This is a genomic window from Kaistella jeonii, assembly GCF_000812865.1.
Lineage (GTDB): Bacteria > Bacteroidota > Bacteroidia > Flavobacteriales > Weeksellaceae > Kaistella > Kaistella jeonii.
The window spans coordinates 1-57,671 of sequence record NZ_JSYL01000011.1 but is presented as its reverse complement, the minus strand read 5'-3'; the positions used below and the strand labels follow the sequence as shown (position 1 = coordinate 57,671).

Sequence of the window (57,671 nt, the reverse complement as noted above, 5' to 3'; positions counted from 1 at the left end):
TTGAAATCGGAAAGGTTGTTTTCGCTAAAATTACAGTTTTGGAAAGTGCAGTTTTCGTATTCGCCTTTCTCTAAAGGGTTTTTAGTGAAATCTATTTTGTGGAAGGTTTGATCTTGCATAAATTTTTCTGTTTATTTAGGATCCAATAATTACGGTAGGACAACCGAGAATAATTTTTGCGCCATATCCTGCAGAATCACCAACATGCAAAGCTGGTTTTCCACCGATTAGAACAGTGCTGCTTCCGAGAGGAAATGGAGTTGATAAATGTGGTGGAGATTCTGGTGGTGGACAAATATGCATGTCTCCTAAATTCGCAGCGGGCATTCCCCCAATGAGTACGGTAGGACAACACGGTCCTACAATTACTCCACCGTGATCGGTCGGATCATTTAATCTTGCAGCATTTGGCATTTTTTTATTTTTTAGTTAATTGTTCTTGATTTTAGAAGTTCTTACAAACCAAATTTTTTGAATTTTATCTTTTTCAGTCTTCCCTTTGAGGTTTTCAATGACAATAAGCGAATCACTTGTCAGTTTATCGATTCTGTATCCTTCATCAGAAGTTGTATTGATGAAATTTCCATCTCTTTTATACTCAAAAGAAGTGTTGCTTTGGCATAAGCAGGATCAGTTCGGATATTGATTTTCACTTTTACTTTGGTCCAGTCGCCGATTAAAGACTGATTGACTTGAGCTTGCGTTTTAACAAAGAATACTAAAAAGATAAAGATATATTTGAACATAAATTGAGTTCTAATTTTTGAGGTTTTATAGATTTACAAAGTGAAATTTCTTTTAAAATGTTACGGTGTGATTTTTTGTAAATGTAAAAAAAATAGAATAGAATTATTTTCTAAAAAGTTTTAAAACGGTTGTATTAATCTAAAATTTAATCCTGTAAAAATTTCCTAATTAAATTCTGAGATCAAACGATTCACAAAAACTGTGGTTATCTTTGCAAAAACAATTTACAATGTCCAGACTGATCTCCGATTTAGGAATTATAAAAAAACTTCAAAATGCTTTAACCGATTTAGAAATTTCGGTGGCGACAGATATTCAGGAACAAGTTATTCCTTTAATTCTTGATGAAAAGGAAGATTTGGTCGCACTTGCCAAAACAGGAACGGGTAAAACCGCCGCTTTCGGATTGCCTCTTTTGCAATTGGTTGATGTTGAAAATACAAATATTCAGACTATAATTTTATCGCCAACACGGGAATTGTGCCAACAGATTTATAATAATCTGAATGAACTCGCGAAATATATTCCAGAAATTTCAATCGTTTTGCTTTCGGGTGGAGCGTCAGTAAAATCGCAAGTTGAAGAATTAAAATCTCCGACGCATATTGTTGTAGCAACTCCGGGTCGGTTTTTAGATTTATTAGAGAAAGGTGCTTTGGATATTAAATCTCTGAAACATTTAGTTTTAGACGAAGCCGATGAAATGTTTCAGGCTTTAAAAGAAGATCTGATGCCGATTTTAAAATCATTGCCGAAAGATCGCCGTACTTATTTATTCAGTGCGACAATGCCGGGAGAACTGAAAGACATCGTTCATAATTACATGTCGAAAAATGCCATTTTCATCAATTCAGATATGGCAACAATTGGACATGAAGGCATCGATCATCAATATATTGTAGTTGATCCGATCGAGAAATTAGATGTGCTTTTGCATTTTTTGAATTCTCAGGAAGGTGGAAGAGGAATTATCTTCTGTAAAACCAAAGCTGCCGTCAATAAACTGGCAAAAAATCTCGCAATTCGTAAAATTTCTTCAGGCGCATTGCACGGAAGTTTAACGCAGGGAATTCGTGATCGAATTATGGAACAGTTCCGTGAAGGATATATCGATATTTTGGTGGCCACAGATTTGGTAGCGCGAGGAATTGATGTAAAAGAACTGGCGTATGTTGTGAACTATCATTTGCCCGACACGCACGAAGCGTACGTTCATCGTAGTGGAAGAACGGGTAGAGCAGGAGCGAAAGGACTTTCGATGACGATCATTCAGGAAGATGAAGTGAAAGAAATTCCGGCTTTTGAAAAAGAACTCGGCATTCATTTTAAACCGATCAAAAAAGCGAATGCTGAAGCGATCGAATGGAACAACACTTTGGTTTGGGCGAAAAAAGTTTTCAAAACAAAACCCAATCGTGAAATCCCTGAGGAAGTAAAACAGCAAGTAAAAACCATTTTTCATCATTTGACGAAAGAAGAATTGGTTGATAAAGTGTTGTCAAATTATTTAGCGGAGAACAATAAATAACTTTTTAGTTTCCTAAATATTAATGAAGCGGTCTGGATTTGAATTCAAATGTTCAAATTTTGACCGCTTTATTTTCATAGTTTCTTTTAACTAAATTTCATTTTTTATAGTTAGTTGCGGTTATTGTCCGAATGGTTTCTGGTTGCTACAAGTGATGTTATCTCCAGGCGAAACTTTAAAATAATCGCAAAAATATTGATAATACTCGTATCTGTAAGTTGTTTTTTGAAGATTGTTTCCATTTCCACATTCTACACCGCCATTGATCACATTTACCGTTGCGCCAAAACCTGGTAAACGTCCATTTTGAAGATCTTTTTCGTTAGGAATCCATTTGCCATTCATGATATCATGACAAGATGGTTTCGGGAATTGAGGCGTCATCCAAAACCAGATTGCTGAGGCAAATGAAAGAACAGGATCTTGCGACAACAATTCAGGATGTTGTAATAATTTATCTTTTGAGCCAAACCACGCCTCGCTGAATTGTCCATAATTGTAGTTCCAGCTTAATTGTTTTGGACCACGACCAAAGTATTTTTCACCCGCTACAGGAGGATAATTGACCTTCGAGAAATCAGCGTAATCATTGGGAATACCTTCTTGTTTTTCTTCCAGAAAACAGAGACCCCATTTAAAATATCCTCCCGGTGCTTCCGCCCAACCGCCGCTTGTTTCCTGCGCAATATTCGCCAGAAATGCGGCGAGTTCCCGCTTTTGCGTTTCTGCATCACCTGTCAGAAAATTCGGATAAATGCGTGCAGCGGCAACAAATGATTTAAAGGAATAGAAATCAGGTGAATTTTTTTGTGGATTTTTGGTGTTAATTCCGTAACGGTTTGGAAAAAGCTCATTCCACTTTTTTTCGTTTAAATAAAGCGTTAAAGCAGTTTCGCCAGTTTTGTTTTGTACTGATTTCAAAGGTTCGTGAAGCGGTATCGGTGTTTTAGTGGAACAGTTTATTGAGAGGAAAAATAGTGATATGATGAAGAGGTATTTCATGTGAGGAGAATTGTAGTCGCTTCGATTAGAACGGTTAATTTAATCATAGAATATATTACCGGGTGTGTTTTTTATATTTGATATAAGCATCATCTTCACCAATTATATCAACAAGGTTTGCATAATTAAATTTCCCAAGATGAAAATAATTTATTAAAAAATGTTTATCGTTAAATATTTGATTCTTTGTAATCTGTTCGAAGTTGATGGTTATATTTTGATTATTATTTAAAAGTAATTTTAAATGGTTGTCAGTCCCGTTGGATCGATAAGAATCGCCTAAATTGCCCTCAAAGCTGGAAATTCCCCAAGAACCTTTAAAATCATTTGCGTCAATTCCAATATGTGTTACTTCGTTAAGTGAATATATTTTATTCCGAATTACTATTTCTTCATTCTTAAATTCAAGTACTCCGTTAAATTTCCCTTGTAAATATTGCACTTTATTAACTTTAATAATGGAAAAAGCTAAAGCTACAATCATGCAGGCTAAAACTCCGAGAAATATGATAGCATCAAACGCATTGAAATCTTGATCATAATTTTTTGTGAAGTTCATCCGTAGAAAAATTATGATCATTAGAGATATCCAAATGATAAAAATTATTTTTCTTGGCGTAAAATAAAACTTCTTTTCCTTGGATAAAATTCTATATGTCAATTTGCAGTCTTTGGTTTAAAATAGCAGACAACTTTTTTGAGTTTCTGCTCATGGTTGAATATTTCTGTTGGAGGTGGACTTTTTTTAACAAGTCTATGTAAATATAACAAATTGATCAGGTAGAGAAAATCTTTATGATAGAAACATTTGACCCGTTGATAGAAATGTCTTGTTATCTGATGCTCTTTTACGTTATTGCTTTCCGTGAGTTTAAAATTTGAACTTTAAATTGATCTGTTAATATTAAATTCATTTCCTCATATTCAAAAAATTTCATTGGAACAATTTGTAGAAAGTCAATTGGAAACCAATTTTCGACAAATTTTAATGTTGCTTTTCGCGCCAAATTTTCATCGTTTGCCAAACAATATAATCTTGCAATATCAAAGTGAATATTTTCACTTTTTATTTCTTCACAATATTTTTCATAATATTCAAAAACTAATTTTGAATTGCAGTCAGTAATCATAAAATTAAGTAAATACTCGATTTTTTCAATATTTTTATTATTTAAATCTTTTCTGTGTTTTTGTTGAATTAATTCTATTTCAGAAATTTTTTTGCCTTCGGTAATTAACGATAATTTTTCAGGATATAATTTAAGATTTTTTTCGCCATTTAATTTTAAAATGTGCTGTTCAACTAAATATCTATATTGATTTATTTGATGTGCCGGAAGGGTTTCCATTTCTTTAGTTTCCAAAAAAAAGTTGTAAAATTTTTCCGCTCTTTCAATTTGATTTATTTTTATTGCAGTATTTGTATAAGCAAAAAAATGTTCTGTTAATATATTACCTGGATACCATTGTTCATTAAATAAAAGAGAGTTTTCGTCATTAAGCATTGCTTGTTCGTAATTACTTTCAAAATAATTCATTTGTGCAAAAACAATATTTTTTTGAGGTTCAAAATCCTTGTAGTTTTTAAGATTTTCATTTCCTAATTCAATATTTCCATCTCTTATTTCTTGGAAAATAGTCTTTAATTTTTTTGGAATTTTTACAACGTCCATTTTTTGGCGATATGTTTATTAGAGTGGCAGATATTTTTTTTATATGTATTATCATGTTACGCAAACACGCCAAAATTTGGTTGTATTTGAATGAGACTTTATTGCTAAGCTAAAATAGTAAAAATTCAATGCCAATTATCAAATGTTTTTTTTATTTCTAACGTATTTCTGTTGCGCTTTCGAAAGATAAAATCCCCTTCATTTTAGCCCCGATTGCAGTGGAAATCCTTTTTTGTCCCGGCTTCAGACGAGATGAAAAAGATTGAAACGTAAAGCGGGTGCGAAATTTTGGAGAAAATGGAATCTTTGTGCTCCTAAAAAGTAAAAAATAAATTATTGATTTTCAGATCTATAATCGATACAAACGACTACAAACGATAATAAACACTTCTTTACCGACTAAATTTTGGTAACCGATGAACCTTTGCAACAGAGATTCGAGGAAAATCAGTGAGACTCGTTTCTAATGTTTAATTATAAAATTTAAAGCCATGTCACTAAGAAACAAAGTTACCCTAATCGGTAGAACAGGAAAAGACGTAGAAATCGTGAAATTCGAAAACGGAAAATTAGCTAAAGTAAGTTTGGCGACAACCGATCATTACACCAATGCTTTGGGAGAAAAAGTAGAGGAAACCCAATGGCACAATCTGGTTGTTAACGGAAAGTTGGCCGACATTATGGAAAAATATGTTGAAAAAGGCAAAGAGATCGCCGTAGAAGGAAAAGTAGTGTATAAAAATTATGAAGATAAGGAAGGAATCAAAAGATTTACAACCGAAATCCGTGTCGAGGAACTTGTTCTTTTGAGTGGAAAATAGTTATGGTTGGAGAAGATAAGCCGGATTTTAGCCTATTGAATTCGGCTTGCTTCTCTTTTTTTTTAAACAAATAATTATAAAAACACAAAGCCATGAAAACTAAAATTTTTAAAATACGCCTTTCCGAAGAGTTTATTTATTCTGATCAAAAAACACTCGATCGCTTTCTTCAGGAAAATAACATCTTAAAATACGAAACTGCTTTTGTGAAAGATGATGAAAATTACTGGTCGGTTATTCTGTATTATGAAGAATTAAAAGTGCAGTTCAATGAACCCAAATCTGAAAAGTACAGTGCAGAACAGGAGCAGCTGAATATTGATGAAATAAAAATCCTCGATTCCCTAAAACTCTGGCGCAGTGAAAAAGCGAAGGAGAAAAGCCTGCCGGTTTATTTGATCGCAACCAACAAAGAATTGCTTTCCATCGCGAAATACAAACCTATTAAAAAAGAAGAACTTCTTGATATCAAAGGTTTTGGAAAATACAAGATCGAAAATTATGGAGAAGAAATCATTGAGATTTTAGAAACGGTCTAAAAACACAAATTCTATATATTTTCAGAAAGACCGGAGAAATTTCTTCGGTCTTTTTCATTTAAAAATTTAATGAGGTCGAAAACTTTTTTTTTGTTTTTTAACTAACTAAGTTTTTTTAAATTTATAGAATGGAAATTACAATAAGAAAAATTCAAAAATCAGATAATCAATTATTAGCTACAATCATTCGCAGTTGTTTTCATGATTTTAATGTTGCTACGGAAGGAACAGTTTATGTTGATCCAACGACAGATGATTTATATGAACTGTTTCAAAAGGAAAATTCAACACTCTTTGTAGCAGAATCAGATGGCGAATTATGTGGTTGCTGCGGAATTTTCCCCACCGAAGGTTTACCGGAAAATTGTGCAGAACTGGTTAAGTTTTATATCGGTAAAGATTTTCGGGGAAAAGGTTTGGGCAAAATGCTCATGGAAGAAAGTATTGAGTTTGCGAAAAAGTCCGGATATCAATCAATTTACATAGAAAGTTTACCCAAATTTTCGACCGCAGTTTCCATTTACGAAAAGCAAGGTTTTACTTATCTTGAAAAACCCTTGGGAAATTCCGGACATTCGGGTTGCAACCTTTGGATGATCAAACATCTTTAGAAATTTTGATTAATATTTTTCTATTTTACTTTGTAAATAGGAACAATCGAAATAGTTTTAGATTCTAAAAAAATACCCATAATTAAAATAAAATTTTAATGACTAATTATGAAAGACCTGAAAGAAAACATTAAATCTGCCTTGTTTGGCGTTGCAATTGGAGATGCACTTGGCGTACCGGTTGAATTTAAAAGTAGAGAAATAATCAGCGAAAATCCTGTGAAGGATATGATCGGATTTGGCACTTATAATTTACCGCCGGGAACTTTTTCCGATGACAGTTCTCTTACTTTTTGTCTTGCTGAAGCGTTAACGCAAGAATTCGATTTAAAAGTAATTGGTGAAAATTTTGTAAAATGGGTTCATGAAAATTACTGGACAGCACGAGGACATGTTTTTGATATTGGGATCGCAACAAGAGAAGCAATTAACCGCCTTGCAAAAGGCGAAAGACCGGATTTAGCGGGAGGATTCGAAGTTTCTTCAAATGGTAATGGTTCGTTGATGAGAATTTTGCCCCTGCTTTTTTACATTATTGACAAACCCGTTGATGAGCGCTATCAAATTACAAAACAAGTTTCTTCAATCACACACGGACATATTCGTTCGGTCATTGCGTGTTTTTATTATCTGGAATTTGCAAGACAACTTATTTCCGGGGTCGATAAATTCGAGATTTATAAAAATTTACAAACAGAAATCCCGGAGTTTTTAAAATCTATTTCTATCAATCAAAGGGAAATTTCTTTTTTTAACCGACTTTTAACAGCCGATATTTTTGATTTATCGGAAGAAAATATTTTGAGCAGCGGATATGTAATTCACACCCTCGAAGCCAGTATTTGGTGTTTATTGACAACCGACAATTACAAAGACGCAACTTTGAAAGCCGTCAATTTAGGCGAAGATACCGATACAACTGCAGCGGTCACCGGTGGACTTGCAGGATTACTTTATGGCTTTGATAATATTCCCAAAAATTGGATCAATCAAATAGCAAGAAAAGAAGATATCGAAAATTTAGCTGAAAGATTATCAGAGAAAATGAAAATTATTGAATAATCGCTTTTAAAAATTAACACTAAAAATGAGTTCTGAAAACAAATTTTTTCCAAATTTAAAAATGTAATTACTAAAAAAGCTCCGTTTAAATACCTGAAAAAATCCTTTTCAATTCCGTATTTTTGCAGTCGAACGCGAAGTAATTGCATTGATAATTACTCATTGCCAATTACTCATCACTCATAATCAATCATTCATTACTCATCACTATGAAGCCCAGTTTAGCAAAAGGAACAAGAGATTTTTCTGCCGAAGAAGTTTACAGAAGAAAATTCATCACCAATATTTTACAGACTAATTTTGAACTTTTTGGTTTTCAGCCTTTAGAAACACCAAGTTTTGAAAACCTTTCTACTTTAACCGGAAAATACGGTGAAGAAGGAGATCGCCTGATTTTTAAGATTTTGAATTCCGGAGATTACGCTTCGAAAACAAAAGATGAAGATTGGTCGACTAAAAATTCGCAAAAACTGATTTCTCAAATCTCAGAAAAAGCATTGCGTTACGATCTCACCGTTCCGTTCGCAAGATACGTTGCCATGAATCACGGACAAATGACTTTTCCTTTTAAACGCTATCAGATTCAACCGGTTTGGCGCGCTGATCGACCACAGAAAGGTCGTTTCCGTGAATTTTATCAGTGTGATGCAGATGTTGTCGGAAGTAAAAGTTTATGGCAGGAAGTAGAGTTGGTTCAATTATATTTAAAGTCTTTTTCAGAATTAAAAATTCCGGTAACTATCCATTTAAACAATCGAAAAATCCTTTCGGGTTTAGCGGAATTGGCGGGGATTTCTGACCAGTTGATCGATTTTACAGTCGCACTTGACAAACTCCACAAGGTTGGAAAAGAAGGTGTTGTTAAAGAATTATTAGCAAAAAATATCGCGCAGGAATCGATAGAAAAATTAGATTTTCTATTCTCTCAAAGCAATAATGCTCTTGAAAACGTTTTGCAATTAAAAGAAAAATTCCAAAGCAACGAAATCGGAACAAGCGGAGTTGAAGAATTGGAATTTGTTTTGAAAACCTGTCTGGAATTAGGTGTTTCTGAAGAAAGTTTAAAATTTGATATCACTTTAGCGAGAGGACTCGATTATTACACGGGTGCAATTTTCGAAGTCAAAGCCAATAATGTTGCGATGGGTTCCATCGGCGGCGGCGGTCGTTATGATAATCTAACGGAAGTTTTCGGCGTGAAAAATATTCCCGGAATTGGAATTTCTTTTGGTCTCGACCGAATTTATTTGGTGATGGAAGAACTGCAATTATTTCCACAAGATTCCGTTAAAACCGTGAGTTATCTATTTGCCAATTACGGAGAAAAAGAATCTTTCGCCGCAATGAAAGTCATTGCGCAACTACGTGCCAAAGGTATTTCTGCAGAACTCTATCCGGAAGATGCGAAACTGAAAAAGCAATTTACGTACGCCGAAAAGAAAGGAATTCCAAATCTCGTTTTTTACGGTGAGCAGGAAATTTCTGAAGGAAAAATTACGGTTAAGAATTTGAAAACGGGTGAACAAATCACTCAAGGGACAGAAGAATTTCTTGCTTAAAACAATTAACCGTGTCAAGGTTTTAAACATTGACAAGGTTTGAACAATTAATAACTCAAAAAAATGTGGTGGATCTACGCTTTACTTTCTGCTTTATTTGCAGCAGCAACCGCAATATTCGCTAAGATCGGAGTTGAAAACGTCAACTCAAATTTAGCAACCGCCATTCGAACGGTTGTCGTTTTGGTCATGATATGGCTCATCGTTTTCTTTCGTCAGGAATACAAAGGAATTGGCGAACTGTCCCAGAAAAACTGGATCTTCCTCGGAATTTCAGGTTTAGCAACAGGCTTCTCCTGGATTTTTTATTTTAAAGCTTTGCAAATGGGTGAAGTTTCCAAAGTCGCCGGAATCGATAAACTTAGTTTAGCTTTAACCATTATTTTTGCAGTGCTATTTTTAGGGGAAACATTAACCTGGAAAACCGCAGTTGGCGGAAGTTTAATTATCGCCGGAACGTTATTTCTGATCTGGAAATAATGGAAAACTATCTCGACATCAACCGGAAATTATGGAATGCAAAAGTCGATTCGCATTTAAAATCAGATTTCTATTTTGTTGATGAATTTGTAAACGGACGAACTTCTTTAAATTCAATAGAACTTGAACTTTTAGGAGATATCAAAAACAAAGAAATTCTCCATTTACAATGTCATTTTGGTCAGGATTCTATTTCCCTTTCCCGAATGGGTGCTAAAGTTACCGGCGTCGATTTATCCGACAAAGCCATCGAAGCCGCAAAAGATTTAGCTCAAAAATGTGGAACAGATACCCAGTTCATCATTTCAGATGTTTATGAATTACCCAATATTTTAGATCAAAAATTCGATGTCGTTTACACGACTTACGGAACAATTGGTTGGCTTCCAGATTTAGAAAAGTGGGCAAAAGTTGTGTCTAATTTTTTAGAACCCGGCGGAAAATTAATCTTCGTAGAATTTCATCCCATCGTTTGGATGTTCGATAATGACTTCACTTTCGTGAAATACAGTTACTTTAATGAAGGCGTAATTGTCGAAACCAACGAAGGAACTTACGCAGACCGAACTGCAGATCTGGCAGATCAAGAAGTCAACTGGAACCATCCGACCTCCGAAGTTTTGACCAGTTTACTCAATAAAAACCTGCAACTGCAATCTTTTCAGGAATACAACTGGTCGCCGTATCCTTGCTTCCAACATATTGAAGAAACCGAAAAAGGCAAATTTCAAATCTCAAAATTTGGAGATAAAATACCACTTGTCTTTTCTCTCGTCGCAGAAAAAAAATAAGCCTCCAGAATTTTGCTTTTAAATCACAAAAATTTGTATCATTGCAAATCTAAAATTCAGACTTAAAAATCCAAAATTTTAGAAAAAACGGGGGATTAGCTCATCTGGCTAGAGCGTTTGACTGGCAGTCAAGAGGTGGTCGGTTCGATCCCGATATCCTCCACAACCACTTATTTTTCGGAATTTGTGGTTTTTTTATTTTTTTTTCAGGCGCACATTTCCGGCTTTCCACTGCAATTCCTCGCGCCATGCCTTTCCCAACGCTTGCTGTGGGATTTCCGTTGCAATCCGGGGCGCAATTTCCGCAAACAAGAATTTTAGTTTTTAGAATCATAAATAATTTTCTATTACTTATCACAATTTAAGTTTTAATAAAACTGCGCAGTTTAATTAAAAGTCTTTCTTTACCTCGAAAACAATTTAAAAAAAATTGAAAATCTGTAATTTTCCCAACTTCTGTGCACTTTTAAAAAGAAACATCTACTAAAACTAATGTGACTAATGTGTTTAAAATTACTCTGAATCAAATTAAACAGATTTCTTTCTTAACTCAATCCCGTAATTTTTCCATCCTTATCGATAAACATGCCTTCTGCTGCAGGAACATTCGGCAATCCCGGCATTCTCATCATATCTCCCAAAATCGGAATAATAAATCCGGCTCCTGTGGCAAATTCAAACTCCCGAACCGTAATGTTAAAATTGCTTGGTCGTCCGATTTTTGTTTCATCGTCACTTAATGATTTCTGGGTTTTCGCCATACAAATGGGCAGATTATCAAAACCTAAATCGTAAATCGTCTTCAGTTGATTTTTTGCTTTCTGTGAATAAACTACGCTTTCGGCGCCATAAACTTCTTTCGCGATAGTGTCAATTTTGTGCTCCACAGAATCCTCCACCTTATACAATGGTTTAAAATTATTTTCTCCCGACTTTGCAGAGCGAACCACTTCTTCTGCAAGGTCGGTCATTCCGGCACCACCTTTTGTAAATTCATCTGCAAGAATTGCTTTCACGCCCAATTTTTCGCATTCAGAAATGATATAATCTATTTCTTCTTGAGAATCTGCAGCAAAATGATTGATCGCAACGATTGGTTTAAAACCTAACTTAAATCCGTTTTCAATATGTTTGGTTAGATTTCCAAAACCATTTTTCAAGAAAGGTAAATTCGGACTTTCGTATTCTCCTTTTTTAGCGCCACCTTGATATCTCAATGCACGAATCGTGGCCACAATTACATAAGCATCAGGTTTTATTTTTCCGTAATAACATTTGATATGCAGGAATTTTTCCGCGCCTAGATCTGCGCCGAATCCCGCTTCTGTTACTACATAATCAGCCAGAGAAAGTCCCATTTTTGTTGCAATAATACTGTTCGTTCCCTGTGCAATATTCGCAAAAGGTCCGCCATGAAGAATGGCAGGATTTCCTTCTAAAGTCTGAACTAAATTCGGTTTGATCGCGTCTTTCAATAAAATAGCCATCGCATTTTCTGCTTTTAGATCTCTCGCAAAAATGGGTTTTTTATCGAAGGTATATCCCACAAAAATATTTCCCAAGCGGATTTTTAAATCTTCAAAATCTTTACTTAAACACAAAATCGCCATCACTTCACTTGCAGGTGTAATATTGAAACCTTCTTCCCGCGTAATTCCGTTCTTGGTACCACCTAAACCAATTACAATGTGTCGAAGAGAACGATCATTCATATCCATCACTCTTTTCCAAGTAATCGTTCGTGGATCGATGTTTAAAGAAAATTTCCTGTTCTGCAAATTATTGTCAATCAATGCTGAAAGTAAATTATTGGATTTTTCAATGGCGGAAAAATCTCCTGTAAAATGTAAATTAATATCGACCATCGGAATCAGTTGTGCGTAACCGCCACCTGCAGCGCCACCTTTCACACCGAAAACCGGACCGAGAGAAGGTTCCCTTAAAACTGCAATTGATTTCTTTCCGATTTTATTCAAGCCATCATTCAAACCCACAGAGACGGTAGTCTTCCCTTCACCTGCAGGAGTTGGATTAATGGCAGTAACTAAAATCAGTTTTGCTTTTTTTATCTTCTTTTCATTGATATATTTCAGTGGAATTTTAGCTTTATACTTCCCGTAATATTCCAGATCATCATCCTGAATTTCTAATTTTTCGGCAATTTTTTTGATGGACAAAATGGTAGCGGATTCTGCAATTTCCAGATCGGTTGGGAAACTCATATTTGGTGTTTTTATTCACTCAAATTTAGTCGAAATCAACTTTTAAATAAAATTATCGCAGATGCATTATGTCAGTAGGTCTTTTCTAATTAAAAAGAATAGCTAATCTTTTAATTAGCTATTCTTTAGTTGAAATATTTTATGGTAGATAAAGTTACCTATTTTTAGCAGTAAAATCATCTTTCGGTGTACAAGCATCAGAGGTGAATTGGGCAGTTTCCCCAACCATTAATCCTTGAGATTGCCCTGCGCCAAAATATGCACCTGTCCAGTTGATTATAGTTCTAAGTCTGTTTCGATAGTTGATTAGTAGAAATAGGTGTATAAATAGCCAGGAGAACCAAGCGAACCATCCTGTGAGCGTAATTTTGGGAAAAGTAAGATCAGCGACAGCTTTGCTTTTTCCGATAATTGCCATCGTTCCTTTGTCATTATAGCTAAATGGTTTCAGATCTTCTGGCGAGTTATTTGCAAATGCTACAAGATTCTTTGCCAAAGCGAAACCCTGCTGTTCGGCAGTACTCCCTAATTGTGGGTGACCATTGGGAAACGCTGGATCTGTTGTGTCAATACTAGCATCACCAATGGCAAAAATATTATCCGTATTTTCTACTTTATTATAATGATCAACGATAAGACGACTCGCTCTTCCATATAGATCATCAGACAGACCTTTAATTTTTTCAGCAGTTACTCCAGCAGTCCAGATAAGGGTTTTAGTCTCGATAATTTCACCGTCTTTAAAATAAACTTTATCATCTTTAAAATCTGAGACAAGTTTGTTTAGTTTTACGGTGACACCCATTTTTTCTAAACTTTCCTTGGTGTACTTCTGCGATTTTTCGCTCATGGGCGGTAATACGGTTGGAGCGCCATCCACCAGATAAAGATTTAATAGGTTCCCTTTAATTTCAGGATAGATTTTTGAAATTACGCGAGTTCGCATCTCAGCAATCATTCCAGCCAACTCAACACCTGAAGGTCCAGCGCCGGAAATTACTATATTTCGAATCTTTCTTTTTTCATCTTCATCGGTAGAATAGGTGTATTTTTCCGCCTGAGAAATCAAATAGTTTCGAAGTTTCACGGCATCATTGATATTTTTCATCGGAAGGGAATTTTTTTCAATATTTTCCATTCCAAAATAATTAGATTTGGTGCCAGTTGCTATAACTAGAAAATCATAGGATAATTCTCCCGTCGAAAGTTTTACCTTATTTAACTCAGGCATTATTTCTTCCAACTCTCCTAGGCGAAAATGTAAGTTTTTACTTCCTCTCAAAAGGGTACGAAACGGAATCGAAATACTTGCAATATCCAGCATTCCAGTTGCGACTTGATAAAGTAGAGGAGGAAAAAAGTTGTAGTTGTTTCTGTCTACTAGAGTCACTTGAACTCCTTTTTTACCGCCCATTTTTTTCGCCAGATTAATCCCAGATAAGCCACCTCCTATAATTACAATATTCTTGTCTTTCATATTCTGTTTTTTTAAAGTTAAGTTTTTTCAGATATTCCAACTAAAATTAAATTCATATTTGAAGTATCGAAAAATTGTATTTATATCAATTTAATATTGCCACCATCTGTAGTAAACAATTGATCTCTAATGTATTGAATATTGTCTCTCAATAAAAAAGTAGCAACAGGCGCGATATCTTTTAAAGATTTCCAAAATAATTTGGCCGAATTTGATCAGAGGCTTTTCTGGATCGCTTTCTTTCCATTTCTCAACACTTTCGGCCAGAGCGAGCAGGGAAAATACATTAACAATTATATTATCTTTTACCAATTCAATTGTTGGCACACGACTCAAACCTCAAATGGTATCTTTATTTTTTTTATGACGACACAAAGTTACTGTATATTAAGTTGTTATGGAATGATTAAAAGTGTGGATTTATCGTTTAGACGGCAGATTTAGTAATTAAACGGATTAGAAGTCAGAATAATTAAAATACAGATTTTATAAAAGGAAATTTCATTTCTGATCTACCAACTTTGCGCAATCTGGCCGACTGGAATTGGTTATCAATATTAGTTTTTTCGGCAATATTTTTGATATATTGAGTCCCTGGATTCTGCAATTTTAACATTAGCCGGGAAATTCATATTCTGGTATTTTAAACTCAATTAATTTTAATGAAAACCAAATTTTTAGATCATTAACTTTGAAGTTGATTTAAAATACAAGTGTTATTTCCTAGTCTTTTATCCTCTAAAAATTCCGTATTTTTGCAGAATTCCGAAAATTGAAATTTTGGAACATTACAATGAAAGATCAGAAAGAATATATAGAAGTTTACGGTGCTCGTGAACACAATTTAAAAAATATTGACGTCAAAATTCCCCGCAACGAACTCGTTGTAATTACAGGACTTTCCGGGAGTGGAAAATCTTCCCTGGCTTTTGATACCATTTTTGCAGAAGGTCAAAGAAGATATATCGAGACTTTTTCGGCTTATGCAAGACAGTTTCTTGGCGGTTTAGAAAGACCGGATGTTGATAAGATTGATGGACTTTCTCCCGTGATCGCCATCGAACAGAAAACCACGAATAAAAATCCACGTTCAACGGTTGGAACAGTGACCGAACTTTACGATTATCTGCGTTTGCTTTTTGCCAGAGTTTCCGATGCGTATTCTTTGCATTCCGGAAAAAAACTGGTGAGTTATACGGAAGATCAGATCTTAGAAACCATCAATAAAAATTACAAGGGTGAAAAAGTAATGTTGATGGCTCCTGTCGTGCGTTCCAGAAAAGGACATTACCACGAACTTTTCATCCAGATGGCGAAGAAAGGTTACGGACAAGCCAGAATCGACGGAGATCTGCAGGATATTGAATACGATTTAAAACTCGATCGCTACAAAACCCACGACATTGATATTGTGATCGACCGCTGGATCATTGGCGAAAGTGCTTCCGAAAATCGTATGGAAAAATCCCTGAAAACCGCTTTACAAATGGGTGAAGGCGTTATTGGAATTCAGAAATTAGGCAGCGATAAGATCGATTATTTCTCCAAAAATTTAATGGATGATGAGTCGGGACAGTCTTTGGCTTTACCCGAACCGAATACTTTTTCCTTCAATTCTCCGAAAGGAAGTTGCCCTTATTGCAAAGGTTTAGGCGAAGTAAAAAGAGTCAATACCGATTATTTTGTAGAGAATCCTAAACTTTCTATCAATCAGGGAGGTTTGCTTCCTTTGGAAGATATGAAATCTAACAAATGGATCTCTGGTCAGATCAAAAATATTTTAGAAATTTTCGGTTTGAGTTTAGCTACACCGTTCAAAGATATTCCGAAAGAAGCGCTGGAATATATGTACCACGGTTGTCACAAAGAATTTAACAAAGATTTAAAGTACGCCGGAATTACAAAAAAAATAAAAGTCAATTTCGATGGTTTGGTTCCGATCATCAATGAAATGATTGACGACAAAGAAAGCTACGACGCGATTTTATTGGAAAGACATTTCACGACGGAAGAAACTTGTCCGGAATGTAAAGGAACGAGATTGCAACCTTCAAGTTTGAGTTTTAAGATCGATGGAAAGAATATTGCAGAAATTAATGCACTTTCACTTTCTGATCTGAAAATCTGGCTAAATGAAGTTGAAGATACTTTCAGTTCAAAACAAAAAATAATCGGTCATGAAATTTTAAAGGAAATCAAAACCAGATTGCAATTTCTTTTGGATGTTGGCTTGGAATATTTAAGTTTAAGCAGAAGCTCAAGAACGCTTTCTGGTGGAGAATCGCAACGGATTCGTCTCGCAACTCAAATCGGGTCGCAACTGGTCAATGTACTTTACATTTTAGATGAACCTTCTATTGGTTTGCATCAAAGAGATAACGAAAGACTTATCGCGTCTTTGAAAAATTTAAGAGACATCGGAAACTCTGTAATCGTTGTTGAGCATGACAAAGACATGATCATGGAAGCCGATGAGGTTCTAGATATCGGTCCAAGAGCCGGGAAATTCGGGGGCGAAATTCTTTGGCAGGGAAAACCAAAAGAGTTGCTGAAAGCGGATACCATCACCGCAGATTATATCACAGGAAAACGCAAAATTGAAATTCCGGAAACCCGAAGAGAAGGGAACGGGAAATCGATTTCTTTAAAGGGCGCAACTGGGAATAACTTGAAAAACGTGAACCTTGAAATTCCTTTGGGAAAATTAGTTGTCGTTACGGGAATTTCCGGAAGTGGAAAATCTTCTTTAATTAATGGAACTTTATATCCGATCTTGAACCGACACTTTTATAGAAGTGTTCAGGATCCTTTACCGTACAAAAAAATTGAGGGAATTGATAATATCGACAAAATTGTAGATGTTGATCAATCACCGATCGGCAGAACACCACGTTCAAATCCTGCGACTTACACCGGAATGTTTACCGACATCCGAAATCTTTTCGCTGAACTCCCTGAATCTAAAATTCGTGGTTATAAAGCCGGAAGATTTTCGTTCAACGTAAAAGGAGGAAGATGCGAAACCTGTCAAGGTGGTGGTTTGAAAGTTATTGAAATGAATTTCTTGCCCGACGTTTATGTGCATTGCGAAACATGCAACGGAAAAAGATTTAACCGCGAAACCCTGGAAGTTCGCTACAAAGGAAAATCAATTTCTGATGTTTTGGAAATGACGATCGATGAGGCGACCGAATTTTTTCAGCCGATCCCAAAAATTTATGCAAGAGTAAAAACCATGCAGGATGTCGGTTTAGGTTACATTACGATGGGTCAACAATCCACAACCTTGAGTGGTGGTGAAGCACAGCGAATTAAATTGGCTACAGAATTATCCAAAAGACAAACCGGAAATACTTTATATATTCTCGATGAACCAACAACAGGATTGCATTTTGAAGACGTAAAAGTTTTGATGGAAGCGATTACAAAACTTGTGGAATTAGGAAATTCTTTCATCATCATCGAACATAATTTAGATGTCATTAAACTCGCAGATCATATCATTGATATTGGTCCGGAAGGTGGAAAACATGGCGGAGAAATCATTGCGAAGGGAACTCCGGAAGAGATTGTGAAATCCCGAAAATCATTAACTGCAAAATATCTGAAAAGGGAATTAGGAGCGTAAATAGATTTTTGCAACTCTAAAAAGTGTAATTTAGATTAAAATTAAGAAGAAATTTTTCGACCTTTAGAATGAAGGAAAGAAAAATTTCTTCTTTAAATTTAGGCTGCTATTCATTACTTCTATTAACTTAATAAAAATTTTCATGCACGATCTGCTCAACGTTTCCCTTCGAAGTCTTGCGGTTTACCTTTTTATGTTTGCCGGAATTCGAATTTTTGGCAAGAACCAATTGTCCCAGTTAAATGCGGGAGACATCGTTTTGTTGCTTTTGATTTCCAATGCGGTTCAAAATGCAATGGTAGGATCTAACACAAGTCTGGAAGGAGGTTTGATGGCTGCACTAGTTTTATTTGGAGCTAATTTTGTCGTAAAAAAAATTATTTTCAAAAATCCTAAGATCAAAAGCATGATCGAATCTGATCCCGTCGTTTTAATTAAAGATGGAGTCGTAGATAATGTAGCGATGAAAAAGGAAGATATTGATTTTGATGAGTTAGAAGAAGCCGTTCGGGAACATGGTGTTGAGAAAATTGAGGACGTAAAATTAGCGGTTTTAGAAGTTGACGGAAATATAAGTGTTATATCGATGGATAAAAAAAGTAGTGGTACAAACTACTCGCGCCACAAAAGAAAATATCCCCGTAAATCACATCGATTTTAAAATAAATTACTGAAAAAATGAACTACGAAATCCGTGAAATGTTGCCAGCTGATGGCGAGAAAGTTTTAGAAATATTCCAGGAAGGAATCGAGGGACGAAATGCCACATTTGATCCATCAGCACCTACTTGGGAAAGTTGGGATCAGAAACATTTTAATATTTGTCGATTCGTTTTGGAGAATGAAAATGAAGAAATCCTAGGTTGGGCAGCTTTACAACCCATTAGCAACCGCGATTGTTTTAAAGGTGTCGCAGAAGTAAGTATTTATTTAGCCAATTCAGTACAAGGTAAAGGTATGGGTTCAATGTTGCTGAAAAAATTAATTCTCGATAGTGAAGAACACGAGTTCTGGACTTTACAAGCTGGAATTTTCCCTGAAAATGAAGCCAGTATTTACGTTCACAAAAAGCTGGGTTTTCGGGAAGTTGGATATCGGGAGAAAATTGGTCAGATGAATGGCGTTTGGCGGGATATTATTTTGCTGGAAAGACGAAGTAAGATTGTTGGAGTTTAATTTTAAATGTATTAATAGTATCTAAAAACTCGATTTATTGAAAAATATTTTTACATTTATCCTATTCTCAGGCATTTTATTACTGGCTATTTCTTGTGTCCCAATCAATGAACTGGAGCAAAGTGTGCCGTTTTCAAATGGAGTTTCACCAGCGCCTAAAAATCGTTATCCGACCGAAAAGGACAGTCCATATTTTTATAGAATGCCGGATGGAGCTGGAGATCTTCAGGATGTTTATTACCGGGATCGAGGTGGTGTTATTTATCTCAATGGATTCGTCGTTGGGAAAGATACTATTTTTGATGAACCTGGAGTCATAGGATATAATGAAAAAAATTTATATCCGCATCACATAGAATTTTTGCCTGCAGTAGATTTTGATAATATTGATGGAAATCAAAACAATAATCAGCAGGGTTCAGTCATAAAAAGAAGTGGTTCCAACTCCAACACTTCGGTGGGAAACGGAACAAATACTGCAGATCCTCGAAATAAAAGAAGCGGCTCGCAAAAAAATTCATACGAGGGAAGATTTACCAATTAAATCCTGAATATTAATTTAATGTCCATTAATGAAGTTAAAGATCTCATCGTTGAGGTTTCGAACCCCAAATTTGACGTCTTGAACCCCATCGATGACGTTAATTGATCCATATATGAGGTTCTTAACGTCAAATTTGACGGCTGTTACCTCAAAGATGGGGTTCGAATCCTCAAATTTGAGGTCATGAGCGCCAAAAATGACGTTTGCAACCTCAAAAATGGAGTTTATTATCACAACCATGGGTCATTTAACCTCAAATTGTATTTTTTTCACCAATTAAATTGATTGCTGAGAAAAATATATTCTATTTTTCCCTTATTTTTGCATTATGCCAAAAGAATTTCAGTTTCAAGTATCACCGGAAGCAGCTTCAAATGAAGATCTGTTAGCAAAACAGGTTGCGAAATTTTGTAAAATAAGTCCGACTGAAATTCAGAAAGTTGTGGTTTTGAAACGTTCGATCGATGCTCGACAAAAATCGATTAAAGTCAATCTCAAAGGCAAAGCTTTTCTAGTTGGCGAAGATTATACAGATTCAAAAATTGAATTACCGGATTATCCCAATGTTGAAAATAAACAGGAAGTCATCGTAGTCGGCGCTGGTCCAGCCGGTTTATTTGCAGCTTTACAATTAATAGAATTAGGATTAAAACCTATCGTTTTAGAAAGAGGAAAAGAAGTTCGTGGTCGCCGCCGTGATTTGAAAGCAATTAATGTCGATGGAATTGTAAACGAAGATTCCAATTACTGTTTTGGTGAAGGTGGAGCAGGAACGTATTCCGATGGAAAGTTATATACGCGTTCGAAAAAAAGAGGTGATATCGATCGGATTTTAGAACTATTGGTTGGTTTTGGCGCAACTCCGGATATTATGGTCGAAGCGCATCCACACATAGGAACTAATAAATTACCTCAAATTATTCAGGATATCCGGGAGAAGATTATCGCTTGTGGCGGCGAAGTTTTATTTGAAACCCGCGTCACAGATTTCATCATTAAAAATAATCAAATTGAAGGCGTCGCTCTTCAAAATGGAAACATCATTTCGGCTCAAAAAGTTATTTTAGCAACAGGTCACTCTGCTCGTGATATTTTCGAACTGCTTTACAAAAAAAATATTCTAATCGAAGCTAAACCTTTTGCTTTAGGCGTTCGGGCAGAACATCCACAGTCATTGATTGATAAAATTCAATATTCCTGCGATTATCGTGGAGAATTTTTGCCACCTGCACCTTATTCGCTCGTAAAACAAGTTCAGGGTCGCGGAATTTATTCCTTTTGTATGTGTCCAGGAGGCGTCATTGCGCCATGTGCAACAAGTCCGGGAGAAGTCGTAACAAACGGTTGGTCGCCTTCAAAAAGAGATCAATCCACCGCAAATTCGGGAATTGTCGTAGAATTAAAATTAGAAGATTTCAAACCTTATCAACAATTTGGACCATTAGCAGGAATGGAATTTCAGAAAGCAATTGAGCAAAAAGCTTGGCATTTAGCAGGTGAAACTCAAAAAGCTCCGGCGCAACGAATGGTCGATTTTACGCAAAATAAAGTTTCACAAAATATCCCGAAAACTTCTTACGTTCCCGGCACCACATCCGTTGAAATGGGACAGGTTTTCCCGGGATTTTTAACGCAGATCATGCGCGAAGGTTTTATGCAGTTCGAAAAATCAATGAAAGGTTATTTGACAAATGAAGCGATTTTGCACGCACCAGAAAGTAGAACTTCTTCTCCAGTAAGAATTCCCAGAGATGACTTTTCTTTGGAGCATCTTCAAATTAAAGGTTTATATCCATGTGGTGAAGGCGCAGGTTACGCAGGTGGAATTATTTCCGCTGCAATCGATGGCGAAAAATGTGCTTTGAAAGTGTCAGAGAGCTTAAAAAAATAGAGTGGAGAAAAGGCAAAAGATAAAAGACTTACAATTATAGCAGATCTTCATTTAACAAAAAAAGACGAGAAAATTTTTCCCGTCTTTCTTCTTCACTTTTACTAAATATTATTGATCGATAGAACCCAAAACTTTTTTTGCAAAACCGTTTAAAGCATCTCTTTCAGATATTCCGCTTGCAACATTTGCGTGAACTTCCAGCGCTCCACAAATATTAGTGATCAATTCACCGGTGACATTCAGATCTTCTTCTGTTGTTCCTCTGAATTCTGAAAATGCTTCTAAAACTTCTAAAGTTTTTTCTAAATTTTCAACTGTTTGAGTTTGATAAAACTGTCTGATTACAGGTAATTTCATTAGTTCAATTCATTAAATAAATTAATAAGACTTTCTGCCTGATTCGACTGAACCTGATTCACTAGTTCCCCGTTTTTGAAAATCGCAAAGGTTGGTAAATTATCAACTTTCGCTAATTTTCTGCTTTCTGGTAATTTTTCTGCATCGACATATAGAAAAGGAATTGCTTCATTCTCTGCTGCCAATTTTTTAAATTTCGGTTTCATGATTCTACAGTTTCCACACCATGTTGCACCATATTGTACGACTACTTTTTCATTGTCTGCTACGATTTGCTGTAAATTATCTTCCGCTAGTTCTGTGTACATAATCCTAAATTAATTGTTGTGAGTTGCTAAATATTCTGCAGTCGATTTTCTATCTGCCTTCATTGCATCTTTTCCTTCTTCCCAGTTTGCCGGGCAAACTTCACCATGTTTTTGAACGTGCGTGTAAGCATCGATCAATCTTAAAAATTCTTTTACATTTCTTCCCAGTGGCATATCGTTTACTGATTCGTGGAAAATTTTTCCAGTCTCATCAATTAAATAAGTTGCTCTGTAAGTTACGTTTGAACCTGTAAAAATTTCATTTCCTTCATCATCATATTCGAAATCCTGATCTACAATTCCTAGCATATTTGCCAATTGTCTGTGCGTATCTGAAAGAATTGGATAAGTTACACCTTCGATTCCGCCGTTATCTTTTGGCGTATTTAACCACGCAAAATGTACTTCATTCGTATCGCAAGAAGCTCCAATTACTTTTGTATTCCTTTTTTCGAATTCACCTAAAGCTTCCTGAAAAGCGTGAAGTTCTGTCGGACAAACGAATGTGAAATCTTTCGGATACCAGAATAATACAACTTTCTGCTGGTTCTGAGTAGTTTGCTCAAAAATGTTGATTTTCAAATCATCTCCCATTTCGCTCATTGCGTCGATTTGAATATTTGGGAATTTTTTTCCTATTAATGACATAATATATTGTTTTAAATTTGATGGCACAAAAGTACTAAGTTTTTATCAATTATAAATTGTTTTTTGATTTATAAAATCTATAACTTAGAGAGATTTGATAGAAACATACTTTCTTTCACAAATAAAATTAGGAAAAAAAAGAGGTTATTCCTAGAGAACTGATATGAATCATTTGTATTGAAACTAAAATTGGAATACCCTTATCTCGAGAATTATCATTAAATTCACTCTCTTAAATTTTTATTATGAAAAAAATTCTTGTTATTCTTTTGGTCGCTTTTATTTTGATTCAGTTTTTCCCGATTGATAAGAATAATCCAGCACCGACGACGCAAATGGATTTTTTGACCATTAAAAATACGCCGGAAAGTACAGCGAGATTAATCAGAAATGGTTGCTACGATTGTCACAGCAATGAAACGAAATATCCTTGGTATACAAACTTTCAACCTATTGCCTGGTTTTTGAAGAATCACATTGATGAAGGAAGAAAAGAACTTAATTTTTCAACTTTCGCGACATACGAGCCAAAAAGACAGGCACACAAATTAGCTGAGGCGATTGACCAGGTTGAAAAGGGTGAAATGCCGCTGGATTCTTATGTCATAATTCATAATGAAGCAAAATTTTCGGAGGCTCAAAAACAGGAAGTGATTAAATATTTTAAATTGGTTGAAGGTGACATTCGTCGGGAACATAATCTGCCACCAGAAGAAAAAAAATAAATAGTTCAACAATATTTTTAATTAAATCTATCTACACTTTCCTTTTATTATTAAAGAATTTCAGCACAAATAAATATGATCGACTCCACAAAATATTATGTTTTTTACGATGGTGACTGCGGTTTCTGCAATTACTGGGTTCAGTGGATCCTGAAAAACGATGTGAAAGATCAGTTTTTATTTTCCTCATTGCAATCTGATTTCGGACAAAAATTTCTCACGGAACGAGGTTTGGAAAATAAGGAATTCAGCACGCTTTATCTTTGGAAACCAAATTCTTTCTATCTGAAAAAATCGCAGGCAGCTTTGAAAATTGCGAGAATAATGGGTGGAAAATTTGCCATCATAGGAAACTTAAATTTTTTCCCAAGCTTTTTATCAGATCTTGTTTACAATCAAATTGCTAAAAACAGAACGAAACTCGCTTCTCAAAAATGTTTTCTACCCAATGGAAAAGAGCGAGCAAAGTTTGTTGAATAACTTTCCTTCTTACTATCACATCTTCTAAATAGGCCTTCAACGAATATTCTCTTTTTATCAACCTTGTCAAGGTTTGAAACCTTGACAAGGTTAACAACAGCAATATTTTTTAGCCAACCAGAATTTCTATTTTAATAACAAAATTAAATTCGAAGCGAGATCTGCGTGAGGTTGCAGGCGGAAATCCTCGTTTGCCGGGAACTCGGCACACGAGATTGGGAGCCGAAGACCGACCCCGAGCTTCGGGAAAGAAAGGGAAGGGTCACGCCCAAAAAAAATAGAAAAATCTTGAACTTTAAACCTGAAACAAATTCTTATATTTGCAATTATGGAATACAATACCGAAAGAACACATTTACAATTGCCAGAATATGGCAGAATTATACAGCAACTGGTCGAACGTTGCAAAGAGCTTGCTACAAAGGAAGAACGGACTGAAATGGCGGTAGCGATTGTTGATTTCATGGGGCAGAGAAATCCGCAACTTCGGGATGAAGAGAATTTTAAACATAAACTTTGGGACCATCTTTATATTCTGGCGAGTCATGACTTAGATGTCGATTCTCCATATCCGTTCCCAACAATGGAGGAATTGCAGGAAAAACCAAAGAGAATGGATTACCCGAAATTGCAGGGTGATTTTAAATTTTATGGAAAAAGTATTTTGCAGCTGATCGAAATGGCAATTAAGTTGGAAGCAGGAGATGAAAAAGATGCTTTGATCCAGGTCATTGCGAACAATATGAAAAAATCGTACAATGTTTATAATAAAGAACATGTGCAGGATGAAGTCATTTTTCGCCATTTAAAAGACCTCTCAGAAAATCGTCTGGATTTAACGGTGCTTGATTCTCTGGAAAAAAGTAAAATTTACTACGCGACTAATCGCAATAATAAAAATACCGGTAGAAATCAGCAAAACCAGAACAACCAGAACAATCAGAATAAAAGAAGGAATTTCCAAAATAATAAAAACCGAAATTAAGAATGAACGGATCTTTTTTAATTAACGGCGGTAAAAAATTGCATGGTGAAATAACGCCGCAAGGTGCGAAAAATGAAGCGCTGCAAATTCTATGTGCTGTTTTGTTGACGGATGATGAAGTACGCGTAAAAAATATTCCAGACATTCATGATGTGAATAGACTGATAGAAATATTAGGAGATTTTGGCGTGAAGATCACGAAAAACGGACACGGCGATTATACGTTCAAGTCAGATTCGGTGAATTTTGACTACATGAAATCGGAGGAATTCAAACAGGATGGTGCTAAATTGCGCGGTTCTATTATGTTGCTCGGTCCGATTCTCGCGCGATATGGGGAAGCGTACATGCCGACTCCGGGTGGTGATAAGATCGGAAGAAGAAGGCTGGACACGCATTTTCAGGGACTGGTAGAACTGGGTGCTGAATTTCACTACGACGAAAAAGAATATTTTTATACTTTAAAAGCAAAAGAACTTCACGGCAAATTTATTTTGCTGGAAGAAGCTTCTGTCACAGGAACTGCAAATATTCTGATGGCTGCAGTTTTAGCCAAAGGAAAAACCCGAATTTACAACGCCGCTTGCGAACCTTATCTGCAACAGCTTTGCAAAATGCTGACCAGAATGGGCGCTAATATTTCCGGGATCGGTTCTAATTTACTGACGATTGAGGGCGTTTCTCAGCTTCGTGGAACTGAACATACCATGCTTCCGGATATGGTCGAGATCGGTTCCTGGATTGGTCTTGCTGCCATGACAAAATCTGAAATTACCATTAAAAACGTCAACTGGAAAGAACTCGGCGTAATCCCAAATACATTTAAGAAATTAGGAATTCAGTTAGAAAACAGAGGCGATGATATTTATATTCCAGCTCAGGAAAATTATAAGATTCAGAAATTCATCGATGGTTCTATTTTAACGGTTTCAGATGCGCCGTGGCCGGGATTTACGCCCGATCTGCTTTCCATTATTCTGGTGGTGGCGACGCAGGCAAAAGGTACGGTTCTGGTTCACCAAAAAATGTTTGAATCGCGTTTGTTTTTCGTAGATAAACTGATTGATATGGGTGCGCAAATTATTTTGTGTGATCCGCACAGAGCGACGATCGTTGGTTTAAATCACGAATATCCGTTGCGCGGAACAACCATGATTTCGCCTGATATTCGTGCAGGAAACGCCATGTTGATCGCGGCACTTTCGGCAGAAGGAACTTCTACCATTCACAATATCGAGCAGATCGATCGCGGTTACGAAAATATCGACGGACGGTTAAAAGCGTTAGGAGCAGATATTGAAAGGATTTAATTGGGATATTATACCTTTATAAAAAGCCATTTCATTGAGTTGAAGTGGCTTTTTTTTGAGGAGCCAGAAGATTTTCGCTTCTGTGGAAAATCGTACCCGCTTTTCACTATATCTTTTGCTACACTTCGTTTCGCAAAAGGATGCCGTTGCAATCGGGGCTAAAAGTTTAGGGATTGTTCTTTTCGAGGAATTTTAAAAAACAAGTTGCGTATTTTGAATAAATAAATCAGCGGATTTTAAAAAGCGGAAGTTGAGTATTTATTTAAGTTGTGTATATTTGAGAGTTATAGGCAATGCAATCAAAATACCACAATGAATAAAGTTTTTCCATTATTATTAATTATTTCTTTATTTTGCAACTGCTCAAAATATGAAAAAAGTCAAATTTCAGATATTGAAAAACTTTCTTCACCAAGTAAACAGTTCGATGTTTATTTATATAGTATTGGAAGTGGAATGTCATTTGGTTCAACAGTAAATGCATTACAAATTGTAAAATATCAAGAAAAACCTGATTTTTATAATGGAGAATTTTTCAGAGTTCCTAATTCGGGACCATTTCAAATAAAATGGGATAACAATAATCTAAAAATTAAAACAATTAGTAATATTGTGACTGTTGCCGAAAATCAACCTTTTAAGACTGAATTATACACTTACAAAGGTGTAAAAATTAGAAACGATATTTACACTCAATTTTCTGGAACGGCAATAGTTAACTTTAAATTCAGCGAATTTTATGAAAAAAATCAAAATATTGTTTTTAAAAATTATAATGATTCACTTGTGTTCGATACTAATAAATCGCAATTATCAATTGGTTTAAATTATTTAGAAGCGAGCACGTTCGAACGGAATAAATTCCATGAAAACAAAGGTTTGGATTTTGAATTTTATAAATTATTGCCGATAAAAAAGTTGAATTTTAGTAAATTTGAGAAGTATCAACCTTTGGCAATTATTGAGAAGTAGCACTGCCTATAACAGCGGTTTTGCAATAGTGCGGGACTTTCGCAACTTTGAAGATTTTAGGTATGCCGAAGTTTAGTTTATAATAGAAAGATTTTATATATTTATCCGCACCATCGCAAAGCCGCAAAACGTTATGCTTCATTATGACCATAGAATTACATAATACTAAATAGAAAGACATTCATAGCAAGAAAAGATGCTACATCAGTTAGTTTGTAACATTAATTTTTACTTGGTCATCACTTACTTTATAATAAATCATTTAACTTTTATATATGAAAAAATTACTATTTATACTTTTATTACTCCCTGTCATAGGACTTGCCCAAACACGAATCGGTCAAGATATTGTCGGAGAATATGAAAATGGAGAGCTTGGTGATAAAGTTGTAATGTCCTCTAATGGTAATATATTAGCAGTAGGAGGGTATGGTTATAACAACGATACTGGATATGTAAGCGTTTTTAAAAATGAAAACAATAATTGGGTTAAAATTGGAGAAAGTTTATATGGTGAAGCAGAATATAATTCATTTGGGAAAAGTTTATCTATATCTTCAAATGGTAATATATTGGCCATATCAATACCAGGAGCTGGAAATGTTCATGTGTATGAAAACTTCGGAGGTAGTTGGGTACAAATAGGTAAATTTATTGATATTTATGTTAATTCATCTGATAATGCTGTGTCTTTATCATCAGATGGTACTATTATAGCGATTGGATCTTCTACTGACCATGTGAGAATATATAAATATATGAGTGGTAATTGGATGCAAGTTGGAGAAGATATTTACGGTGAAATTGCTGGAGAAAATTTCGGTGACTCAATAAGTTTATCATCAGATGGAAACACTTTAGCGGTTGGAGCTCCCGGAAGCGGAGCAAATGAGGGGAAATTAAGAATATTTAAAAATCAATCTGACACTTGGGTTCAAAGCGGCAATACTATTGTTGGGGGTAATAATTTTTTTGGCGAACAAGTTTCATTATCGTCAGACGGCAAAAGAGTGGCAGTATCGAGATGGAATTGTTGTTCAAATCGCGGAAAAGTAAGCGTTTTTGAAAACGATGGTGATAATTGGATTCAGATCGGTCAAGATATTTTTGGTGTGAATAATAACGAATCTATCGGAGACCATGGTTTATCACTATCACCTAATGGAAATATATTAGCAGTAGGAGCAAGATATAGTGGAATAGTAAGGGTTTACCAGTATAAAAATCAGCAATGGTCATTATTAACTGAATTGACTGGAAATCTTAATGGTTCCCAAGATTTTTTTGGTAACGCAATTTCATTATCCTCTGAAGGTAATTTTATAAGTATCGGCGCACCAATATATGATTCGGAATTAATAGATTCTGGTAGAGTTAGTGTTTATGATTTAAGTGCGTTATTATCAGTTAAAAAAAATGCAATAGCTAGATTAAGTTTATATCCCAATCCAACAAAAAATATATTAAATATTAAAGCGAATGATAGAATTAGTTCAATAAAGATTTATAACCTGATAGGTCAACAAGTTCTTAGCATGGCGCCTAACACTATGTATGAAGAAATAGATATGTCAAAATTTAAATTAGGAATATATATTATTATGATTGAAATTGGTGAACAAAAAACCACATATAAAATCGTAAAAGAATAACGAACGCACGACAAGGTATTTTTACAAGCGGGTACGAAGTTTTCATCGAAGATTTTAGTGATTAATGAATTTTCCAGCACGTAGAATGTAGTGGTTTTTTTATCCCGCCTGCGAAAATGGTAAATTGCTGAGTGTTTTTCTTTCTTTTTTCCAGACATTCCCTAAAATTTATCTCCTTTGAACCAACTCAACCTTCGCAAAGATTCCGCAATCAACATCGCAAAACTCACCGCACTTTGGGGCGTAAGTGAAAGCGGATTGGGTGGATTTTTACACGCCTTAAAAATTCCTTTCAGCGGTTTACTTTTAGGAAGTTTTGCCGTAATTATCGTCACTTTTATTGCCTTAAATTCTACCAAAAGATTTAAAACAATTCTTCAGGCAACGCTTCTGGTGATCTTAATAAAAGCCGTTGCAAGTCCACATTCTCCGGTTACGGCATATGTCGCAGTTTTGTTTCAGGGATTTGTTGGCGCGCTTATTTATCAAATATTTAATGTCAAAAAAATTTCAGCAGTAATTTTCGGTGTCATCGCTTTGCTGGAATCTGCGCTTCAAAAATTGTTGATGATGGTCCTCGTTTTCGGAAATAATATCTGGGAAGCTTTTCAGGAATTTTTCGTCGGAATCGCAAAGCAGTTTCATCTGAAATCTCTGGAAGAAATCCCTGTTTTATTGGTTGGACTCTATGTTTTTATTTATTTCATCGTCGGAATTTTTGCAGGATTGATTGCCCTAAAACTTCCCGGAATATTACAATCTGAATTTCATAAAATAGATCTTCAGAATCTTCCAAATCCGAAAGAATTCACGCTCTCTAAAAAGCAGAAAAATAAAACCAGATGGATCACTTTCTCTATTATTTTATTGTTCATCGTTTCCGTATTTGTATTCTCCGGCTCCTTTAATAAAGCACTCTACAGCATTTTAAGAACTTTTGCCGCGCTCGGAATTCTCTATTTTGTCGTCGCGCCACTTTTTGAATATTTTTTGAATAAATGGAAATCCAAAAATAATTCACGCACGAATAAACCATTGAATGAAGTTTTAGAATTTCTGCCCCAATACCGAAATCACGCGAAAATAGCTTTCAAACTGGCTGAAAGGGAAACTTCGAATTTTAGAAAACTTCGGCAGTTCATTATTGTCTGGATGTCCTTATCTTTATATTATGAAGAAGGAATTGAACAATAAGATTTATATATTTTCAGATAAAATTGGTTCCGGTAAAACCACTTTACTCAAAAACTGGTTTGAAAATAATGAAAGCATCTCCGGATTTCTTTCCCCAAAAGTTGATGGTAAAAGATATTTCGAAAATCTTGAAACTGGTGAAAAACTTCTTCTCGAAGTTGAGCATTCTTCTCTCCAAATTGGAAAATATTCCTTCGATCCCGAAGTCTTTTCCTGGGCGGAATCAGAATTATTAAAACAACTCAATTTTGAGAAAGATTGGTTGATCATTGATGAGATTGGACCTTTGGAAATTCGTAAAAACATAGGTTTCCATGATCTGATTTTAAAAATTGTTGCTGATCAATCTTCTATTGAAACTAAAATCGTATTCGTAGTACGCGATTTTATGGTGGAAGAATTCATTGAAAAATACAATTTTCAAAATCCGAAGATTTTAGCTAAAAGCTTTTTTATCAGTTCCAAAAGAAAACCAAATTTATTTGGAATTACCTTGTGTGGCGGCGAAAGCAAAAGAATGAAAACTGATAAAGCCCTTTTAAATTACGGCAATAATCTTCAGTGGAAAAAAGTATCAGAACTATTATATTCTTTCTGCGAAGAAGTTGTAATTTCAATTAATGAAAAGCAGTGGAAAAACTGGGCAGAAAAAGGAAGCGGGAAATTCATCATCGACGATGAAAAATTTGAAAATCACGGTCCACTTTCTGGAATTTTAAGCGTTATCGAAAAATATCCTGATCAAGGATTAATGATTGTAGGAACCGATTTTCCCTTCTTAAAAATGGAGCACCTCATTCAGTTAAACAATGAAAGAAGTCCAGTTGACGAAGCGGTTTGTTTTAAGAAAGATGGATTTCTGCAACCTTTGGTTTCGATCATCGAGAAAGAAGCAATCGTAAAACTGAAAAAATTCTTTGAAGATGGAAATGATTCTCTGCGGAAATTTTTAGGTGAAATAAAGGCGAAGGAAATAAAAGTGGAAGAAGGAAATTTCCTCAACAACATTAACACGGAAGAAGATTATTTAAAATTACGCAATGATTAAAGAATTTCAGATCCATAAAGTAGCTGATTTTGGCGCAAAAGAATTTCTAAAACCCGATAGTTTAGCGATTGAGGAACCTTTAGAAATTGCAGTTAAACTTGGTAGTTCCGGCGAAAAGAATTCGGTCTCAGTAACCATGCGAACTCCTGAAAATGACGAAGAATTAGCAGTCGGGTTTCTATTTACAGAAGGAATTATTTATTCAAAAACTAATTTAAAGGAGCCGGTTTCTTCCCAAATGGAAGACAATAAAATCACCATCAACTTCGCGCCCGATTTTAATCCGGATCTTCAAAAACTGAAAAGAAATTTTTACACCACAAGCAGTTGCGGCGTTTGCGGAAAAGAAAGCATTGAAGCCATCAAACAGGTTTGCCGAATTCCCATTGAAAAATTAGCTGAACCGGTAAAAATAAACACCATATTCTCTCTTCCGGAAAAATTGCGGGATCAACAAAAAACTTTTGAATCTACAGGTGGAATTCACGCCTCCGCTTTATTTGATCTGGATGGAAATTTACTCGACCTTCGGGAAGATGTCGGCCGACACAACGCACTCGATAAATTAATTGGTGCAGAACTTTTAAAAAGCACAGAAAGCGATTTTTCACTTAAGAATAGAATCGTCCTTCTCAGCGGACGAGCAAGCTTTGAACTTATTCAGAAATGTGCAATGGCCGGAGTCCCCATTATTTGTGCAATTGGCGCACCGAGTTCTTTGGCTGTCGAAACCGCAGAAAATTTTGGAATCACTTTAGTAGGTTTTTTAAAAAATGGAAATGCCAATATCTATTGTGGAGCAGATAAAATTGACTTTAAAAATACAAGCAATGAAAATTAGAATAAAAGGAAACAGCATCAGATTAAGATTGACGAAAACCGATGTCCAAAATATCAAAAAAAATGGAATTGTAGAGGAACAAACCATTTTAGGAGCTGAAGAAATTTTCAAATATTCCCTGGTTGTTGATGAAAAGGTCTCCGCAATTTCCGCAGAATTTCAAGCCAGTAAAATCACCGTTTTTTTATCTAAAAAAGAAGCAGACATCCTGACGGAAACTGATGAAATTACTGTCGAGGGATCTCAAAATAATGGGGAGGAAAAAGGACTGTTTCTACTGGTAGAAAAAGATCTGCAATGTCTGGATACTACGTATGAAGATCAGACCGATATGTACGAAAATACCAAAACGCACTGCTAATAAATTTGCAACTTCATTAAAATTTTACATCGTGTCTGAAAATAATCACAACCATCCCAGCGAAGAAAATCCGGAAAAATTTTCTAATATCGAAGTTTCTAAACCAGAAACCTACGCCGCAGGAACAAAAGCAGTTTTGGTTTCTGCACAGCATATTCTGGAATCCATGGATGCGATTCGAGGATTTACTGCTTTAAATCAATTGAATACTTTCCATGGGTACGATTGTCCGGGTTGTGCATGGCCAGATCCTGACGATGAGAGAAGTCCTGTCGCAGAATATTGTGAGAATGGTGCAAAAGCCGTTGCCGAAGAAGCGACGACAGACGTAATATGGGAAGATTTTTTCGCCCTTCATTCTGTGGAACAGTTATCCCAATGGGATGATTATCATCTCGGAAAAAGCGGTAGAATCGGACGCCCGATGTATTTAGCAGAAAACGCGACGCATTACGAACCCATTTCCTGGAAAAATGCCTTCATAAAAATAGCCGAAAAATTAAATGCTCTAGAAAGTCCCGATGAGGCGATCTTTTACACAAGTGGAAGAACAAGCAATGAAGCCGCTTTTCTTTACCAACTTTTTGTGCGGGAATTTGGCACCAATAATATGCCGGATTGCAGCAATATGTGCCACGAAAGCAGCGGTGTTGCCTTAGATGAAACCGTAGGGATCGGAAAAGGTTCTGTGAAACTGGAAGATCTTTATGAAGCTGAAGCAATCATTATTATGGGTCAAAATCCTGGCACCAATCATCCAAGAATGCTTTCTGCACTGAAGAAAGCCAGAGAAAATGACGCTATGATCATTGCAGTAAACCCTTTGAGGGAAGCAGGTTTAGAACGTTTCAGCGATCCACAGTCTGTGAAAGGTATTTTGGGTGGAAAAACTCAGATCGCAACAGATTATCTTCAGGTAAAAATTAATGGTGATTTGGCTTTGATGCAGGCAATTGCTTATTATTGGTTTCAGTTTGAGAATGAAAATCCGGGTCAAGTTTTCGATCAAAAATTCATTACAGAAGAAACGCATGGTTTTGAAGCGTTCAAAAAACATATTTTAGAACAGAATGTAGAGGAGTTATCTCGCATGTGCGGCATTCCTTTGGCTGAAATTAAAGAAATTGCAAATAAATTAAAGTTCAAAAATAAAATTATCATCTGTTGGGCAATGGGTTTAACGCAGCATAAAAATGCAGTAAATACCATTAAAGAAACGGTCAATCTTTTACTAATGAAAGGAAGTATCGGCAAACCCGGCGCCGGAACCTGTCCGGTTCGTGGTCATAGCAATGTGCAGGGCGACAGAACAATGGGGATTTTTGAAAAACCTTGGGACTGGCTTTTAGAAAATTTAGAAAAAACTTACGGCTTTGTTCCACCCAAAGAATACGGACACGACGTTGTAGATTCTATCGAAGCCATGCATAAAGGAGAGTGCAAGATATTTTTTGCAATGGGTGGTAATTTTTTGAGCGCGACGCCAGATACAAAATATACAGCGGAAGCTTTGCGTAAATGTGACCTGACTGTTCAAGTTTCAACGAAACTGAACCGCAGCCATTTAGTAACAGGAAAAGAAGCCCTCATTCTACCTACTTATGGGCGAAGCGACATTGATATTCAAAATGGCGAAGCACAATTCGTTACCTGCGAAAATTCTATGGGCGTCATTCAAAAAAGCCAGGGAAATCTGCAGCCTGTAAGCAAACAATTGATGAGTGAGGTTGCGATTATCTGCCATTTGGCGGAGGAAGTTTTAAAAGGAAAGACAAAAATTGACTGGACTTCATTTCACAATCATTATGATTTGATCCGCGAAGATATTGAAAAAGTGATTCCAGGATTTGATCAGTACAACGAGCGCGTACGAAAAGATGGCGGTTTTTATTTACCAAATTCAGCGCGTGATGGCAAATTTAAAACACACACTTCAAAAGCAAATTTCAGTGTTTCAATCGCCGATGTGCCGGAAGTAAAAGAAAACGAATTGCTCATGATGACCATTAGAAGTCACGACCAGTACAACACGACGATTTATGGCATGAATGACCGTTACCGAGGAATTAAAGACGAAAGACGCGTCATTTTTATGAATAAAACTGACATGGAAAAGCGTGGTCTAAAAAAATTAGATTCAGTAGATCTCTATAATTTCCATGATGGTAAAGAGCGCGTTGCCCGAAAATTTTTGGTGATTCCTTATTCCATTCCAGAGCAGTGTTGCGCCACCTATTTCCCGGAAACCAATGTGTTGGTACCCATAAAATCCGTTGCCGACCGAAGCAATACGCCCACAAGTAAATCGGTGATTATCGAGGTTAGAAAATCGATTTAAGAATAACCTATTTAAAAAAAAATATTTTCAATTAGGAGCAATCAGATTTTCGCTTCTTTGAAAACTCGATCCCGTCTCGTCCGAAGACGAAAGAGCTAAAAGTTCTTGCGATTTTTTTTTATATTTGAAAATAAATAAAGTATCATGTTTATGATACATATAAAACCAGAATTGGGTGAATATGTATGACGCTCACAAGCGATCGTATAAAATTTAAGAAATGGAAATAGGAAAGAAATTTAATCAATTGACTTTAGAAGAGTATTTCCTCTACATTGATAATTATAAAGAATACAAAGACTTCAATACACTTGGACTTTATCGCTCAATCCTGGAAAATGAAAATTTGAATATTGACGAAAAAATTAAAGTTCGAGAATATTCGCACAAAACATTTAAGAAAACTTTTGATTTTTTACAATTAAAAGATCCTAAAACATTTGTTGAAGTTTCGACTTTAGGACAAGAATTCACTAAGGGTGACGAAGTAAAAATTTGGAATGACATTCGAAAAAATCAACAAAAAATACTTGCGGACAAGAAAATTAAACACCGGAATTTTGGTACTTATTCAAAACATAATTGCCCTTATGAAGATTGTGTATGGAACGGCGTAATGATAAGACAAGGTTCTAAATTGTCTTGGGGAAGTATGCATTTTTTAAGTGACAAAAAAAATTATCACCAAAAAGAAAAATCCGAAATGAGAAAATCGGATAGAAAATCTGAAAAGCAGATCGTGAATAAAGAACTGAATATTTGAATAAAAAGCCAGCAGGTAACAAAGTATTTCTATTAGTGGGTCGGAAGTTCCTTTCATCAAGATTTTTGCTAATTGATCATATTATTATATTTACAAAGACCATTTATAAAAAGGCCCCGCCAACAGAAATACCCAACCGTTATGCAATACTATGAACAAAACCGCTGAAAAAATCCTTAATTATAAATCCGATTATAGAAGAAATTTAGAATTTTTAGATTTAAAGTATACTGGAAGATTTTCAAGAAAAATAGTGAGAGAAACAAATGAAATTAATATTTTATCTCTTTTTTCCGAGATGGAATTCGGATATGTCTTAAATCAATTATTTTCAGAAGTAATATATGAACCAAAAATAAATGGAAAAACACCCGATTGGTTAGTAAAATCTGAAAACCAAAATATAATATTTGAAGTAAAAAAAATAAATCCAATAGAGGAGGAGTTAAAAACGAAAATTGAATTATTTAAACAAGATGAATATTTTGGAAATGATCAGACTACATTCTATACTTCTATTAATGATTTTATCCCACAAATATCAAAAATAACTGATAAAGAAAGAATATATAGGGATTTAATTACTCGAAATAATTACATATTAATAATTTGCATTGATGTAATTGGTTTGCAAAAAAAATTTATAACCGGTAACGATTTAAAGGATTATCTAGATTTTGAGAATAAACATTCAATCTTAAATACTTATCCAGAATTTTGTGAAAATGTTGCCGGAATTATTGGAAAACCAATTTTCGGAAGTCTAGTATTTATTGAGAATAAAAACGCAAGTTTTAAACTTAATAATCATAACCTAAACCTAATCACTAATATGTAATAAGCACTGCACACGAGAAGATTTTTGCTAATTAATCAATTTGTTATATTTACAAAGACCTGTTACAAAAAGTCCCCAATAACAGAAATACCCAACCGTTAGCGGTCATTGTAAAAGAACCACACCACGATATGAAAATTCTAAATAAGATGAAATTATGACAACAGAGAAAAAGATTAAAATTGCCCAATATTTATGCTTGTTACCAGGAATATTCTTAATTGTTTCAGGAGTAATGATTTTAATTTTCCCTAATGCTGCGAGTGTGTTATTTGACATCAAAAATATTGACACGCTTAAAGAGCCGATGGCTTTATCGATAGGAATAAGACAATTATCGATTGGATTAATGATAACGATACTCGTTCTTTCTAATCAATTAAAAGCACTTGGACTTATAATGTTGATTGGTGCAATGGTTCCATTAACCGACTTTTTTGTATTCAGTCCTTTAATAGGTTGGATTTCCGCATTACGACATGCAGCACCTGTGCCTTTAATTTTTGGGTTAGGTCTCTTTCTAACATACTTAACTCGAAAAACAGAATGACAGAAAGCAATTAAAACAACGAACCGCTAACATGGTTTGGCAATATGGCAGGTTTAGTGCTAAATCGAAGATTTTTGCTTCCTTTGAAGTTCAGTGATAATAGAAAGTTTCGGCTTCCTTATCCGCCGCATCGCCAAGCCGCAAGAAGTGCTGGTAATGCTATCAACGACCAACATTAATAAATAGCTTAACAAAATGAAAGAACTTATATTAACTATTCTTTTTTTATTTCAAATTGACAGTTTTGCACAAACAAAAACTGAAAAGTATAATTTTAACAATCAGGTTATTGAAGTTAGAGGCGACCTAAATAAAGACAATTTAGTAGATAAAGTAATCGTAACACAAGACACTTTAAATGAAAATGCACCTTACAGACTTCAAGTGTTTTTCAAAGAACCAAGCGGAGCGTTTAAACTCATTGTAACTTCTACAAAGCTTATTGAACCACAATATCCAAATGGTAGAAATGGTTGGGTAACAGGGAATGGTTTTTCGGATATCACTATTAAAAACGGAGTTCTAAGTGTCAATTTTGAATTATTGCGTGGACATTTCGAACATAAATTTAGATTTCAAAATGGAAATTTTGAATTAATAGGTTTTTCATATGGTAATTCTGATGGGCAAGGTGTAATAACGACATCGAATTTTAACTTATCAACAGGAATTAGAATTGAAAAATCTGAACGCTATGACACAGACAAAATTTTAAGTAACACAAAAAAGAAAATTTTAATCAGACCATTACCAAAACTTCAGGACGTAATACCAATGGAAAATGAATTGTACTGAAAAGCCAAATCGCCAACATATTCTATCATAGTCAAACGAACCCGGTCACAAGATTTTTAACCTCGCCAAGCTCGGCAATTTTACTTAAAATTTTACCATCCGCCAACGCCACCACCACCACCGCCACCGCCGGAAAATCCGCCACCACCAGATCCGCTGCCAGAACTTGAGGGTTGGGTAGATGAACTTGCGATCGATTGAGACAAAGAGGAATTTAAGGAACTTGCAAAATTCATATTCATGACAGATGCACCCACAAACCAGTTTGATTGGTATTGCTGAGCTCCTAAAGCTGATTTTTTCAACATATTCTGAAATTTCTCGCCCCAGATTTTATCGACTCCCAAAACCATTGCATAAGGCAACATTTTCTCAAAAACAGCTGGAGTCATTTCCGGTGGATTATGAAACTGCAACGTTTTTTCTTCAGCAGTTCCGAGATACATTTTGAAACCTTCGATGAGCGACTGGGTTTCTAACTTTTCCGGACTTGGTTGTTTGATGAGGTATTGAAAAAGTACGATCCCAATAAATCCTACTATCAAAAATCCGTAACACGCATAAAAGTTGAGATTTTCCAGTCTGTCTTTGTTTGCTAAAAATGCGCTGGCAAAAATAAAAATTAATCCTGCGGCTACTATTCCAAAGATCCATCGTACGACTTTGTACCTTTCAAAGGCTAATGAGAACACGATGGAAAGAACAAATATAAATACGCCTAAGAAAATTCCGACTCCGAGATAAGAATCTTCGTAGCTGAGTTTATAACTGAAAAATAATCCCAATCCATATAATGTGATTATTGCGATAATGGGTAGTAATAATTTGCCACTATTGTTCCCTTTTTTTAAAAAGCCATCATGTTGAAACTGTAGATTCGCTTTAAAATCATTTACGGCGTTTTCAATTTTAGAACTGTATTGCCCATCGAAAGCAAGCGATTTTGATCCGCTCGGGAAAAACTTATTCATCAGATTAATTTCCTCTTTGGGTAAAGTCTGATCGGGCTCTTTTATTTTTTCTAAGGTGTATTCTTTCCCACCGAAAATTCCCAAAATCCGTTTGTCGTCTTCAATGATCTTAATAAAACCTTTGATGGCAAGACTTACGATCGCTGCCGAAATCATGTGTCCTGAATAATATTCATTTTCCAGATAACCTAAAGATGCAGGTGAAAGGTTTTGAGGCGAATTAAATTGCGGATAAACAACAGGTTTTTGCGGATCGATGCCGTATTTTTGCCAACTCGTATAGAAATAAGCCAATAATCCTAAAGCTCCTAAAAGCAGAGCTACTAAAATGCCATATTTTTCTAAAAATCCTGGCGGTGGAGGTGGCGTGAAAATTCCTTTTTTAAAACCAACTGCAATCGTTAATCCTTCAGTTTGTTGAAGATTTTTTGCAGACCATTCAAAAGAGTTTGAAGATAATTGTTTACCGGTACAATCAGATTTATTCGAGCCGTAGCTTCCCGTATAACAGGAATTTTGGATAATTTCAGCATTTTCCGGCAAAGTGACTTTAGCAGAGACTTCATCAACCGTAAAATTCGACGCAGTTCCGTTTACATTCCAGTAAAACTCATCGTAATCCTTAAAGAAACCGATCTGATCAGATGTTTTGTAGGTCAGTTCATATTCGTAAACTCCAGGCGTTAATATGATATTTTTATTTCCAAAATAAATGATGTAATCGGAACTTTGATTTTCAGTGTGATAATCTTCTTTAGAACCATTTTTTTTGACTGAAATCAGATCATATTTAATTCTGATTTTCTTGCCATTAATATTTCGCCAGAGTGGGAGCGACCGTAAAATTCCTCTGCGGATATTGATCCCTTCTGCATACACTTTGATTTTTTCGGTAACCGTAGTTTGGGCATCTTTTGAGATGACGATATCGGAGTGAAAGGAAAGAATATGCTCATAGTTTTTCTGGGCAGAAGAATCTGCCGCAAAATCCTGTGCAGATCCAAACCCGAAAATCAAGAGTAGAAATGCAAAAATTAAACGTTTCATTTTTTTAGAAGGTTACGGTCGGTACTGCTCTTTCAGCCACGTTATCCAGTTCAAAGAAAACGGACTTGGTGAATTTGAACATGTTTGCAATAATATTGCTCGGGAAAGTATCAACCAAAATATTATTTTCGCGAACCGTTCCATTATAATATCTTCTAGATTTCTCAATATCACCTTCCAAAGCAGAAAGTTCACCTTGTAGCTGTAGGAAATTGGTGTTCGCTTTTAAATCTGGATATTGTTCTGCAACAGCATTAAGATTCATCATTGCCTGATTCAGATTTTTTTCTGCTGCTTCTTTTTCCTGAATTCCGTTTGCATTCATCGCTGCAGCTCGCGCTCTCGTTACGCTGTCGAAAGTTGCTCTTTCGTGCGTTGCATAACCTTTTACGGTTTCAACCAAATTTGGAATCAAGTCGTGGCGTTTTTTCAACATCACGTCAATACTGCTCCAGGCTTCCTGAACCATTGTTTTAACTTTAACCAATCGGTTGTAAATACCAATTCCGTACATGAAGAACAGGACAACCAGCGCCACAATTATTAAGATAGCAATCATAATTTTAATTTTTTAGTTTTTTTTATAGTTTTAATGATTTTAAAACCTCCTCAATGAGTAAAGTTTTCAGAGGAAAAGTTACAAATATTAGAACAAATAAATTCTACATCAAAAAAAACTATCTTTGCAAAAATTTTTGGGCTCGAAAAGTTCGAGTAACCCATTAATAATAAATATTATTAAACAAAATTTTATGTCGAATATCGTCGCCATAGTAGGACGTCCCAACGTTGGGAAATCCACCCTTTTTAACCGTTTTCTAGAACGAAGAGAAGCAATTGTAGATTCTACAGCCGGAGTTACCAGAGACCGTCACTACGGAAAATCTGACTGGAACGGCGTTGAATTTACCGTTATCGATACCGGAGGTTATGAAGTAGATACCGAAGATGCATTTCAGGGAGAAATTATCAAACAGGTTGAATTAGCCGTTGATGAAGCGACCTCAATCATCTTCATGCTGAACGTTGCTGAAGGCTTAACAGATACTGATATCGAAATTCATGAAATGTTACGCCGTGCCAATAAGCCTGTGTACATCGTGGTTAACAAAGCTGATTCCGCCAGAGAAGAATTAGCTGCTACCGAATTTTATCAGTTAGGAATTTCAAAATATTACACCATGTCTTCTGCAACAGGTTCCGGAACAGGAGAGTTGTTGGATGATATCGTAAGAGATTTCCCTACTACCGAATACAAAGATCCTTTTGAAGGTTTACCAAAAATTACGATTGCAGGGAGACCAAATGTTGGGAAATCTACTTTAACCAACGCGCTTTTAGACAAAGAGCAAAATATTGTAACTGATGTTGCAGGAACAACGCGTGATTCTATTCAAACTTTATACAACAAATTCGGACACGAATTTGTTTTGGTTGATACCGCCGGAATGCGTCGTAAAGCGAAAGTAAAAGAAGATCTGGAATTTTATTCAGTGATGCGTTCCGTGCGTTCAATTGAGTATTCTGATATCGTGATCATCATGGTTGACGCCACTTTAGGTTGGGAATCTCAGGATATGAACATTTTCGGACTGGCTCAGAAAAACAGAAAAGGAATCGTGATCGTTGTGAATAAGTGGGATCTTGTTGAAAAAGAAACCAATACTACACGTGATTTCGAAGAACAAATTAAAGCAAAAATTGGTCAGTTCACCGATATTCCAATTCTCTTTATTTCCGCATTAACGAAACAGAGAATTCTAAAAACTGTTGAAGTTGCGATGGAAGTGTATGCAAACAGAGCAAAGAAAATTAAAACTTCTAAGTTGAACGAAATTATGCTACCTGTTTTTGAAAAAACGCCGCCACCAGCTTTGAAAGGGAAGTACGTAAAAATTAAATATTGCGTACAACTTCCTACTCCAAGTCCGCAGTTTGTATTTTTCTGCAACTTACCACAATATGTAAAGGAAGCCTACAAAAGATTTACAGAAAACCAACTTCGAAAACATTTTGGCTTTACCGGAGTTCCTATTGAAGTTTACTTCAGACAAAAATAAAAACAAAAGCCTTTTAGATTTTTTCTAAAGGGCTTTTTAATACCTTAATTTTTCACGAACTTTGCAACCTAACTTATAGTAATGATAACAATTCTTTCAGATAACTTTTCTCTAGTCAACACCTGGATCAACGAACTTCGAAATGTAGATATACAAAGTGACCGTTTGAGATTCCGTCGCAATATGGAACGCATCGGAGAAATTGCCGCCTTCGAAATCAGCAAACATTTAGATCAAAAGGAAATTGAAATCATCACGCCATTGGATAAAATAAAAGCTCAGGAAGTTGCTGTTCAACCTGTAATTACAACGATTTTAAGAGCTGGAGTTCCTTTGTTTCAAGGAATTTTAAATTATTTGGACAAAGCAGATTGTGGATTTGTTGCCGCTTATCGAAAACACGATGCGAACGATTATTTCTCCATCAAACAGGATTATTTAACTTGTCCGAATATTGATGGAAGACCTTTGATTGTTGCAGATCCCATGTTAGCAACGGGCGCTAGTTTAATTGAAGCCATCAAAGATTTATTGAATCACGGAAAACCTACGCAACTTCATATTGTTGCCGCAATTGCATCTCAACAAGGAGTTGATACGATTCAAAAAGCTTACCCCGAAGCAAATATTTGGGTGGGAGTGATTGATGAAAAATTAACTTCCAAAGGTTATATTTCGCCAGGTTTAGGTGACGCCGGAGATTTGTCTTATGGTGAAAAACTACAGAAATAATTGTTTTTGTGATTTTTTTTAAATTAAAATTTTTAATAAGAACATCTGTGCAAATCCGTGAAATCTGTGCGCTTCTCAATCCATCGCCATTACCAAAATACTCACTTTATTATTTCCGGCTTTTAAAATTTCCCACGCAACAGCACTCATCGTATTTCCTGTGGTAAAAACATCGTCGATAATTAAAATATGCTGATTTGAGATTTGTTTCGTAATTGAAAATAGATTTTCATTAAAAGTTCTCTGCTCCCGGCGTTTTTTTGCTTGTGCTTTTTTGTAAAAATTCCTTTTGATTAAATGGTGATCACACGGTATTTTCAGTTCTTTGGAAAGCGTATCGGTAAAAAGATGCAACTGATTGTAACCGCGTTCTTTTAATTTTTTGGGATGAAGCGGAACCGTTACCAAAAGATCTGGTTTCAAATCCGTAAAATCCATTTTTTCTAATGTCCAGTTGGCAATAATTTTTCCAATTTTCTCCCTTTTTCCATATTTCAGCTGATGAATAATTTTTTGACTTGTACTTTCTTCCTCGAACTGCATTAATGCAAACGCCTGTTCGATTGGAAAGAGTAGGCGACATTTTTCGGTTAAAAGATTACTTTCGGAATAGTCATGATGCGTAAAGTAGATCTGGTCAAAACACAATTCACACACTGCTTCATCGTGATGAATGATGCGATTGCACTCCACACAGCGATTCGGGAAAAGTAAATCCAGTAAAAGCATTCATCATTTGTTTAATGAAAGTTACGATTTAGTTTTTAATGGAATTTAATATTTACAGCATTTCCTTCCGAATCTTCTGAATCGACTTTTTCATATTTTCATTAAAGATTTCTTTCTCTAATCTCAAAGGTGGTGCTTGTCGAACCTCACAATCCGGAATGCTGCAAAACTCGCACGTCACACCAACATTCACGGTTTTGATTTGATCACTTTTTGCAAATTTAATTTTCTTTAAAGAATTCGAATTTAATAAAATACCAATGCAATAACTTCTATTGGTTCCATCTGAAAAGGGATTTTTCTGAGAAGTAGAAATTACCAAATAAGTTAAACCGCTGTCTTTATAATGTGAAATTTGAGCATCGGTAACTTTTTCATTTCCCTTTAAATTAGAAAGGTTCTTCACTGCAATCCATCTTCTACAATAATGTTCACTCGTCGCATTTGCATGTGGAGCCTGTTGTTGATTCAAATGTAATTCCTTTAAAATTTGAATTTTATCTGTATTTTTCTTCTTCGTGAAACAGAGGTAAAACAAATCTTTAATACCCAGTTCTTGCGGCAGAATATTGGTCAGTCGATAATAGAAAGTTTCTGGTGAATTGGTAAATTCTTCAATTAGATTTTCAAAAAGTTTTGGATCCCATTCTGCATTTTGAAAAAACTCGTTAATTTCATGAGATAATAAATCTTTTCGGATCAATAAACATCCTGCAAAGTAAGAAGCGTAATAATTATTAAGCAGTTCTTCGAAACTTGTAAAATCCAACCAGGAATAAGTGTTCGGACGCGGATTTAAGTTCAGAATATTAAATCCAATTTCTTTTGCCAAGATAAAGGTCTTCTGATCTTCATCTAAAAGTTCATTTAATAAAAGTAATTTTTTCTCGGGAATATAAAGCGAACGTAGTTTCCCGGAAGCGCCATATTGTTCCAAATCTAAAGATTTAATTTCATACTGAAATTCTTTCTTTAAAATGAGTTCAAACTCCCCCGAATATGGCTTGTTTGAAAGATTATTTTCTAAAATATAATTATTCGCTTTGTCCTCAATTTCTGGAAAATAATTATCGTATAATTCCTGAAAACTTCTGATCACGGCAAAGTAAAATCGCTCTTTACTTAAATTATAGTTCTTAGAAATTTCTATTAAAGTATTAATGAAAGCCGTTACTTTTTTCGGCGCATCACTAATTATACTGATGAGGTTGTTTTTGTTGATCCCGAAAAGATCGAGCGGAATTTCTTTAAAAAAATCAGATTGCAAGATCTCTGTAATCGGTGCTAAACTTTTATCCAGTTTTGTGGAAACCAAATCATCGTAAGTACAGTTCAGTGCTTCAGCTAATTGTGCAATTTTATCATGCTTCGGATATTTCTTACCGTTTTCAATCTCATTCAAATATGATTTTGAAACTCCTGTTGAATTCGCAAGATCTTGTAAAGAAAAGTTTTTCTTTTGTCGGAACTGCTTCATTTTCAAGCCGAAAACGGTTTTTATAAAATCACTATCATTTGCCATTGACCGAAAATTAATTTATACTATTTCTAAATAGATTGTAGAATACGATGAACACAAAGATAAATAAATTTAAGCGATTGTTCGCATAATATTTATTAAAAAAAATTAGCGAACGTTCGCTGTTGGTGAATATTTTTTTGTAGGTTTGTCATACCAAATCATTAAAGTTTACACAAAATGGAAACGGCAACACAATTTCAAATTCTTCCTCAAGAACAATACGGCGAAATTTTTACATCCGAATTGGTAAGTTTTTTAACGGAACTTCATTCGAAATTTAATAATGAAAGAATCGCGCTTCTTCATTCTAGAAAAATGAAACAAGTGGAATTCGATCATCATCAACTTCCTCAATTTTTACCCGAAACTGAAGAAATAAGAAATGGAAATTGGGTTTGTAATCCTTTGCCCAAAGATCTACTTGATCGCCGCGTAGAAATTACCGGACCTGTAGAAAGAAAAATGGTCATCAATGCTTTAAATTCTGGCTCATCAACTTTTATGGCAGATTTCGAAGACAGTAATTCTCCGACGTGGCAAAATTGTATGGATGGTCAAAGAAACCTATCTGATGCAGTCAACAGAACCATCAGTTTCGAAAATGAAAATGGTAAAAAATATGAACTTGGAGAAAATTTAGCCACGCTTTTAGTTCGTCCAAGAGGTTTGCATTTAGAAGAAAAAAATATTGAATTCAATGGAGAAAAAGCTTCTGCTTCTTTAATTGATTTCGGGATCTACTTCTTTAGAAATGCTAAACAATTAATTGAGAACGGGAGCGGACCTTATTTTTACTTACCAAAATTAGAACATTACAAGGAAGCAAAATGGTGGAATGATGTTTTTAAATTTTCGCAGGATTATTTAGAAATTCCGCAAGGAATAATCAAAGCAACAGTTTTAATTGAAACTATCACAGCTGCTTTTCAACTCGACGAAATTTTATATGAATTAAAAGAACACAGTTCCGGATTGAATTGCGGACGATGGGATTATATTTTTTCCTACATCAAAAAATTCAGAAATCTTCCGGAATTTTTAGTTCCCGACAGAGATCAGGTGACCATGACTTCGCCATTTATGAGTGCTTATTCCAAAAGAGTTATTCAGGTTTGTCATAAAAGAAATGTTCATGCAATGGGCGGAATGGCGGCGCAAATTCCGGTAAAAAATAACGAAGCAGAAAACGAGATCGCTTATGCGAAAGTTCGTGCAGACAAAGAACGAGAAGTAAAAAATGGCCACGACGGAACTTGGGTTGCGCATCCAGGTTTGGTTTCTGTTGCAAAGAAAATCTTTGATGAATTTATGCCGACTCCTAATCAAATCCATAAGAAATTTGAAGAGTATCATATTTCAGAAGAAGATCTTCTTGAAATTCCAAAAGGAACAATAACCGAAAATGGCGTTCGTAAAAATATTAATGTCGGAATACTTTACCTCGAATCTTGGTTAATGGGAGTTGGAGCCGCAGCTTTATACAACTTAATGGAAGACGCGGCGACCGCAGAAATCTCCAGAACTCAAATTTGGCAATGGCTGAAAAACGAAGCGAAACTAGAAGACGGCAGAACTTTAATGCCCGAAATGGTTTTGAACTGGCAAGAAGAGGAATTAGAGAAAATTAAAAATTACGTTGGTGAAGACCGCTACAAAAATGGAAAATTCGAATTGGCGACTGAACTTTTTGATGATCTTATTCTCAATGATAATTTCGCAGAATTCCTGACTTTGAAAGCGTATCAGTTTATTTAAGAGCCAATTTAAATGAGCCAAGGAAAAAGTAAAAAGAGCCAGGAGAAGTCAATGGTCAATAGTGAATGGTGAATTTATAAAGTGTTTTCCATTTTGAGAAAATGTAACCAAAAAAAAGTAACTCAAGGGTAAAAAAATGAAAATTCCCTTTGCAACCGTAATTTTTAGAAGAATAATTTTAAAAAAATCTTTGTCTCGTCCTTAAGACGAGATTAAAAATACTCCATAAAAAAATACAAAAACAAAATCGATATGAAAAAGCAAGAACAAATCCAGCAACTGGAAAAAGAATGGTTAGAAAGCCCAAGATGGAATGGTATCAAAAGACCTTATTCCGCAGAAAAAGTATTGAAACTTCGAGGTTCTTATAAACTCGAGTACACCATTGCAAAATTAATGTCTGAGAAATTGTGGAACCAATTAAATACCCAAGATTTTGTGGCAGGATTAGGTGCATTAACCGGAAATCAAGCCGTACAGGAGGTTGACGCTGGGTTAGAAGCAATTTATCTTTCAGGATGGCAAGTTGCTGCAGATGCGAATTTGAGTGGCGAAATGTATCCAGACCAAAGTTTGTATCCTGCGAATTCAGTTCCGTCTGTGGTGAAAAGAATTAACAATGCGTTGTTGAGAGCTGATCAAATTCAGACCGTAAATAATATTGATGAAGCGAATTGCAAAGATTATTTAGTTCCGATCGTCGCAGATGCAGAAGCTGGCTTTGGTGGAAATCTAAACGCTTTCGAGTTGATGAAACAAATGATAGAAGCCGGAGCAGCTGGAGTTCATTTCGAAGATCAATTATCTTCCGCTAAAAAATGCGGACATTTAGGCGGAAAAGTTTTGGTTCCGACTCAGGAAGCGATCAATAAATTAGTTGCCGCACGTTTGGCAGCCGATGTTTGTGGCGTTCCCACTCTTTTAGTCGCCAGAACCGATGCTGACGCTGCAGATCTTTTAACCTCAGATATTGACGAAAGAGATCATAAATTTGTAACCGGAAAAAGAACTTCCGAAGGATTTTATCAGGTGAAAAATGGAGTAGAGCAGGGAATTGACAGAGGTTTGGCTTATGCGCCTTACGCAGATTTAATTTGGATGGAAACTTCAAATCCTGACTTGGACTATGCGCGAAAATTCGCAGAAGGAATCCACGCAAAATTTCCCGGAAAAATGCTGGCTTACAATTGTTCACCTTCTTTCAACTGGGCAGCAAAATTGTCAGTTGCAGAAATGGAAACCTTCAGAGAAGAATTAGCCGCGATGGGTTACAAGTTTCAATTCATCACTTTGGCTGGATTCCACGCTTTAAATACGTCCATGTTCGAATTGGCTTTAGCGTACAAAAAACGCGGAATGGCTGGATACAGCGAACTTCAGGAAAGAGAATTTGCTTTACAAAAAGAAGGTTTCCGCGCAGTGAAACACCAGAATTTTGTCGGAACTTCTTATTTTGATGAAGTTCAAACCGTCGTAACCGCTGGATTGTCTTCTACAACTGCTTTGGCTGGATCAACCGAAGCTGAACAGTTCCATTGATCCCTAAATTTTCTATTTTTTTAATTGTTATGAAATCCTTCTCCTATTTGGGAAGGGTTTTTTTTGGGCGTATCTTTCCCAACCGCATTTCCCTCTGCGAAAAGACCGCGCTTTCCGTTATAATCTTTTTTTGGCCTTTGCTTATCCCTTTGAAAAAAAGGATTTCCACTTCAATCGCTCACGCAAGATCCCGCTTTCTTATCAATCCAAGAAAATCAACAAGCTCTAATTTTCTATATAATTTTTAAACGTTGCATCTGTCAAAAGACTATTGATCCTCAAAAAACCTTGTCACGGTTCTAAACCGTGACAAGGTTAATTCAATATCTTTTTTCCTTCTAGTAAAACGCCTTTGCGTTTGTAATTTTTGGAGAGCAACATAAATTAGATCCTGCGTCTTTGCGTTAAAAAAGTTTCCTGCAGTTGCAAATTGTAATTAAAAAGATTAAACTTTCTTTATCTTTGCACCATGATACGAATCACCAAGATTTTCACTTTCGAAACTGCACACGTTCTCTACAATTACGACGGCAAATGCAAGAATATGCACGGACATTCCTATAAACTTTTTGTCGCCGTAAAAGGAAATCCGATCAACGACTTAGACCATCCAAAAAATGGAATGGTTGTCGATTTTGGTGACATCAAAAAAATTGTAAAATCAGAAATTCTTAATGTCTGGGATCATGCCGTAATGTTGAATGGAACTTCGCCACATAAAAAACTGGGTGAAGATCTGGAAAATCAGGGTCATAAAGTAATTTATTGCGATTATCAGCCGACGTGTGAAAATATGTTGTACGACATCGCGAATAAAATAAAAAAACAACTTCCCGAAACAGTTTCTCTGGCTTATCTTAAATTGCACGAAACCGAAAACTCTTACGGAGAATGGTTTGCAGAAGATCAAGATTAATTTGAAATTCAATAATTTGAAAATGTCCTAATTTGCAAAATTCGAATAAATCGCAGAACGATATGAAAATCGACCTCCAATCCAATAAAAAAATATATTTCGCTTCCGATCAGCATTTTGGTGCACCGACGCCGAAAGAAAGTAAGATTCGGGAGGAGAAATTTATCCGTTGGTTAGATGAGATAAAAACTGATGCTCAGGTTTTATTTTTAATGGGCGATTTATTTGATTTTTGGCATGAATGGAAACACGTAGTGCCGAAAGGTTATATCCGTGTTTTGGGCAAACTGGCAGAGTTGAAAGATTCTGGTGTTGAACTATATATGTTTGTCGGAAATCACGATCTCTGGATGAAAACTTATTTTGAGGAAGAAATCGGTTGCAAAGTTTTTTTCGATAAACAGTATTTCGAGATCAACGGAAAGAATTTTTTACTCGCTCATGGCGACGGTTTAGGTCCAGGTGATAAAGGGTATAAAAGAATGAAAAAACTCTTCACCAATCCTTTTGCGCAATGGGCTTTCAAATGGTTGCATCCTGATATTGCGATGAAAATTGCCATCTACGCATCGACGAAAAACAAGATGATCTCGGGAGAAGAAGACAAATCTTTTTTAGGCGAAGACAAAGAATTTCTCATCATCTATTCCAAAGAAAAACTCAAGACCGAAAAGATAGATTATTTCATTTACGGTCATAGACATTTACCAATGGTCTTACCTTTAGAAAATGGTAAAGCTTCCTACATCAACCTGGGTGACTGGATTTCTTACTTTACTTACGGTGAATTTTCCACTGATTTTAAGTTGAAGACTTTCGAAAACTAAAAATTCAAGGCATTATCTTTGCCAATGTGATTCGAATTCAATTTGTGGTAAAAAAGTTACCACTAAAAACATCTTAATTTATTTTATGAAAAATTTAATTTTTGCTTTCTTTTTTGCAATGATCTCAACCGCAGCTTTTGGACAGAAAAAAGAAATGACTTACCAACTTTCAAGTCACATTTTAGATGTGTCGAAAGGAATGCCTGCTCCAGGTGTAACCATTAAACTGGAAAAATACAATGAGAAAACCAAAGTATGGTCTTACGTTGACGAAAAAGTAACCGACAAAAGTGGTCGTGTTCCCAATTTTTTACCGAATGATAAATCGAACTTAGGGATTTACAAATTAATTTATTTAACAAGCGATTATTTCAAAAAAATGAAGGAGGAAAGTTTTTATCCTTGGGTTGAAGTAGTTTTTGAACTAAAAGATAGCGAACATTACCACGTTCCGATCACGCTTTCAGCGTACGGATATTCGACTTACAGAGGAAACTAAGAACAGTTTTTTCTTCAAATAAAATTTTTTCAGCGGAATTCAATAATAAATTTTGAATTCCGCTTTTCTTTTGGGACTTTTGCCCAATCAAAATATGAACGAGATTTTCAACATAAAAACCGAAGCCGATTTCCAGCAGAAATGTTTGGAAACTTTTCAATATCAGTACAATAACATCGAAGTTTACCGAAAGTTTGTAGACTATTTAAATATTGATCCAAACGACATTCAGGAAGTTGGAAAGATTCCTTTTTTGCCGATTGAAATGTTTAAAAATCATACGCTTTTAGATGAAAATAAAAAGACGGATCTGTATTTTCAAAGTTCTGGAACGACGCAGATGAATCTTTCCAAACATTGGATCGCTGATGAAAAGTTGTATCAGGAAAGTATTCAGAAAAGTTTCGAACAGTTTATTGGAAAAACAGAAGATTATATTTTCCTCGGTTTGTTGCCAAGTTATCTGGAAAAGCAGAATTCTTCCTTAATATATATGGTTGATTTTCTGATGAAAAAATCAGGGAAAGCGGAAAACGGATATTTCCTTTATAATCATGCGGAACTTTTTGAAATTTTAAAGAAACTTTCAAAGCAAAATAAAAAAGTCATTTTGTTCGGAGTTGCTTTTGCCTTGCTGGATTTTCTCGACTTTTGTCATCCTGAGCTTGTCGAAGGATCTTTTCAATTGAAAAATGATTTAACGATCATCGAAACCGGCGGAATGAAAGGTCGCAAACAGGAAATGACGAAAGATGAATTGCTTGCAATTTTTCATAAAGGTTTCGGAACAGACAAAATTTATTCCGAATATTCAATGACCGAATTGCTTTCTCAAGCCTATTCTTTAGGTCAAAATATTTACGATTGTCTAAACTGGATGCGCATTCTCATTAGAAATACAGAAGATCCTTTTTCTTACGTTGAAGATGGAAGAAACGGAGCGATCAATATTATCGATTTGGCGAATCGCCATTCCTGTAGTTTTATTGCGACACAGGATTTGGGTAGAATTCAAGCAGATTCTGAGATTCTTCGCGTTGCTCAGGATGACGGTACAATACTTTCAAAACCATTTCAAGTTTTGGGGAGAATTGATCATTCCGATATTCGCGGTTGCAGTTTGCTCGTTTCTTAATTTAAAAATTTCATGCTCAAAGTAGAAGAACTTACCTATAATTATATTGCTCAATTTTGTGATTTTGAGAAGGATCTGGTATTGACGAATCACTTTCATTCCGATTGGGAAGCTGATATTTTGATCATTAATGAAGATGGAATGAGTCACGAAATTGAAATTAAATTTTCAAAAGCTGACTTCAAAAATGATTTCAAAAAACAATATCAAAATCAACAGACCAAAGAGAAGTTTTTAAAACACGACAAAATTTCGTGTGGCGATTATCCGTGTAATTATTTTAGTTTTCTAGTGCCTCAAGGAATGTTAGATCCGAAAAAAATTCCAGAAAATTGCGGAATCATCGAGTTTGATCACAATCCTGATTCCTGGGAAACTACTTTTTATGAAATTCGAAAACCTTCAAAAGTTCACAACGATCCCTTCTGGAAATTTTTCGATAAAGATTTGCTCTTGAAGATCATGGCACGAAATCTCTATTATAAGAAATTAGAAGCGAAAGGAAAATTTGAAGAATTAATTCTTCCGCCAATGTTTGTGGCTAAAAAGTAAGAAAATCGCTTTTTCAAAATCCTTATCTTTACTTAAATTAAAAAAAATGAACTTCAATAAATTTAAGATCATTCTTTGGTCATTAGGAATTTTAATGGTTGTTTTCGTTGGATTCTTTCTCTATCAAATGACTCAAAGCCAAAATATCAATTCGATGATGACCATTTTGATGCTTATTCTGGGTCTTATTTTGGGTGGAGTGATTGCTTTTTTAGCCTCTAATAAAATGAAAGCGGAACCTTCTGTTATTACGGAAAGTTCGCACACGATAGCAGAAAGCATGCGAAAAGTTTTTAAGGTTGTTTCTGCTGAGGGTCATTTTAGCGAAATCTACAATTATGAAGAAACGACGAAGCTTTTTAAATTTATTCCGTCTACCAAGAAAGCTTTGGTCATTATTCAGGCGAAAGTTTTAGTAGGCTATGATTTCGAAAAATTCAAATGGGAAGTCGATGAAGTGAATAAGAAAGTGAAGCTTCTCAATTTTCCTGCGCCGGAGATTCTTTCGACCGAAACTGATTACAAATATTACAATATTGAGGAGCAGTTTTTCAATCTTTTCAGTAAAGATGATCTAGCAAAAATTCAGCAAAACGGTAAACAACAAGTCATTGAAGCGGCAAAGAAATCTCACCTTCCAGAGGTCGCTGCAGAACAGATGCGAACATTGCTTACAGAGCTTTTAGCGGGTAAAAACTTCTTTTTAGAAAATGCTGCAGTAATTTCTGAAAGTAAAAACCAAATTAGTTATCATGCTATCGTCCCTGAAAGAGATAATATGAATTAACTAATGAATCTGCTTAAAATTTATGAAATTCCCTGCAGATAATTTCTTTCCTCTAAAATATTTCTAATAAAAGGCTGCTTTTAATCAAACTTTTATTATTTTTACATCCTAAAATTTTATTCAAAATGAAATATTTTTATACCCTCGTTTTAGCGGTGATGTTGCCATTTTTTGCAGTGGCACAGCAAGTCATAACGTATTCGGTAAATCCAGTATCTTTTGATGAAACCGATCCGATTACGGTTACATTTAATGTAAATGAAGCGGCTTATGGAGTTGCGACTTCACATGCTTTATATTTGTGGGCATGGTCAATTGACACGAACAATGTACAGGTTGATTGTCCTACAAACGGAACCTGGACCGCTTCCAATCCCACTAATAAATTAAGTTACGTTTCAAGTTCTGCAGGAACGGGAACTTATACTTATACGATGAATACCGTAAAATCTTTTTACGGAAACAGAGCTAATCCACTTTCTAAAATTGGATTTCTGGTAAAAACAATTAACGGCAACGTTCAATCTCAAGATATTTTATTAAACGTTGGTAAATTTCAGTTCAATTTAACCAATCCATTAGAAGGAAGTACAAATGTAGTGACTTCCGGAACAATCATTAATGTTACAGGAACTTCTAGTTTGCCCGCAAATTATGTGATCAAAGCAAACGGGACTCCAGTTTATACAAGTTCTTCAGCTTCAACTTCTTTAAATTTCCCTTATACGGTAACTCAAAATGCTGCGATGGAAGTCATATCAACAGGTGCAGCTTCGGGAACGGTAGTGAGTAAATCTTTCACTATTTCTCTTTCGGTTCCGGTTCAAACAGCGACAATTCCTTCTTATATGAGACAGGGGATTTCTTATGATCCGAATGATCCGACTAAAGTTGGTCTGGCTTTATATGCACCTTTAAAACCTTACGTTCATGTGATCGGTAGTTTTAACAACTGGGCGGTAAATGCCAATTATTTAATGAAAAGAGATACGACCAATCCTGATTTGTATTGGTTAGAAATTACTGGATTGACTCCGCAGCAAGTTTATACTTTCCAGTACAGAACTGCGGACGGAATTAAAGTTGCGGACCCTTATTCGCCTTTAGTTTTATCTCCTTATGATGATCCTTATATCAACCAAACTTCTAATGTTTATCCAAACTTGCCGGTTTATCCTGCAGGTCAGAATTTTGAGGTTTCAGTAATTCAAACTGCGAAACCAGCTTACAACTGGACGATCACGAGTTTTGCAAAACCAGCGAAAGAAAATTTAATTGTATATGAGTTGCTTGTAAGAGATTTTACGACTCAAAAAACCTGGCAGGCTTTAATTGATAAAGTTGCTTACTTGAAATCATTAAAAATCAATGCTGTAGAATTGATGCCTGTAATGGAATTCGATGGAAACAGTTCTTGGGGTTACAATACCGCTTTCCATTATGCTTTAGATAAAGCGTACGGAACTCCGGAAAAATTTAAAGAGTTTATCGACTTATGTCACCAGAACGGAATCGCAATTATTTTAGATATTGCTCTTAATCACGCAACAGGAAGGAGCCCTATCGAAAGAATGTGGATGATCGATCCAGATGGCGACGGTTTCGGTGATCCGGCTGCAGATAATCCATATTTTAACCAGGTTGCCAAACATTCTTATAGTGTGTTTAATGATTTTAACCACTCAAAACCTGAAACAAAATATTACGTAAACCGAGTTTTAGAACAATGGATCAAGGAATATAAAGTAGATGGTTTCCGTTGGGATTTAACCAAAGGATTTACACAAAACTGCACCGCCAATGATCAAGCTTGTACAAATGCTTATCAACAAGACCGTGTAGATATTCTGAAAGGTTACGCAGATAAACAGTGGAGTTATGATCCTACTTCGTACATCATCTTCGAGCATTTAGGATCTGACAACGAAGAACAACAGTGGGCAAATTATAGGATCAGTGAAGGAAAAGGCGTGATGATGTGGGATAAAGAAACGAATCCTTATAATCAAAATACAATGGGTTACGCTTCCGACAGCAACTTTAGCAGAGTAAATTTTTCGGCACACGGATTTTCTGACAGAAGAGCAATGAGTTACGGTGAAAGTCATGATGAGGAAAGATTGATGTACAAGAATTTAACTTACGGTGCATCAGCAGGAAGTTATAATGTAAAAGATCTGGCAACTTCTCTGGAAAGACAGAAAGCTTATGCTGCAGTTTTTTTAACTGTTCCGGGACCAAAAATGATCTGGCAATTTGCTGAGTTAGGTTTCGATAAAAGCATTTTTACTTGTGAAAACGGAACGGTAAATACAGATACAGATTCAACGCCGGGAGATTGTAAATTAGATCCTAAATCATCTGCTTTTGGGCTTAATTATGATACCAATGCTGCGAGAAAATCAGTTTATGATACTTGGGCTAAAATTTTGGAATTGAGATTATCCAGCGATGTCTTCAATACCAAAACATTTACGGTAGAATCAGGTAATCTAATGCCGAGAATTTATATCAGCAATGCAACTACTGCAAGTGCTTTGAAAAATGTTGTTGTATTAGCGAACTTTACCTTAACATCGCAAAACATTGTTCCAGATTTCCCTTATACAGGAAGTTGGTACAACTTAATGGACAATAATTCATTTACGGTTTCCAGCACAAATGCGCCGATCACGATTGAACCGGGCGGATTTAGAATCTTTGGAAATGCTTCGGCATTGGCAACAAATGAAACCGGACAAAATAAAAACGCAGTTTCATTATCACTAACGACAAATCCTGTGAGCAATGGAACTGCAACGATTCGTTATACGAATGCTAAAAGTGGTTCGGTTGCGATTTATGACATGGTAGGAACTTTGGTGAAAACAGTTCAAGTTTCGAAAGATAACGGCGATGAAAACATTTCTATTAATGGTCTAAAAACCGGAATGTATTTAATGCAGTTGAAATCTGAGAAAGGAGTTGCTGTTACAAAAATGATAGTGAAATAAGTTTTTTCAAATATAGTTGAGAACGGTTCGCAGATTTTGCGGACCGTTCTTGTTTGAAAAAGTATTTGTTATTTTTAGGAGAATTAGATTTTAAATGATTTTTTTTGATATTTAAAATCAATAGGAACGGGCTTTAGCCCGTTTATCAAAAGATAGAATTCAAAGGGCTTTAGCCAAAACCTATAAATATTTCGTGTAAATGAAAAACTCAAAAATAAATTTTAACCCAAAAACACAAATTTTATAATACTCGTTTAAGACATAAGAAGAATCAGAGATTTTTCATTTTTTAGTAATGGAAATCTTTTGGCGTATGTTTGATGTAATCATCCAGAACTTTTATCTGTTGTAAACTTCCCATTTCTACCAACTTTTGATATTGCTGAAAGTTCCGGAGATAAATTTTTTGGGAAACCAAATTTCCTTTCCTAACGATTTTTGGAAAGATCGAAAAAGCTTTTTTAGGTTTTGGAATTTGCAAACGATCATTAATTTCTCCATCCAACAAATGCCAGTTCATGCTTTGATGAAGTCGGAGCAACATTTTCCGCTGAAACGGATGTTTGTAAATCGTATTGTCTAAATTTTCCTGAAGCAAAGCCTGGGCAAGGTGCGCCGAATCTTCATCGCCTTCATCTTGAATGGTGGTCCACCAATAAAACTGTTCAACTGCTTGCTGACGGTTTTCGGGTAAGAATTCTGCTGGAATTCCTAATAAATATCCGATATATTTCCAAAGGTGAAAAAGTCCGGTTTCTTCTTCGGCTGAAATTTTTATTCCCAGTTTTTTTAAACCTTGCATGAAGACTAATGAAAATCCGGTATACGTTGCGATCATGTCCCAGGAATTAATCGGTTCACCCCAGTTTTGAAAATCCCAGTCTGTTTTTTCCTTGATTTTTAATCTTGCGTACGAATGCATCAATCGGGTTCTTACGATGAGTTGATAGGCTTCAGAATTGGGTTTTAAAGCGTTTTCTCTTGTGACATGAACCCAAAACTCCAAAGTATCTTTCAATCTTTTAACAGCACCTTTTTTTAAAGCTCCTGTGAAGATCAAAGGTTTGTTGAGGTACGCGAAGTCGTAACCGCCCATCAAAGTAAAATCCCGCAGAATGATCAAGCCATTTGCACCCGTTCGCATACAAAATCTAGCACCGACATTGGCTAAATTTTCATCGAACCAATAGGGGATTTCCTGCATTTGAAGAAAGAATTTTTTTAGACTTTCCGACGTTTCTTCATTTTCGGAAATAGAGCTTTCTGAATATTTTTTTATCAAAGAACTCGCTTCGTTGTAGGGAAGTTTCAGATAGGTTTCTTTCACGACTTCATCTCCCAGATCATCGACTTGGTGATAAAGGGGTGCGAATTTTTGAAAGGTTTCAAAATCTGGTTTTATATTCGACCAATCCAGCAATTCTTTACCGTTTCCTTTTTTCCAATAATTGATGAAGTGTGGTGAATTTTGGAATTTGGGTTTCATACTTAATATTATTTAACTTGAAAATTTATTTAACTTACCCGTAGTGCATTATAAAAGGTTATTCATAATACGATAAAAAATCGTATATTGTATTGACTACCAATCTAATACAGTATGAATAACCTGGAAGCAATTTACGATTTTATTTTAAATCAATTGAGAGAATTAACACCAATTGAAAATTTTTATTTTAAACCGATTAAAC

The 57,671-nt window shown here is 35.4% G+C and carries 55 protein-coding genes, 1 tRNA gene and 1 pseudogene (1 of these 57 running past the window's edge); 41 read left to right on the top strand and 16 right to left on the bottom strand.

Translation table 11 applies throughout. The annotated features are described in order from the left end of the window. The 3 genes from OA86_RS12825 to OA86_RS12815 form a co-directional block, all read right to left on the bottom strand. Positions 1 to 119: the beginning of a pentapeptide repeat-containing protein gene (locus OA86_RS12825; RefSeq protein ID WP_311316320.1), read on the bottom strand. It extends 274 nt beyond the left edge of the window; the window shows 119 of its 393 coding nt (coding positions 1-119); the start codon lies at positions 117 to 119; the stop codon falls past the left edge of the window. Positions 120 to 135: 16 nt separating this feature from the next. After that, positions 136 to 414, bottom strand: coding sequence for a PAAR domain-containing contractile injection system baseplate protein (locus tag OA86_RS12820; RefSeq protein ID WP_039354009.1), 279 nt, complete (start codon positions 412 to 414; stop codon positions 136 to 138). 119 nt (positions 415 to 533) lie between these two features. Beyond that, complete coding sequence (locus tag OA86_RS12815; protein WP_039354007.1) at positions 534 to 746, bottom strand: hypothetical protein; 213 nt, start codon at positions 744 to 746, stop codon at positions 534 to 536. A 230-nt stretch (positions 747 to 976) separates the two neighbouring features. On the opposite strand from OA86_RS12815, the gene OA86_RS12810 reads away from it, so the two are divergent. Beyond that, complete coding sequence (locus OA86_RS12810; RefSeq protein WP_039354003.1) at positions 977 to 2,275, top strand: DEAD/DEAH box helicase; 1,299 nt, start codon at positions 977 to 979, stop codon at positions 2,273 to 2,275. A 120-nt stretch (positions 2,276 to 2,395) separates the two neighbouring features. On the opposite strand, the gene OA86_RS12805 is transcribed toward OA86_RS12810, so the two are convergent. The 3 genes from OA86_RS12805 to OA86_RS12795 all read right to left on the bottom strand — a co-directional run bounded on the left by OA86_RS12805 (position 2,396) and on the right by OA86_RS12795 (position 4,950). Continuing rightward, on the bottom strand, positions 2,396 to 3,277 hold the full coding sequence (locus tag OA86_RS12805) for a chitinase (protein ID WP_039354001.1): 882 nt from the start codon (positions 3,275 to 3,277) through the stop codon (positions 2,396 to 2,398). A gap of 55 nt (positions 3,278 to 3,332) precedes the next feature. Then, positions 3,333 to 3,836, bottom strand: a complete 504-nt coding sequence (locus OA86_RS12800; RefSeq protein ID WP_039353998.1) for a hypothetical protein — start codon at positions 3,834 to 3,836, stop codon at positions 3,333 to 3,335. 289 nt (positions 3,837 to 4,125) lie between these two features. Continuing rightward, positions 4,126 to 4,950: a hypothetical protein gene (locus OA86_RS12795; RefSeq protein ID WP_039353997.1), complete on the bottom strand. Its 825-nt coding sequence runs from the start codon at positions 4,948 to 4,950 to the stop codon at positions 4,126 to 4,128. Between the two features lie 491 nt (positions 4,951 to 5,441). Here OA86_RS12795 and OA86_RS12790 point away from each other — a divergent pair, with 491 nt between their 5' ends. The 8 genes from OA86_RS12790 to OA86_RS12755 all read left to right on the top strand — a co-directional run bounded on the left by OA86_RS12790 (position 5,442) and on the right by OA86_RS12755 (position 10,976). Then, positions 5,442 to 5,771: a single-stranded DNA-binding protein gene (locus OA86_RS12790; RefSeq protein ID WP_039353994.1), complete on the top strand. Its 330-nt coding sequence runs from the start codon at positions 5,442 to 5,444 to the stop codon at positions 5,769 to 5,771. Between the two features lie 92 nt (positions 5,772 to 5,863). Next, complete coding sequence (locus OA86_RS12785) at positions 5,864 to 6,310, top strand: HRDC domain-containing protein (RefSeq protein ID WP_039353993.1); 447 nt, start codon at positions 5,864 to 5,866, stop codon at positions 6,308 to 6,310. A gap of 128 nt (positions 6,311 to 6,438) precedes the next feature. Continuing rightward, positions 6,439 to 6,921, top strand: coding sequence for a GNAT family N-acetyltransferase (locus OA86_RS12780; RefSeq protein WP_039353991.1), 483 nt, complete (start codon positions 6,439 to 6,441; stop codon positions 6,919 to 6,921). Positions 6,922 to 7,029: 108 nt separating this feature from the next. Then, complete coding sequence (locus OA86_RS12775; RefSeq protein WP_039353990.1) at positions 7,030 to 7,983, top strand: ADP-ribosylglycohydrolase family protein; 954 nt, start codon at positions 7,030 to 7,032, stop codon at positions 7,981 to 7,983. A 209-nt stretch (positions 7,984 to 8,192) separates the two neighbouring features. Next, entirely contained in the window at positions 8,193 to 9,542 is a 1,350-nt protein-coding gene (gene hisS / locus OA86_RS12770; protein WP_039353987.1) for a histidine--tRNA ligase, read from the top strand. Between the two features lie 63 nt (positions 9,543 to 9,605). Next, positions 9,606 to 10,022: an EamA family transporter gene (locus OA86_RS12765; protein WP_039353985.1), complete on the top strand. Its 417-nt coding sequence runs from the start codon at positions 9,606 to 9,608 to the stop codon at positions 10,020 to 10,022. Beyond that, positions 10,022 to 10,813, top strand: a complete 792-nt coding sequence (locus tag OA86_RS12760; RefSeq protein WP_177187126.1) for a class I SAM-dependent methyltransferase — start codon at positions 10,022 to 10,024, stop codon at positions 10,811 to 10,813. Before OA86_RS12765 ends, OA86_RS12760 begins: the two co-directional genes overlap by 1 nt. An 89-nt stretch (positions 10,814 to 10,902) precedes the next feature. Further along, positions 10,903 to 10,976: transfer RNA gene (locus OA86_RS12755), tRNA-Ala, on the top strand. A gap of 382 nt (positions 10,977 to 11,358) precedes the next feature. Here the strand turns inward: OA86_RS12755 and OA86_RS12750 are convergent. After that, a complete protein-coding gene (locus tag OA86_RS12750; protein ID WP_039353981.1) occupies positions 11,359 to 13,035 on the bottom strand; it encodes a formate--tetrahydrofolate ligase in 1,677 nt (558 codons plus the stop codon). Positions 13,036 to 13,189: 154 nt separating this feature from the next. After that, a complete protein-coding gene (locus OA86_RS12745; protein ID WP_039353978.1) occupies positions 13,190 to 14,512 on the bottom strand; it encodes an NAD(P)/FAD-dependent oxidoreductase in 1,323 nt (440 codons plus the stop codon). A 793-nt stretch (positions 14,513 to 15,305) separates the two neighbouring features. Between OA86_RS12745 and uvrA the strand changes: the two genes are divergently transcribed. From uvrA to OA86_RS12710, 5 genes are all read left to right on the top strand, one after another. After that, the gene (gene uvrA / locus OA86_RS12735) at positions 15,306 to 18,140 is read left to right on the top strand and encodes an excinuclease ABC subunit UvrA (protein ID WP_039353974.1); all 2,835 of its coding nucleotides are present in this window, start codon (positions 15,306 to 15,308) and stop codon (positions 18,138 to 18,140) included. Between the two features lie 142 nt (positions 18,141 to 18,282). Continuing rightward, on the top strand, positions 18,283 to 18,801 hold the full coding sequence (locus tag OA86_RS12730; protein ID WP_039353972.1) for a DUF421 domain-containing protein: 519 nt from the start codon (positions 18,283 to 18,285) through the stop codon (positions 18,799 to 18,801). Positions 18,802 to 18,818: 17 nt separating this feature from the next. Next, complete coding sequence (locus OA86_RS12725) at positions 18,819 to 19,316, top strand: GNAT family N-acetyltransferase (protein WP_039353970.1); 498 nt, start codon at positions 18,819 to 18,821, stop codon at positions 19,314 to 19,316. 37 nt (positions 19,317 to 19,353) lie between these two features. Further along, positions 19,354 to 19,860 carry a hypothetical protein gene (locus tag OA86_RS12720; protein ID WP_039353967.1) on the top strand — a complete coding sequence of 169 codons (507 nt, stop codon included), beginning with the start codon at positions 19,354 to 19,356 and terminating at the stop codon, positions 19,858 to 19,860. Between the two features lie 328 nt (positions 19,861 to 20,188). Beyond that, the gene (locus OA86_RS12710; protein ID WP_039353963.1) at positions 20,189 to 21,751 is read left to right on the top strand and encodes an NAD(P)/FAD-dependent oxidoreductase; all 1,563 of its coding nucleotides are present in this window, start codon (positions 20,189 to 20,191) and stop codon (positions 21,749 to 21,751) included. Between the two features lie 108 nt (positions 21,752 to 21,859). Here the strand turns inward: OA86_RS12710 and OA86_RS12705 are convergent, their stop codons facing one another. From OA86_RS12705 to OA86_RS12695, 3 genes are read right to left on the bottom strand one after another with little or no spacing between them, the layout of a single operon-like run. After that, on the bottom strand, positions 21,860 to 22,108 hold the full coding sequence (locus OA86_RS12705) for a DUF6952 family protein (RefSeq protein WP_039353961.1): 249 nt from the start codon (positions 22,106 to 22,108) through the stop codon (positions 21,860 to 21,862). Beyond that, positions 22,108 to 22,416: a thioredoxin family protein gene (locus OA86_RS12700; RefSeq protein WP_039353958.1), complete on the bottom strand. Its 309-nt coding sequence runs from the start codon at positions 22,414 to 22,416 to the stop codon at positions 22,108 to 22,110. The genes OA86_RS12705 and OA86_RS12700 overlap by 1 nt, the downstream gene beginning before the upstream one ends. 9 nt (positions 22,417 to 22,425) lie before the next feature. Then, positions 22,426 to 23,064 (bottom strand): peroxiredoxin, encoded by a 639-nt coding sequence (locus OA86_RS12695; protein WP_039353955.1) that lies wholly within the window; start codon positions 23,062 to 23,064, stop codon positions 22,426 to 22,428. A gap of 245 nt (positions 23,065 to 23,309) precedes the next feature. Here OA86_RS12695 and OA86_RS12690 point away from each other — a divergent pair, with 245 nt between their 5' ends. From OA86_RS12690 to OA86_RS12620, 15 genes are all read left to right on the top strand, one after another. Beyond that, positions 23,310 to 23,789, top strand: a complete 480-nt coding sequence (locus tag OA86_RS12690; RefSeq protein ID WP_039353954.1) for a heme-binding domain-containing protein — start codon at positions 23,310 to 23,312, stop codon at positions 23,787 to 23,789. A gap of 75 nt (positions 23,790 to 23,864) precedes the next feature. Further along, positions 23,865 to 24,269, top strand: coding sequence for a thiol-disulfide oxidoreductase DCC family protein (locus tag OA86_RS12685; protein ID WP_039353953.1), 405 nt, complete (start codon positions 23,865 to 23,867; stop codon positions 24,267 to 24,269). 328 nt (positions 24,270 to 24,597) lie between these two features. After that, complete coding sequence (locus tag OA86_RS12680) at positions 24,598 to 25,254, top strand: DUF4290 domain-containing protein (RefSeq protein WP_039353951.1); 657 nt, start codon at positions 24,598 to 24,600, stop codon at positions 25,252 to 25,254. Between the two features lie 2 nt (positions 25,255 to 25,256). After that, positions 25,257 to 26,564, top strand: a complete 1,308-nt coding sequence (gene murA / locus OA86_RS12675; RefSeq protein WP_039353948.1) for a UDP-N-acetylglucosamine 1-carboxyvinyltransferase — start codon at positions 25,257 to 25,259, stop codon at positions 26,562 to 26,564. A gap of 312 nt (positions 26,565 to 26,876) precedes the next feature. Continuing rightward, positions 26,877 to 27,536 carry a hypothetical protein gene (locus tag OA86_RS12670; RefSeq protein ID WP_039353945.1) on the top strand — a complete coding sequence of 220 codons (660 nt, stop codon included), beginning with the start codon at positions 26,877 to 26,879 and terminating at the stop codon, positions 27,534 to 27,536. A 275-nt stretch (positions 27,537 to 27,811) separates the two neighbouring features. Then, positions 27,812 to 29,188, top strand: coding sequence for a T9SS type A sorting domain-containing protein (locus OA86_RS12665; RefSeq protein ID WP_039353942.1), 1,377 nt, complete (start codon positions 27,812 to 27,814; stop codon positions 29,186 to 29,188). Positions 29,189 to 29,365: 177 nt separating this feature from the next. Further along, the gene (locus tag OA86_RS12660; protein ID WP_039353939.1) at positions 29,366 to 30,382 is read left to right on the top strand and encodes a hypothetical protein; all 1,017 of its coding nucleotides are present in this window, start codon (positions 29,366 to 29,368) and stop codon (positions 30,380 to 30,382) included. Then, entirely contained in the window at positions 30,360 to 31,430 is a 1,071-nt protein-coding gene (locus OA86_RS12655) for an NTP transferase domain-containing protein (protein WP_039353936.1), read from the top strand. The genes OA86_RS12660 and OA86_RS12655 overlap by 23 nt, the downstream gene beginning before the upstream one ends. Then, entirely contained in the window at positions 31,423 to 32,271 is an 849-nt protein-coding gene (fdhD, locus tag OA86_RS12650) for a formate dehydrogenase accessory sulfurtransferase FdhD (RefSeq protein WP_039353933.1), read from the top strand. Before OA86_RS12655 ends, fdhD begins: the two co-directional genes overlap by 8 nt. Further along, positions 32,261 to 32,632 (top strand): DUF7009 family protein, encoded by a 372-nt coding sequence (locus OA86_RS12645; RefSeq protein ID WP_039353931.1) that lies wholly within the window; start codon positions 32,261 to 32,263, stop codon positions 32,630 to 32,632. The genes fdhD and OA86_RS12645 overlap by 11 nt, the downstream gene beginning before the upstream one ends. A gap of 31 nt (positions 32,633 to 32,663) precedes the next feature. Continuing rightward, positions 32,664 to 34,970, top strand: coding sequence for an FdhF/YdeP family oxidoreductase (locus OA86_RS12640; RefSeq protein ID WP_039353925.1), 2,307 nt, complete (start codon positions 32,664 to 32,666; stop codon positions 34,968 to 34,970). Between the two features lie 220 nt (positions 34,971 to 35,190). Beyond that, positions 35,191 to 35,733, top strand: coding sequence for a hypothetical protein (locus OA86_RS12635; RefSeq protein ID WP_039353921.1), 543 nt, complete (start codon positions 35,191 to 35,193; stop codon positions 35,731 to 35,733). A 151-nt stretch (positions 35,734 to 35,884) separates the two neighbouring features. After that, positions 35,885 to 36,571: a hypothetical protein gene (locus OA86_RS12630; RefSeq protein ID WP_039353918.1), complete on the top strand. Its 687-nt coding sequence runs from the start codon at positions 35,885 to 35,887 to the stop codon at positions 36,569 to 36,571. A 157-nt stretch (positions 36,572 to 36,728) separates the two neighbouring features. Continuing rightward, complete coding sequence (locus OA86_RS12625; protein ID WP_039353915.1) at positions 36,729 to 37,121, top strand: DUF4267 domain-containing protein; 393 nt, start codon at positions 36,729 to 36,731, stop codon at positions 37,119 to 37,121. A gap of 195 nt (positions 37,122 to 37,316) precedes the next feature. Continuing rightward, positions 37,317 to 37,916, top strand: coding sequence for a hypothetical protein (locus OA86_RS12620; protein WP_052257518.1), 600 nt, complete (start codon positions 37,317 to 37,319; stop codon positions 37,914 to 37,916). A gap of 92 nt (positions 37,917 to 38,008) precedes the next feature. Here OA86_RS12620 and OA86_RS12615 read toward each other — a convergent pair whose 3' ends face one another. Both OA86_RS12615 and OA86_RS12610 read right to left on the bottom strand, forming a co-directional pair. After that, the gene (locus OA86_RS12615; RefSeq protein WP_074781429.1) at positions 38,009 to 39,934 is read right to left on the bottom strand and encodes a DUF2207 domain-containing protein; all 1,926 of its coding nucleotides are present in this window, start codon (positions 39,932 to 39,934) and stop codon (positions 38,009 to 38,011) included. A gap of 4 nt (positions 39,935 to 39,938) precedes the next feature. Beyond that, positions 39,939 to 40,493 (bottom strand): LemA family protein, encoded by a 555-nt coding sequence (locus tag OA86_RS12610; protein ID WP_039353912.1) that lies wholly within the window; start codon positions 40,491 to 40,493, stop codon positions 39,939 to 39,941. A gap of 193 nt (positions 40,494 to 40,686) precedes the next feature. Here OA86_RS12610 and der point away from each other — a divergent pair, with 193 nt between their 5' ends. Then, a complete protein-coding gene (gene der, locus OA86_RS12605) occupies positions 40,687 to 41,994 on the top strand; it encodes a ribosome biogenesis GTPase Der (RefSeq protein ID WP_039353909.1) in 1,308 nt (435 codons plus the stop codon). An 81-nt stretch (positions 41,995 to 42,075) separates the two neighbouring features. Then, the gene (gene upp, locus OA86_RS12600) at positions 42,076 to 42,726 is read left to right on the top strand and encodes a uracil phosphoribosyltransferase (protein ID WP_039353906.1); all 651 of its coding nucleotides are present in this window, start codon (positions 42,076 to 42,078) and stop codon (positions 42,724 to 42,726) included. A 75-nt stretch (positions 42,727 to 42,801) separates the two neighbouring features. Here upp and OA86_RS12595 read toward each other — a convergent pair whose 3' ends face one another. Both OA86_RS12595 and OA86_RS12590 read right to left on the bottom strand, forming a co-directional pair. Beyond that, positions 42,802 to 43,455, bottom strand: coding sequence for a ComF family protein (locus OA86_RS12595; protein WP_039353903.1), 654 nt, complete (start codon positions 43,453 to 43,455; stop codon positions 42,802 to 42,804). Between the two features lie 52 nt (positions 43,456 to 43,507). Further along, positions 43,508 to 44,977, bottom strand: coding sequence for a helix-turn-helix domain-containing protein (locus OA86_RS12590; RefSeq protein WP_052257516.1), 1,470 nt, complete (start codon positions 44,975 to 44,977; stop codon positions 43,508 to 43,510). A 177-nt stretch (positions 44,978 to 45,154) separates the two neighbouring features. Here OA86_RS12590 and aceB point away from each other — a divergent pair, with 177 nt between their 5' ends. The 9 genes from aceB to OA86_RS12545 all read left to right on the top strand — a co-directional run bounded on the left by aceB (position 45,155) and on the right by OA86_RS12545 (position 55,980). Beyond that, positions 45,155 to 46,732, top strand: coding sequence for a malate synthase A (gene aceB, locus OA86_RS12585; protein ID WP_039353897.1), 1,578 nt, complete (start codon positions 45,155 to 45,157; stop codon positions 46,730 to 46,732). A 252-nt stretch (positions 46,733 to 46,984) separates the two neighbouring features. Beyond that, positions 46,985 to 48,271, top strand: coding sequence for an isocitrate lyase (aceA, locus tag OA86_RS12580; RefSeq protein WP_039353894.1), 1,287 nt, complete (start codon positions 46,985 to 46,987; stop codon positions 48,269 to 48,271). Positions 48,272 to 48,740: 469 nt separating this feature from the next. Beyond that, entirely contained in the window at positions 48,741 to 49,187 is a 447-nt protein-coding gene (locus OA86_RS12575) for a 6-pyruvoyl trahydropterin synthase family protein (RefSeq protein ID WP_039353891.1), read from the top strand. A 62-nt stretch (positions 49,188 to 49,249) separates the two neighbouring features. Continuing rightward, positions 49,250 to 50,014 carry a UDP-2,3-diacylglucosamine diphosphatase gene (locus tag OA86_RS12570; RefSeq protein WP_039353888.1) on the top strand — a complete coding sequence of 255 codons (765 nt, stop codon included), beginning with the start codon at positions 49,250 to 49,252 and terminating at the stop codon, positions 50,012 to 50,014. An 85-nt stretch (positions 50,015 to 50,099) separates the two neighbouring features. Next, complete coding sequence (uraH, locus tag OA86_RS12565) at positions 50,100 to 50,513, top strand: hydroxyisourate hydrolase (protein ID WP_039353885.1); 414 nt, start codon at positions 50,100 to 50,102, stop codon at positions 50,511 to 50,513. A gap of 94 nt (positions 50,514 to 50,607) precedes the next feature. Then, positions 50,608 to 51,648 (top strand): LuxE/PaaK family acyltransferase, encoded by a 1,041-nt coding sequence (locus OA86_RS12560; protein ID WP_039354071.1) that lies wholly within the window; start codon positions 50,608 to 50,610, stop codon positions 51,646 to 51,648. A gap of 12 nt (positions 51,649 to 51,660) precedes the next feature. Beyond that, the gene (locus OA86_RS12555; RefSeq protein ID WP_039353882.1) at positions 51,661 to 52,200 is read left to right on the top strand and encodes a hypothetical protein; all 540 of its coding nucleotides are present in this window, start codon (positions 51,661 to 51,663) and stop codon (positions 52,198 to 52,200) included. Between the two features lie 46 nt (positions 52,201 to 52,246). Continuing rightward, the gene (locus OA86_RS12550) at positions 52,247 to 52,987 is read left to right on the top strand and encodes a DUF4230 domain-containing protein (RefSeq protein ID WP_126340445.1); all 741 of its coding nucleotides are present in this window, start codon (positions 52,247 to 52,249) and stop codon (positions 52,985 to 52,987) included. 125 nt (positions 52,988 to 53,112) lie between these two features. Continuing rightward, the gene (locus OA86_RS12545; RefSeq protein WP_039353877.1) at positions 53,113 to 55,980 is read left to right on the top strand and encodes an alpha-amylase family glycosyl hydrolase; all 2,868 of its coding nucleotides are present in this window, start codon (positions 53,113 to 53,115) and stop codon (positions 55,978 to 55,980) included. Between the two features lie 289 nt (positions 55,981 to 56,269). On the opposite strand, the gene OA86_RS12540 is transcribed toward OA86_RS12545, so the two are convergent. After that, positions 56,270 to 57,076, bottom strand: a complete 807-nt coding sequence (locus OA86_RS12540; protein WP_375600440.1) for an oxygenase MpaB family protein — start codon at positions 57,074 to 57,076, stop codon at positions 56,270 to 56,272. Between the two features lie 504 nt (positions 57,077 to 57,580). Between OA86_RS12540 and OA86_RS16225 the strand changes: the two are divergent. Then, positions 57,581 to 57,671: pseudogene (locus tag OA86_RS16225) on the top strand (IS982 family transposase); the annotation flags it as partial.

Excerpts from the sequence above, each read along its gene's own strand:
- der (WP_039353909.1), top strand. The coding sequence starts at position 40,687 with ATGTCGAATATCGTCGCCATAGTAGGACGTCCCAACGTTGGGAAATCC.
- OA86_RS12795 (WP_039353997.1), bottom strand. The coding sequence starts at position 4,950 with ATGGACGTTGTAAAAATTCCAAAAAAATTAAAGACTATTTTCCAAGAA.
- aceB (WP_039353897.1), top strand. The coding sequence starts at position 45,155 with ATGGAAACGGCAACACAATTTCAAATTCTTCCTCAAGAACAATACGGC.
- OA86_RS12750 (WP_039353981.1), bottom strand. The coding sequence starts at position 13,035 with ATGAGTTTCCCAACCGATCTGGAAATTGCAGAATCCGCTACCATTTTG.
- uvrA (WP_039353974.1), top strand. The coding sequence starts at position 15,306 with ATGAAAGATCAGAAAGAATATATAGAAGTTTACGGTGCTCGTGAACAC.
- murA (WP_039353948.1), top strand. The coding sequence starts at position 25,257 with ATGAACGGATCTTTTTTAATTAACGGCGGTAAAAAATTGCATGGTGAA.
- OA86_RS12695 (WP_039353955.1), bottom strand. The coding sequence starts at position 23,064 with ATGTCATTAATAGGAAAAAAATTCCCAAATATTCAAATCGACGCAATG.
- OA86_RS12545 (WP_039353877.1), top strand. The coding sequence starts at position 53,113 with ATGAAATATTTTTATACCCTCGTTTTAGCGGTGATGTTGCCATTTTTT.
- upp (WP_039353906.1), top strand. The coding sequence starts at position 42,076 with ATGATAACAATTCTTTCAGATAACTTTTCTCTAGTCAACACCTGGATC.
- OA86_RS12820 (WP_039354009.1), bottom strand. The coding sequence starts at position 414 with ATGCCAAATGCTGCAAGATTAAATGATCCGACCGATCACGGTGGAGTA.
- OA86_RS12790 (WP_039353994.1), top strand. The coding sequence starts at position 5,442 with ATGTCACTAAGAAACAAAGTTACCCTAATCGGTAGAACAGGAAAAGAC.
- OA86_RS12810 (WP_039354003.1), top strand. The coding sequence starts at position 977 with ATGTCCAGACTGATCTCCGATTTAGGAATTATAAAAAAACTTCAAAAT.
- OA86_RS12725 (WP_039353970.1), top strand. The coding sequence starts at position 18,819 with ATGAACTACGAAATCCGTGAAATGTTGCCAGCTGATGGCGAGAAAGTT.
- OA86_RS12700 (WP_039353958.1), bottom strand. The coding sequence starts at position 22,416 with ATGTACACAGAACTAGCGGAAGATAATTTACAGCAAATCGTAGCAGAC.
- OA86_RS12705 (WP_039353961.1), bottom strand. The coding sequence starts at position 22,108 with ATGAAATTACCTGTAATCAGACAGTTTTATCAAACTCAAACAGTTGAA.
- OA86_RS12745 (WP_039353978.1), bottom strand. The coding sequence starts at position 14,512 with ATGAAAGACAAGAATATTGTAATTATAGGAGGTGGCTTATCTGGGATT.
- OA86_RS12785 (WP_039353993.1), top strand. The coding sequence starts at position 5,864 with ATGAAAACTAAAATTTTTAAAATACGCCTTTCCGAAGAGTTTATTTAT.
- OA86_RS12560 (WP_039354071.1), top strand. The coding sequence starts at position 50,608 with ATGAACGAGATTTTCAACATAAAAACCGAAGCCGATTTCCAGCAGAAA.
- OA86_RS12680 (WP_039353951.1), top strand. The coding sequence starts at position 24,598 with ATGGAATACAATACCGAAAGAACACATTTACAATTGCCAGAATATGGC.
- OA86_RS12775 (WP_039353990.1), top strand. The coding sequence starts at position 7,030 with ATGAAAGACCTGAAAGAAAACATTAAATCTGCCTTGTTTGGCGTTGCA.
- OA86_RS12685 (WP_039353953.1), top strand. The coding sequence starts at position 23,865 with ATGATCGACTCCACAAAATATTATGTTTTTTACGATGGTGACTGCGGT.
- OA86_RS12760 (WP_177187126.1), top strand. The coding sequence starts at position 10,022 with ATGGAAAACTATCTCGACATCAACCGGAAATTATGGAATGCAAAAGTC.
- OA86_RS12595 (WP_039353903.1), bottom strand. The coding sequence starts at position 43,455 with ATGCTTTTACTGGATTTACTTTTCCCGAATCGCTGTGTGGAGTGCAAT.
- OA86_RS12805 (WP_039354001.1), bottom strand. The coding sequence starts at position 3,277 with ATGAAATACCTCTTCATCATATCACTATTTTTCCTCTCAATAAACTGT.
- OA86_RS12620 (WP_052257518.1), top strand. The coding sequence starts at position 37,317 with ATGAAAGAACTTATATTAACTATTCTTTTTTTATTTCAAATTGACAGT.
- OA86_RS12665 (WP_039353942.1), top strand. The coding sequence starts at position 27,812 with ATGAAAAAATTACTATTTATACTTTTATTACTCCCTGTCATAGGACTT.
- OA86_RS12590 (WP_052257516.1), bottom strand. The coding sequence starts at position 44,977 with ATGGCAAATGATAGTGATTTTATAAAAACCGTTTTCGGCTTGAAAATG.
- OA86_RS12655 (WP_039353936.1), top strand. The coding sequence starts at position 30,360 with ATGAAGAAGGAATTGAACAATAAGATTTATATATTTTCAGATAAAATT.
- OA86_RS12815 (WP_039354007.1), bottom strand. The coding sequence starts at position 746 with ATGTTCAAATATATCTTTATCTTTTTAGTATTCTTTGTTAAAACGCAA.
- uraH (WP_039353885.1), top strand. The coding sequence starts at position 50,100 with ATGAAAAATTTAATTTTTGCTTTCTTTTTTGCAATGATCTCAACCGCA.
- OA86_RS12690 (WP_039353954.1), top strand. The coding sequence starts at position 23,310 with ATGAAAAAAATTCTTGTTATTCTTTTGGTCGCTTTTATTTTGATTCAG.
- OA86_RS12780 (WP_039353991.1), top strand. The coding sequence starts at position 6,439 with ATGGAAATTACAATAAGAAAAATTCAAAAATCAGATAATCAATTATTA.
- OA86_RS12540 (WP_375600440.1), bottom strand. The coding sequence starts at position 57,076 with ATGGGCGGTTACGACTTCGCGTACCTCAACAAACCTTTGATCTTCACA.
- OA86_RS12645 (WP_039353931.1), top strand. The coding sequence starts at position 32,261 with ATGAAAATTAGAATAAAAGGAAACAGCATCAGATTAAGATTGACGAAA.
- OA86_RS12615 (WP_074781429.1), bottom strand. The coding sequence starts at position 39,934 with ATGAAACGTTTAATTTTTGCATTTCTACTCTTGATTTTCGGGTTTGGA.
- OA86_RS12630 (WP_039353918.1), top strand. The coding sequence starts at position 35,885 with ATGAACAAAACCGCTGAAAAAATCCTTAATTATAAATCCGATTATAGA.
- OA86_RS12550 (WP_126340445.1), top strand. The coding sequence starts at position 52,247 with ATGAACTTCAATAAATTTAAGATCATTCTTTGGTCATTAGGAATTTTA.
- OA86_RS12555 (WP_039353882.1), top strand. The coding sequence starts at position 51,661 with ATGCTCAAAGTAGAAGAACTTACCTATAATTATATTGCTCAATTTTGT.
- OA86_RS12625 (WP_039353915.1), top strand. The coding sequence starts at position 36,729 with ATGACAACAGAGAAAAAGATTAAAATTGCCCAATATTTATGCTTGTTA.
- OA86_RS12710 (WP_039353963.1), top strand. The coding sequence starts at position 20,189 with ATGCCAAAAGAATTTCAGTTTCAAGTATCACCGGAAGCAGCTTCAAAT.
- OA86_RS12800 (WP_039353998.1), bottom strand. The coding sequence starts at position 3,836 with ATGAACTTCACAAAAAATTATGATCAAGATTTCAATGCGTTTGATGCT.
- OA86_RS12575 (WP_039353891.1), top strand. The coding sequence starts at position 48,741 with ATGATACGAATCACCAAGATTTTCACTTTCGAAACTGCACACGTTCTC.
- aceA (WP_039353894.1), top strand. The coding sequence starts at position 46,985 with ATGAAAAAGCAAGAACAAATCCAGCAACTGGAAAAAGAATGGTTAGAA.
- OA86_RS12610 (WP_039353912.1), bottom strand. The coding sequence starts at position 40,493 with ATGATTGCTATCTTAATAATTGTGGCGCTGGTTGTCCTGTTCTTCATG.
- OA86_RS12765 (WP_039353985.1), top strand. The coding sequence starts at position 9,606 with ATGTGGTGGATCTACGCTTTACTTTCTGCTTTATTTGCAGCAGCAACC.
- fdhD (WP_039353933.1), top strand. The coding sequence starts at position 31,423 with ATGATTAAAGAATTTCAGATCCATAAAGTAGCTGATTTTGGCGCAAAA.
- OA86_RS12670 (WP_039353945.1), top strand. The coding sequence starts at position 26,877 with ATGAATAAAGTTTTTCCATTATTATTAATTATTTCTTTATTTTGCAAC.
- OA86_RS12570 (WP_039353888.1), top strand. The coding sequence starts at position 49,250 with ATGAAAATCGACCTCCAATCCAATAAAAAAATATATTTCGCTTCCGAT.
- OA86_RS12635 (WP_039353921.1), top strand. The coding sequence starts at position 35,191 with ATGGAAATAGGAAAGAAATTTAATCAATTGACTTTAGAAGAGTATTTC.
- OA86_RS12730 (WP_039353972.1), top strand. The coding sequence starts at position 18,283 with ATGCACGATCTGCTCAACGTTTCCCTTCGAAGTCTTGCGGTTTACCTT.
- hisS (WP_039353987.1), top strand. The coding sequence starts at position 8,193 with ATGAAGCCCAGTTTAGCAAAAGGAACAAGAGATTTTTCTGCCGAAGAA.